Source organism: Streptomyces sp. P9(2023), assembly GCF_032436795.1.
GTDB lineage: Bacteria > Actinomycetota > Actinomycetes > Streptomycetales > Streptomycetaceae > Streptomyces.
Genome location: NZ_JAUPWM010000022.1, coordinates 57,672 through 108,750 on the forward strand (window position 1 = coordinate 57,672; position 51,079 = coordinate 108,750).

Below are 51,079 nucleotides of genomic sequence, written 5' to 3' on the forward strand. Positions count from 1 at the left end.
CCTCCCGCACCGCCGGATGGTCGAGCAGCGCGTTCTCTATCTCGCCCGCGCCGATCTTGTACCCGCCGCTCTTGATCAGGTCGGTCGCCTTGCGGCCCACGATCCGTACGTACCCGTCCGGTTCACGGACCGCCACGTCACCGGTGCGGAACCACTCCCCGTCGAACGCGGCCGCCGTCGCGTCCGGCCGGTTCAGATACGCGCTGAACAGGTTCGGGCCCTTCACCTGGATCTCGCCGACGCGCTCCCCGTCGTACGGCGCGCCGAGCTCCGAGCCGTCCTCCTCCACCAGGCGCAACTCCACGCCCCGCAGCGGCAGCCCGACGGACCCGGGGCGCGGCGGGGAGCCCACGGGGACGGACGCGGGGGTCTGGGGGTGTACCCCCAGAGAGCACAGCATCAACGTCTCCGTCATGCCGTACCGCTCGACCACCGTCCGGCCCGTCGCCGCCGTGATCCGCTCGTGGTCGTGGACCGGCAGCGCCGCCGAGCCCGAGACGAGCAGCCGCGCCTCGGCCAGCGCCCGCACCAGCGCCGGATCGCCGGCCAGCGCGTCCGCGATCCGGTGGTACATCGTCGGTACGCCGAACAGCATCGTGCCGCCGCCCGCGCCCAGTTCCCGGGCCACGCCCTCGACGGAGAACGCGCCGAGGTGCCGGACCGAGCCGCCGCGCCGCAGCGGCCCGAGGATCCCGAGTATCAACCCGTGCACGTGGAAGAGCGGCAGCGCGTGCACGAGCACGTCGTCGCCCGTCCAGGCCCAGGCCTCCTCCAGCGCGTCCAGCGAGGCGGCGATCGCCCGGTGGGAGAGGACGACGCCCTTGGGCGGGCCGGTGGTGCCGGACGTGTAGACGATCAGGGCGGCGGACTCGGGGTCGCCGGGCCGCCCACCGGAGTTCGCGGAGACCGGGGTGTCGTGCGCGACCGCCGTCTCCACGTCGATCCGGGGCAGTTCCGCGAGCCCCGCCGGGAGGTCGTCGTCCGCGCCCGCGAGCACGACGCCCGGGGTGCTGTCGCCGAGGATATGCGCCAACTCCCGTTCGCCCGTGCGCGGGTTGAGCGGGATCGCCGGTACGCCGGCGAGCAGCGCGGCGACCACCGCGACCGCCGTCCGGGCGGTCGGCGTGGCCCAGACGGCGACCCGCCCCGCGCCTGCGATCCGCACCGCCAAGGCACCGGCCACCCTGCCCAGTTCGTCGTACGTGAGCGTCTCGGCGCCGAAGCGCAGTGCGGGTCGGTCCGAACCGGCCGCCAGGGCCGGGAACAGCGCGTCCACGGGTCGTCCTCCTCGCGTAGCGGGATGCCGAGGGGTATTCTTCCCGGCTCTCAGGGGCGACGCGCTGCGACCTTGCTCACCTCCATGACCAGGTTCCGGTAGGCGGCTCCAGAGGGCTTCGCGAGAGTGTCCACCCGGCCAGTCAAGTTCGCTCGCCCGGCCGGGGCGCGCGGGATTGGGCCGTACGAGGGGCTGGCGCGAGGGACTGGCGCGAGGGGCTGCACGGGGGCCTGCGCGAGGGGCCCCTCCGCCACCATAACGTTTCTCGATATCGCGAGAAGGCCTGGCTATTGGACGTCCGGCCGGGGGCTGTGTTGAGATCGGCCTCATGCTATGGGAGGGCAATTCGAGCGACCCTCTCACCTCGACGAGGGGGATTTGACATGGGGAACGCCGACAATACCGGAGAGATGCACGACCTGTTCAACCGCACCGCGAAGTCCTACGACCAGAGCGGTGTCGAATTCTTCGGACCCATCGGCCGTCGGCTCGTCGAATTCTCGGAGATATCCGCCGGGAATTCCGTGCTCGACATCGGCTCGGGCCGTGGCGCCGCCCTCTTCCCGGCCGCCGAGATCGTCGGCGAGAAGGGTGAGGTCGTCGGCGTCGACATCTCCGAGGAGATGGTCAAGTACGCGCAGGAGGACGTCCGCGAGCGCGGCCTCGGGCATGTCGCCGTCTCCGTCATGAACGGACAGCGGCCGGAGTTCGACGAGGGTCGGTTCGACGCCGTCATCGGTAGCTGCAGCCTCTTCATCTGGGTCAAGAGCGCCGATGACGTCACCCCCTACCTGCGGGTTCTCCGTCAGGGTGGGCGGTTCGCCACGGCCGCGCCGTCGTTCTTCTCCACGGCGCGGGGCAAGTGGTCGCTGTTCCCGGAGATCGTGAACGAGCTGCTGATGCCGTACATGCTGCAGTCCCTGAAGCAGAGCGGTGCCTACGACTCCCAGTTCGCGAACGCCGGTGCTAACTGGCTGGCCACCCCGGAGTCGATCGAGAAGACCCTGGTCGAGGCCGGCTTCGTCGACGTGGTCGTACGCGAGGAGGACCTGCCGGTCGTCGTGAATTCTGGCGAGCAGTGGGTCGAATTCACGTACACCACCGGAATGCGCGGAATGTGGGAGCGCATCGAGGAGAAGGAGCGTGCCGAGGTCGTCGCGGAGGTATCCCGGCGCCTGGACACCCTCAGGGACGAGAACGGTCTCATCACCGTCCCGGTCCCGATCGTCTACATCCGCGCGAACGCTGCGAAGGCCTGACCCGACCTTCGCGTGATTCGGGGTGGCGGCGTCATGGGGGAGAAATGGCGGCAGTAGCCGAATTCGAGTGGCCCGTCGTCGCGCGGGAGGCCGAGCTCGCGGAGATCGAGCAGTGCACGGCCATGCGGATGAGCGCCCTGCTTGTCGGTGCGCCGGGGGTCGGCAAGAGCAGCCTCCTGGACGCCGCGCTGGAGCGGGCGGGGCGCGCCGGGGCGGACGTCGTCCGGGGGGACCGGGTCCTCGGGGCCGTGCGACCGCACGTGGGGCACCGGCGGGTCGTCATCGGCATCGACGACGTGCATCTGGCCGACCGGGCGACGTTCGACCTGGCCCACCGGATGGTGCACCGGGGGCAGGCGCTGCTGCTCGCCACCGCCGAGCCCGGCGCCGCGCTGCCCGACGGGCTGCGACGGCTGCTCGTCGGCAAGCGGATGCGGCGCCTCGCGGTCGAGGCGCTCGACCGGACCGGCTCCGCGCGGATGCTCACCGCGCGGCTCGGCGGTCCGGTCGCCGTCGACACCGCGGAGCGGTTCTGGGAACTGACGCGTGGCAACCCCCTGATCCTGCGGGAGGTTGCCGAGGACGCGCTCGCCGAGGGCACCCTGCGGCAGGTCGACGGGACCTGGCGCTGGTCCGGGCTCCGCGACGCACCCGGCGGCCGGCTGGCCGACCTGGTGGATCTGCTGCTCGGTGACCTGGACCCGGGCGAGCGTGAGCTGGTGAGCATGCTGGCGCTCGCCGGGACGCTGGAGGCCGGGCTGCCGCTCGTCAGCGAGCTGGGCGAGGCCGCGGAGTCCCTGAACGCGCGTGGTGTCCTGGTGGCCCTGCGCTCCGGGTTCCGGCTGTCGCTGCGGCTCGCGCACCCGCTGTGCGAGGCCGTGGTCGCCGCCTCGCTGCCCGAACTGACGGCCCGCCGGCTACGGCTCCGGATCGCCGACGCCATCGAACGCACCGGCGCCCGCCGCCCCGACGACCTGGCGCGCGTCGTCCGGGTCCGGCTGGGTACGGGGGCCCTGCCCGGTCCCGCCGGCCTTCGGAAGGCCGCCGCCGGTGCGCTGCGTGGCGAGGACCACCGGCTGGCCGAGCTGCTGTGCCGGGCCGTGCCGGCTGCCGAGGCCGACGCCGGCCTGCTGACGACGCTCGGCGAGTCCCTGGCCGGGCAGCACAGGCACATCGAGGCGGAGGCCGTCCTCGGCACGGTCCCCCAGTCCGGCCCGGTGATCCGCACCCGCGCCCTCAACCTGGCCTTCGGCCTGCGCCGCCTCGCGGAAGCGGAAGCGGCCGCCGGCACGGACCGGACCGTACGAGCCCTGATCCGCCTCTTCAAGGACCGAACGGCGGAGGCCCGAGCCCTGGCGGGCTCGGCAGCCGGGGCGTCTGCCCTTTCGGCGCTCCTTCAGTATGTGTCGGGTGACAGCGAGGGAGCCCTCGACGTGCTCCGTGAGAGCCGGCCCGTCGCCCTGGCCGAGCACGATGACGTGGGCCGGATCGAGCACCACTTCCTCACCGGGTGGATCACGCTGGACGCGCGTGGGCCGGTCGGGGCCGAGGCGGCGCTCGGCGAGATGCGGGCCCAGGCCGCCGACGGGGGTCCGCGCTTCCGGGCGTACACCGGTCTGTTGGAGGCGCGCGCGCTGCGGGGCGCCGGTCGTACGGCGCGGGCGGTCGAGTTGCTGCGGGAGGCCGCCGCGCACGGCGGGCCCGCCGACTGGGCGGCGCCGCGCCCCTGGCGCATCGCCCAACTGGCCGGTGCCGTGGCCGAGTCGGGCGACGTCCACGAAGCCGCCTCCCTGCTGGAGGAGGCCCGGGTCGCGCAGCGCGACGCGTGGCTGTACCCCCTGATGGCGGACGCCGTGGCGCTGGAGGAGGCGCTGGTGACGGCGTACCGGGGCGACCGCGAGGGCGCCGCGGGCCAGGCGCTGGAGACGGCCCGCCGCGCGCTGGCCGCCGGCCGCCGTACCCAGGGCCTCGCCGCACTGCACCTCGCCGCCCGGGCCGGTGAGGCGCGCGCGGCGGCGACCCTGTGGCGGGATGCCACCGCAAGCGCGCCGGCGGACCACGACGTACGGCTGCGCCACCTCCTCGCGCTCGGGGACGACGACGGGCACGCCCTGGCGGACGTGTCGCGGCGCTTCGGCGCCCTCGGACTGCTGCCGCTCGCCGCGGAGGCCGCGGCCACGGCCGCGCGGGCCCACCACGCGTCGGGCGACCGTGCCGCCGCGCGGGCGGCACGGGCCGCGAGCGCGGAGCTGGTCTCACGCTGCGGCGCCACCCCGCCCGAGTGGGCGCTGCCGGCCGGCTCATGCCCCTCCCGTACCCGTACCCGTAAGGAACTGACGGCCCGTGAGCGGGAGATCGTGACGCTCGCGGTCTCCCTGTCCAACCAGGAGATCGCCGACCGGCTCGTCCTCTCCGTACGCACCGTCGAGAACCATCTCTACCGCGCCTACGGGAAGCTCGCCGTCACCACCAGGGCCGAGCTCGCGCCCCGGCTCGGCCTGGGCCCCTCCCCACTCACGCGTATCGCCTGACCCGAACGGGTCCCCGTGGACGTCGTGCTCAGCACCGCACAGGCACCGCTCACGACACCGATCACGCACCGCTCACGCAGACTTCTCCGCGAGCTCCCGCGTGACCCGCTCGTTCCACGCGGCGAACGTCGGGTCCGCCGCCAGGTCTCCGAAGGCCACGCTCAGGCCCGCCCGGCGCCACTTGGTCGCCAGCCGCATCACCTGCAGAGACTCGAGACCCAGCTGGATCAGGTTGGCGTCGTCCGCGATCTCGGCGGCCGGGACGCCGATCAGGCCGGCGAGCGCCGAGCGCAGTTCCTCGCCCGTCAGGGGCGCGGCGCTCGCGGCCTTCGCCCGGTCCGTGTGGTCACTCATCATGGTGTGGTGGTCCTTTCCGAGGGTCCGGAGGTCCTGGGTGCGGGTGCGCTGATCACGCGTCGGGCTCGGCGACGATCTCCAGGATCGCCACGCCTGCCTCGAAGCCGGGGCTGCCGGTGAAGAGCATCACCTTGTCGCCGGGGCCGACCTGCCGGGTGCTCCACAGGTGCTCCAGGCCGATGAACACGTCCGCCGCGCTGATGTGACCGACCTTCTTGGTGTGCTCCCAGATCCCGTGCTCCAGCGTGAAGCCGATCGGGTCGAGGAACTGGTCCCGCAGCGCGTCGAGCGTGGCGCTGGGGTGGCAGACCCGGGTGATCTCGTCGGCGGTGATGCCGGCGTCGTCCAGGGCCTCGTCGAGGGCGATCTGCAGCACCTCGCCCGGGTGCGCGATGGGGGGAGTGTTGCCCTTGGACCACTCGTCCATCCAGAACTTGACGCGCTCCTCGTAGTCGAGCGCCCGGCCGACGGTCACCGCCGGCGGGAAGATCGGCTCGCTGCCGCGGTGCAGCGACTCCATCGCGGGGGAGGAGTGCGTACCGATGGAGAGCAGCTTGGCGAATCCGCCCGTGCGCGAGACGACGGCCGCCGCCGCGCCGTCACCGAAGATCGACAGGCGCGAGGTCGTCCAGCGGTCGATGAGCGGCGCCGAGTAATTGTCGGCGGCGGTGAGAAGAACCGCGGAATTCCGCGGGTCGCACGCGAGCCGGTGCGCGGAAAAGGCGAGGGAGGAAAGCATTCCCTGGCAGCCCTGCTTGATTTCCAGCGCAGTGATGGGCGTGTTCAGCGTGTTACGGAGAATGTAGTGCGCCGGCGACCAGCCGTCCGGGCCCTGGTGGTAGGCGGACGAGTGGAACAGCGCGCCGAAGTCTTCGGGGCCGTGGCCGGATCGTCGTATCGCCACTTCCGCGGCCAGCACGGCCATTTCGGGGGCGGAGAGCGAATCGGCGATCGCGACGGACTCCAGGCCCGAGGCCTTCCGGGTGTCCGCGTCGTACCACCCCTTCTCCACCGCCTGTTCCGTCGTCACCAGACCCGGTACGAAAGCCCCGAGACTGGACAGGTACACGTCCTCGAACTTCATGGTCGATCCCTTCCGGTGCCGTCACGCGATGACGGTGCGGCCTGCTGTGCGTTCCGACGTCCTCAGATCACCACGTGGCCCTCCGCCGAAGCCTGAGTAGCCGCTACTCAGATCGTGGGAGGGTACGCAGCACGGCAACGGCGCTGGGACGGGGGACAGGGGGAGATGGTGGTCGACCGGGCTCGGACACGGCGGTTGCCCGCCGCCTGGCGGCTGCTCGTGGTGGAGAACGCCGACGACGAGGCGGCGGCCCTGGTCACGGGGTTGCGGCGGCACGGGCACCACGTGGACCGGGTGGCCACCGGCGCGGCCGCGCTCGACGCGTTCGCCGGCGCGGATCTGGTCCTGCTCGACCTCGAACTGCCGGACCTGGACGGGCTCGAGGTGTGCCGGCGGATCCGCGCGGCGGGACGTACCGCGGTCATCGCCGTGACCGCCCGGGGCACCGAACTCGACCTCGTCCTGGGGCTGCGGGCCGGTGCCGACGACTGTCTCGTCAAGCCCTACGGGTTCCGCGAGCTGATGGCCCGGATGGAGGCCGTCCTGCGCCGCGTACGGGCCTACGGCGACTCGCCGCGCGTGATCGGCCACGGCCCGCTGCTCATCGACGCCGAGGACCGCCACGTCACCCTGCGCGGGCGGCGGATCGACCTCACGCCCAAGGAGTTCGACCTGCTCCTCCTGCTCGCGCTGACGCCCGGAACGGTCGTCCCGCGGTGGCGGGTCCTCCAGTCCGTGTGTCGTGACGGCAGCTCACCACGCACCCTCGACGCCCATATCGGCGGTCTGCGCAGGAAGCTGGGGGACGGCGCGTGGGTCCTCACCGTCCAGGGCGTCGGCCTTCAACTGGGCAGCGCCTGAGGGGTGCGCGGCGCCCCGCCCGAGGGGCCTCCGGCGCCCGCGGCGCCATAGATTTACCCGCGGATTGACATTCCTCTGACCATTCTCGTCGTCTCCGGCCGAAGCTTCACCGACTCTGACCATGGCCTGAAATTCTCTTGCTTGCAGAGAAGTCGGCGCCCGGCAATCCTTTCATCTCGGGAAAGCGGATCAGCCTGGTCAGCGCCGAGTTGGGAGTCAAGCATGAGCGAATCCGGTCAGATCAACGGTTTCACCGATGAGGTCGAACTGCGTCGAATCAACCGGGCGACGGTGGAGACGTACATGACCTGTCTCGGACAGGCCCGTCTGGAACGGCACCTGCTCTTCACGGAGGACGGCATCGGCGGTCTGTGGACCACCGACACCGGCGCCCCGATCAGCATCAATGGACGCGACCGGCTCGGCGAGCACGCCGTGTGGTCGCTGAGGACCTTCCCGGACTGGGAGTGGTACAACGTCCGGATCTTCGAGACCCAGGACCCCAATTTCTTCTGGGTGGAGTGCGACGGCCGCGGCAAGGTCCGCTTCGCGGACTACCCCGAGGGCCATTACGAGAACCACTTCCTGCACTCCTTCGAACTCGACAACGGCAAGATCACGCGGCAGCGCGAGTTCATGAACCCGTTCGAGCAGCTGCGCTCCCTGGGGATTCCCGTCCCCGAGATCAAGCGCGCGGGCATCCCCACCTGACCAGGCCGTTCCCACTGCTGCGGAGGAGAACCTGTGGACGAAGTCCTGCGCGACATACGTGTCCGCGAGGCGTTGCAGCAGCCTGACTGGCTCGACCTGCCGCAGGTCGCGCGGGTGGGGGAGGCGCTGGCGGCACGGCCCGGACTCGTGCGCGCCGAGGACCTCGGCGCGCTGCGGGCGGCGCTGGCGCGGGTCGTCGACGGCGAGGCGCTGGTGATCCAGGCCGGGGACTGCGCCGAGGACCCCGCGGAGTCCACCGCCACCGACGTGTCCCGGAAGGTGGCGCTCCTGGACCTGCTGGCCGGCACGCTCCGGATGACGGCCGACAAGCCCGTCATCCGGGTCGGCCGGATCGCGGGCCAGTTCGCCAAGCCCCGCTCCAACCCGACCGAGCTCGTGGGCGACCACCTGCTGCCCGTCTTCCGCGGGCACATGGTCAACGGCCCCGAGCCGGACCCGGACACCCGGTGCCTCGACCCGCTGCGCATCCTCACCTGCACCATGGCGGCGGACGACATCATGAAGCACCTGGGCTGGCAGTCCCCCGAGCCCCTGCGGGACCCGATCGGGCCCCCGGTGTGGACCAGCCACGAGGCGCTGCTGCTCGACTACGAGCTGCCGATGCTCCGTACCGCCGAGGACGGCCGGCTCTACCTCGGCTCCACGCACTGGCCCTGGATCGGCGAGCGGACCCGCCAACCGGACGGCGCCCACGTCGCGTTGCTCGCCCGGGTCAGCAACCCGGTGGCCTGCAAGGTGGGCCCCTCGATGACGCCGGACGAGCTGCTGGCCCTGTGCGCGCTCCTCGACCCGGACCGGGAGCCCGGCCGGCTCACCCTGATCGCCCGGATGGGCGCCGATCTGGTCGCGGACCGGCTCCCCCGCCTGGTGGCGGCCGTACGCGACGAAGGCCACCCCGTCATCTGGCTGACCGACCCCATGCACGGCAACACCGTCGTCGCACCGGACGGCAACAAGACCCGGCGGGTCGACACCGTCGCGCAGGAGGTACGGCGCTTCCAGGAGGCCGTCGTCGGCGCCGGCGGGGTCTGCGGCGGACTGCACCTGGAGACCACCCCGCACGACGTGACCGAGTGCGCCTCCGACGCGGCCGGACTCGCCCATGTCGGCGACAAGTACCTGACGTTCTGCGACCCGCGGCTCAATCTCCGGCAGGCCGTTTCCGTGGTCTCCACCTGGAACGCCTGAACGAGGCACCGAAAGGCAAAGCCATGGCTGGACTTCCCCCCATCGAGCCCTACGCGCTTCCGGCCGCGGGCGACCTGCCCGCCAACACCGCACGATGGACACCCGATCCCGACCGCGCCGTGCTCCTCGTGCACGACATGCAGCGGTACTTCCTCGCGCCCTTCCCGGACAGCATGCGCGACCCGCTGGTGAGCAACGCGGCGGCGCTGCGCGACCGGTGCGCCGCCCTCGGCGTACCGGTGGCCTACACCGCCCAGCCCGGCAGCATGACCGAGCGGGAACGCGGCCTCCTCGTGGACTTCTGGGGCCCGGGCATGCGCAAGGACGAGGCGGACCGCGCCGTCGTCGACGCGCTGGCACCCCGGGACGGCGACTGGCAGCTGACCAAGTGGCGCTACAGCGCCTTCCACAACTCCCCGCTCCTGGAGCGGATGCGCGAGGCCGGCCGCGACCAGCTGATCGTCTGCGGCGTCTACGCCCACGTCGGCATCCTCATGACGGCCGTCGAGGCGTTCACCAACGACATCCAGCCGTTCGTCGTAGCCGACGCCGTCGCCGACTTCGACGAGCGCCACCACCGGCTCGCCCTCGACTACGCCGCCGGGCGCTGCGCCGTCGTCGTCACCGCCAAGGAGGTCTTCGCGTGACCGTAAACACCGGCGATCTGCTCGACCGCGTCCTGGCCGGCCGGTACGGCGCCTTCGCCCTGCTGTACCGCCCGGAGGCGGGCGGCACCGACACCCTCGACGTACTCGTCGGCGATGTCACCACACCCGGCACCCTCGCCGGCGTCCCGCTGCCCGATGCGCCGGACGCCGCCACCGGGGGCCGGCACGAGGTGCTCGCGATCGTCCCGTACCGGCAGATCGCCGAGCGTGGCTTCGTCGCCGCCGACGACGGTACGCCGCTGGTCGCGCTGAGCGTGACCGCGCAGCAGGAGGTCCCCCTCGGTGACGCGCTGCGGCGCATCCCGCAGGTGCCGACGCGCCTGACCGGCGGCCACTTCGACGTGGACGACGAGGCGTACGAGGACGTGGTCCGCCGGGTCGTACGCGAGGTGATCGGCGCGGGCGAGGGCGCGAACTTCGTCATCAAGCGGTCGTTCGTCGCCACCCTCGACGACTACGGGCCGGCGGCCGCGCTGTCGTTCTTCTCCCGGCTCGTCCGGCAGGAGACCGGCGCCTACTGGACGTTCCTGATCCACACCGGGGAGCGCACGCTCGTCGGCGCCTCCCCGGAGCGGCACGTCAGCCTCGACGGCGGCACCGCCGTGATGAACCCCATCAGCGGCACGTACCGCTACCCGGCCGCCGGCCCCACCCTCCCCGGAGTCCTCGACTTCCTCGCCGACCGCAAGGAGTCCGACGAGCTGTACATGGTCGTCGACGAGGAACTGAAGATGATGGCCCGGATCTGTGAGGACGGCGGCCGGGTCGTCGGCCCTTACCTCAAGGAGATGGCCCGGCTCGCCCACACCGAGTACTTCATCGAGGGCCGGACCGACCGCGACCCGCGCGAGATCCTCCGCGAGACCATGTTCGCGCCCACGGTGACCGGTTCACCGCTGGAGAGCGCCGCCCGGGTCATCGACGCGTACGAGCCGAAGGGCCGTGGCTACTACAGCGGAGTCGCCGCCCTCATCGGCCGCGACGCGCACGGCGCCCGGGCGATGGACTCCGCCATCCTCATCCGTACCGCGGACATCGACGCGACGGGCCGGGTGGACATCGGCGTGGGCGCCACCCTGGTACGCCACTCGGACCCCGCCGGGGAGGCCGCGGAGACCCGCGCCAAGGCGTCCGGGCTGCTCTCCGCCCTGGACGCCGGCGGCATCGGCAGCTTCGGCGACACCCCCGAGGTACGGGCGGCCCTGGAGCGCCGCAACGACTCCCTCGCGGGCTTCTGGCTGCGGGACGCCGGCGACCGGCCGACCGCGCCCCCCGCGTTCGCCGGACGGCGCGTCCTGGTCGTCGACGCGGAGGACACCTTCACCGCGATGATCGCCGGGCAGCTGCGCTCCATGGACCTGGACGTGACCGTGCGCCGCTTCGACGAGGCGTACTCCTTCGCCGACCACGACATCGTCGTGATGGGCCCGGGGCCCGGCGACCCGGGCGACACCGGTCACCCGCGGATCGGCCATCTGCACACCGCGGTCCGCACCCTCCTCGCGGAGCGCCGCCCCTTCCTCGCGGTCTGCCTCAGCCACCAGGTGCTCAGCCTGCAACTCGGCCTGGAGGTGACCCGGCTGCCCGTCCCCAACCAGGGCCTGCAGCAGGAGATCGAATTCTTCGGCTCCCGCGAACGCGTCGGCTTCTACAACGCGTTCGCCGCCCGCAGCACGGAGGACAAGCACGACGTCGACGGCGTGGGCGTGGTGGAGGTCAGCCGGGATCCCGGCACCGGGGAGGTGTACGGGCTGCGCGGCCCGCACTTCATGAGCATGCAGTTCCACGCCGAGTCCGTGCTCACCCAGAACGGCCCCCGCGTCCTCGCCACCGCCCTGGCGGACGTGTTCGCCCCATGACGACAGAACAGCGAGAAACCACCATGCACTCCTACGTGGTCGTCGACGCCTTCGCGACGGAACCGCTCAAGGGCAACCCGGTCGCCGTCTACTTCGACGCGGACGACCTGACGCCCGCCCAGATGCAGCGCATCGCCCGTGAGATGAACCTCTCGGAGACCACCTTCGTACTCACCCCCAAGCAGGGCGGCGACGCGCACATCCGGGTCTTCACCCCCGTCAACGAGCTCCCGTTCGCGGGGCACCCGCTGCTCGGCACCGCCGTGGCGATCGGCAACCGGGGCCCGCTGGACCAGCTCAAGCTGGAGACGGCCATGGGCATCGTGCCGTTCGAGCTGGTCCGTACGGACGGCGTGGTCACCGCCGCCTGGATGCAGCAGCCCGTGCCGGTCTGGGAGCCCTTCGACCGGCGGGAGGAGCTGCTGGCCGCGCTCGGCGTGCCGGACACCGCCCTGCCCGTCGACATCTACCGCAACGGCCCGCGCCACGTCCTGGTCGCCCTCGGCAGCGTGGCGGAACTGTCCGCGCTCAGCCCCGACCACCGAGCCCTGGCCGCGTTCGAGGACATGGCGGCCAACTGTTTCGCCGGGAGCGGCACGAACTGGCGCAGCCGGATGTTCTCGCCCGCCTACGGAGTCGTCGAGGACGCCGCCACCGGCTCCGCCGCCGGGCCGATAGCGATCCACCTGGCCCGGCACGGCCTGATCGGGTACGGGCAGCGCATCGTCATCACCCAGGGCGTCGAGATGGGCCGGCCGTCCCCGATGCACGCGCTCGCCGAGGGCAGCGGGGAGCTGGTCACCCGCGTCGAGGTGGGCGGCGACGGGGTCATCGCCCTCGAAGGGACCCTGCGGCTGTGACGCGGCCGCCGCGCCCCGCAGAGCAGTTGGCCGAGCCGGATCCGGAACCATGGAGAGAGTCATGAGCAGTTCGAGGTCGGAAAGCATGACCGCGACGGTCGCGGCCGCCTTCCCGCAGTTCACCGACCCGCCCGCGGAGCCGGTCGGGCTGCTGCGCGGATGGCTCGCCGACGCGGTGCGCGACGAGGTGCGCGAGCCGCGCGCGCTCGCACTCGCCACCACCGACGCCCGCGGCCGGTCCTCCAGCCGGATCGTGGTGATCAACCAGGTGACCGACACCGGCCTCGTGTTCCTCACCCACGAGGGCAGCCGCAAGGGACGCGACCTGGCCGTCAACCCGTGGGCCTCCGGGGTGCTGTACTGGCGCGAGACCAGCCAGCAGATTTCCGTCGCCGGACCGGTCCACCGGCTGCCGGCCGCCGCGACCGCGGAACTGTGGCGGGCGCGCGCCGTCTTCACCCACGCCATGTCGACGGCCTCTCGCCAGAGCGAGCCGCTGGACGGCCTCGCCGCGGTGGAGACGCTGCGCGGGCGGGCCCTGGCGCTGGGCGCGAGCGGCGCCCCACTGCCCTGCCCGGACGGTTTCGCCGCCTACGAACTCGGCTTCGACAGCGTGGAGTTCTGGGCCGACGGCGCGGACCGGCTGCACGAGCGACTGCGGTACGAGCGGGCCGGCGCGCAGTGGCGCGTCGACCGGCTCCAGCCGTGACGCCCCACCCCGTCGAATCCGTCGGACCATCGAAGCGGAACGCGAGAACACCATGAAGGCAGCTGCCTCCCCCCTCCTCCACTCCGGTTTCCTGACCTCGGCCGGACGGGTCCCGGACCGCCCCGCGCTGCTCCTCGACGGGCGCACCTGGACGTACCGGGAACTGGACGGCATCGCCCGGCAGTGGGCGTCGGCGATCACCACGCTCGACGGGCGGCCCCGCCGCGTCGGCCTCCTCGGCCACCGCAGCCTCGTCACCTACGCCGGATTCCTCGCCGCCCTGTACGCGGGGGCCACCGTGGTGCCGCTGAACAAGAAGTACCCGGTGGCCCGCAACCGCGACATCCTGGAACGCGCCGAGGTGGACGTCGTCCTGGCCGACCCGGGCTCGCTGGCCGGCCTCGGCCGGCTCCTGGCGGGGACGGCGGACGCCCCCGCGGTCCTGCTGCCGGAGAGCGACGAGGCGCCCGCGAACCTCCCCGACCGGGTCCGGGTGCTCACCCGCCCCGGCGTAGAGAAGTGCGCGCCCCTGGCCACGCCGGTCGCGAGCGACCCGGAGGACGGCGCCTATCTGCTGTTCACCTCCGGGTCCACCGGCCGCCCCAAGGGCGTGGAGATCGCCCACGCCAACGTGACGGCGTTCCTGGCCGCCAACACCGAGCGGTACGGACTCACGGCGGACGACCGGCTGACCAACACCTTCGACCAGACCTTCGACCTGTCGGTCTTCGACCTGTTCATGGCCTGGACCAGCGGTGCCTGCCTGGTCCCGATGAACAGCTTCGACCTGATGCGGCCGCTGGACTTCGTCCGCGAGAACGGCATCACCGTCTGGTTCTCGGTCCCGTCCGTGGCGGTGCTCCAGCAGCGCAGCGGGGCGCTGGAGCCGGGCAGCCTGCCGTCCCTGCGCTGGAGCCTGTTCTGCGGCGAGGCGCTGCCGGCGTCCACCGCGCAGGCGTGGCAGGAGGCGGCCCCGCACTCCGTGGTGGAGAACCTCTACGGGCCGACGGAGGCGACCATCGCCTGCCTGGTGCACCGCTGGGACGCCGCCACCTCACCGGCCCGCGCGCTCAACGGCATCGTGTCGATCGGCTCCCCCTACCCGGGCATGGCCGCGGCCGTCCTGGCCGAGGACGGCAGCCCGGTCCCCGACGGGGAGAGCGGCGAACTCTGCCTCTCCGGGGCCCAGGTCTTCCAGGGCTATCTGGACACCCCCGAGCAGACGGAGCGCGCCTTCCACCTCATCGAGTCGCCGGACGGCGGCCTGCACCGCTGGTACCGCACGGGCGACCTGGCGCGCCGCACCGGGAACGGCGAGTACGGCTACGTCGGCCGCCTCGACACCCAGGTCAAGATCCTCGGCCACCGCATCGAGACCGGCGAGGTCGAGGCCCACCTGCTCGGGCGGAAGGGCGTCGCCCAGGCCGTCGTCGTGGCCGTCCCCGGCGACGAGGAGGGCACGACGGTGCTGGCCGCCGTCCTGTCCGGCGACGACCTCGACCTCGACGCGGTGGACGAAGGACTGCGCGAGACGCTGCCGCCGTACATGATCCCGCTGACCTATCACCTCGCGGACACCTTCCCGCTGAACGCCAACGGCAAGGTGGACCGCAAGGCGCTGCGCGAACTGGTCGTCTCCGGACAGCTGGAGCCGATCCTGCTGTGAGCGACGGCGGCCCCGGGAACCACCAGCACACGAACAGATGAGGAAGGACCCCCATGGACGCTGCCGCTGACGCCGTCGCCGCCGCCGTCGCCGGACTGCGCGACCGGATGCGTGGCGAGGCACTGCTGCCGGGCGACGAGGGCTTCGCCGCCGGGTGCGCGGGCTTCCAGACCGCGTACCGGCACCGGCCCGGCGTACTGGTCCGGCCGGCCGACGCCGAGGACGTGGTGTCGGCCGTGGCGTTCGCCGCCGCCCACGACCTGCCGGTGGCGGTCCAGGCCACCGGGCACGGCCTCGCCGCCGCCACCGACGGCTCCATGCTCATCAGCACCGCCGCGCTGACGGGCGTCACGATCGACCAGGCGGCCCGCACCGCCCGGATCGGCGCGGGCACCACCTTCGCCGACGTCATCGACGCCGCGGCCCGCTACGGCCTCGCCCCGCTGAACGGCTCCGCACCGGGTGTCGGCGCCGTCGGCTACGTCCTCGGCGGTGGACTGGGCCTGCTGGCCAGGGAGTTCGGCTACGCGGCCGACCGCGTCGCCTCCATCGACGTCGTCACCGCCGACGCCCGGCTCCGGCGGGTGACCGCGGACGACGACCCGGAGCTGTTCTGGGCGCTGCGCGGCGCGGGCGCCAACTTCGGTGTGGTCACCGGCATGGAGATCGACCTGGTGCCGGTCAGCCGGCTGTACGGCGGTGAGCTGGTCTTCGACCTCGCCCGTACGCCGGGGCTGCTCGCGTCGTACCTCCGGTGGACGGAGGACCTGCCCGAGACCCTGACGTCCTCGGTCTCCCTGCTCGACTACCCCGATCTGCCGATGTTCCCGGCCGGACTCCGCGGGCGTCACGTGGGCCATGTCCGTATCGCGTACACCGGGGACTCCCGTACGGGCGCGGAACTCGTCGCACCGCTGCGCGCGCTCGGGCCCCGCGTCTCCGACACCGTCGCGGAGATGCCGTACACCGAATGCGGCGACATCTACCACGACCCGCCCACGCCGCACGCCTACGAGGGCGACAACCTGCTCGTGCGGTCCTTCGGCCCGGAGCAGGCCGACGTGGTGACGGAGCTGGCCGGCCCCGCCGCGGGCCTGCCCTGCGTGGTCGACGTACGCCACCTGGGCGGGGCGCTCGGGCGGGCGCCCGAGCCGGCGAACGCGGTGGGCCACCGCTCGGCCCGCTACCTGCTGCGCGTCCTGATGCCGCTGATGGGCGCGGCACCGGGCGAGGTACGCGCGGTCCAGGAGAAGGTGCTCGGGGTGCTCGCCGCCGAGTCCGTCGGCGGCCGGTTCCAGAGCCTGGTGTACGGCGGCCTGGCGGACGGCCCGCCCCCGGCGCCGGACGAGGACTTCTGGGAGCCGGCCGACCACCGGCGGCTCGCGGGACTCAAGGCCAGGTTCGACCCGGCCAACCTGTTCCGCTTCAACCGGAACATCCGCCCGGCCGAGTGAACGGCGGCCCGACGCGCGACCGTACGACACCGGCCGCGGCGCCCCTGCACTCGGGGGCGCCGCGGCCGGCGCGCTACTCCCCGGCCGGTGCGCCCGCGGCCACCCCGCCCAAGGCCGCGAGGTGCGGCAGCGCAAGGCCGGGCCCGACGGCCGCCTCCACGTCGAACCACGCCCGGAAGTCCACCGCGTGGCCGATCGCCCCGGCGGGGCTGCGCGGCAGCACCGCGCTCTTCGCCGCCTCCTCGGACTCCCACACGAGCACCGCGCCCCACCGTTCGGACGCGGGGTCGGATATCCACACCTTCAGGAGCAGTCCGGGTATGTCCCGCCAGGACTCCTCCTCCTCGTGGATGAAATTCCGGAGCGTCTCCACGCTCTCCCCCGACTCGGTGAGATCCCACCAAGCGACCATCGCCTTCACCGGCTTCTCCGATCGACGCGCGTACACACCGGTACTCACTCTGCCCGAGATTCTCCCTCGCCTCATTGAGTAGTCACTACTCAGGCCCGGTCACCGCGTCCGGTGATCGGATGAGGAATATCCCGCGATGCTGAGGCAATTTGGAGGACGAGTGGCGCCCATCGAGCAGTCGATTCTGGACCTGCCACACGACACGGCCCCGGACCCCGACGAACTCGTCCGGGCCGCGATGGAATGGCATTTCAACCCGGAGACCGGCTCTCCCTTCTGGCTGAGGCGGGCGGAGTCCCTCGACTTCGACCCCCGGTCCGACGTCAAGGCCTACGCGGACCTGACGCTCTTCCCCAACGTCGCCAACGAGCTGCGGGACGTGCCGGCCGCCGACCTCGTGCCGCGCGGCTACGGCGAACACCCCGACATCGTCGGGATCTTCGAGAGCGGCGGCACCACCGGCGCCCCCAAGCGGGTGGTCTGCCCGGCCGACTGGCTGGAGAAGCTGGTCGGCTGGAGCAACGCCAACCTGGACGTCCACGGCTTCCCGCGCGGGGCCGACTGGCTGGGCATCACCCCGTCCGGCCCCCACATCGTCGGTGAGATCTTCCGCCGCTCCGCGCGCACCCACGGCCGGTACGGCTTCCAGGTCGACCTCGACCCGCGCTGGGTCAAGCGGCTGATCTCCGAGGGCAAGGGCGGCCAGGCGGACCTCTACGCCGAGCACGTCATCGACCAGGCCGCGCACATCCTGCGCACCCAGGACATCGGCGTGATGACGGTGACCCCGCCGCTGCTCGAACGGATCGCCCAGCGCGAGGACCTCGTCGAGCTCGTCAACGAGAAGGTGAAGGCGATCCGTTGGGGCGGTACCCAGATGGACCCCGACACCGAGGCCCTCTACCGCACCGACATCTTCCCCTCGGCCACCCTCTACGGCCACTACGGCAGCACGATGATCCTGGGCATCGCCGGCCAGCGCCACGGCACCGCACCTGGCGAGCCCTGCGTGTTCGACACCTTCTCGCCGTACATCACCTTCCAGGTCGTGGACCCCGCCACCGGTGACGCCGTCGCCTACGGCGAGCGCGGCCAGGTGGTGATGCACCACGTCAGCAAGGCGCTGCTGCTCCCCAACAACCTGGAGCGCGACACGGCGATACGGGTGCCCGCGCCCGAGGGACGTACGGGTGACTCGGCTGCCGGAATCGCGCCCGTGGCCCGCTTCGAGAACGAGGACGTCATCGAGGGGGTCTACTGATGACGGACCGACGAGAAGCGCCGGCGGAGACGGAACCCGGGCCGCCCATGCTCGACGCGCTGGGTCCCGGCGGCCCGTACCGCACCCACACCCGGCAGCCGATCACGGACGTGACCGGTGCGGTCATGGCCGAGATGAGCCTCGCGCCCGCGCTGTTCGTCAACCGCGCGATGAAGGCCCTGCGGGCCGCGGCGCCCCTGCCCGCCGCCGAGCGGGCGAGCGCCCTGGCCCGCGCGGCGGAACTCTTCCGCACCGCCAGGCTCGGCGGGCTGACCGTGGAGGAGTACGAAGCGGCCGTCAGCCGCGTCTCCGGGCTGCCGATCGGCGTGGTGCGGGTGGCCACCGCCACCTGCGCCGACCGCGTCGGACAGTCCTACCGCAGCGTCCACCTCTCCCGCCCGTCCGGCGCCGTGGCCGACTGGCGCGACCCGCTGGTCCGCAGCTCCCAGGCCGTCTGGACCCGGCGCGGCGAGGTACTCGCCGTCCACGTCCCCGGGAACCACCCCGGCACGCACGGGTTCTGGCCGGAGGCGCTGGCTCTCGGCTACCGGGTCGCCGTACGCCCGGCCGCCCGGGAGCCGTTCACCGCCCACCGCCTGGTCCTCGCCCTGCGCGAGGCCGGCTTCGGCGCCGGCCACGTCGCCCTGCTGCCCTGCGGGCACGAGGCGGCCGACGCCGTCGTGCGCGGCGCCGATCTGGCGTACGGCGGCGACGAGATCATCCGGCAGTACGCCGACGACCCCGGAGTGCTCTCCCTGCAACCGGGCCGGTCGAAGATCCTGCTGACCGCCGACACCGACTGGCGGGACCACCTCGACATGATCATCGACTCGGTCGGCCGGCACGCCGGCAGCGGCTGCGTCAACGCCACCGCCGTACTGGTCGAGGGCGATCCCGCCCCCCTCGCCGGCGCGATCGCCGAGCGGCTCGCCGCGCTGCCCAGTCTGCCGCCGCACGACGAGAAGGCCCGGCTGCCGGTCCAGAACGCCAAGGCCGCCCGGGCCCTGGAGAAGTTCGTGCTCGACCGGGCGAACGGCACCCGGGCCTGGCTCGGCGGCACGGGCTTCGTCGACGAACTCGACGACGGCAGTGCAGTCCTGCGCCCGGCCGTCCACCAGGTGGACTCCGCGCAGGCGCCCCAGCTCGGCACGGAAGTGCCGTTCCCCTGCGTCTGGGTGGCGCCCTGGAGCCGGGAGGACGGGGTGGAGCCGCTGCGCGACACCCTGGTGCTCACGGTCGTCACCCAGGACGAGTCCCTCGTCGAGGCGCTGATCGACGAACCGTCGATCAGCAACCTGCACGTGGGCAGCCACGCCACGCACTGGCACCGGCCGGGCCTGCCGCACGACGGCTACCTCGGCGAGTTCCTGATGCGCAGCAAGACCGTCGTACGCGTCTGACGGGCCGCCGTACGCGTCCCACAGCCGGACCGCTCCGCGCCCGCGGGGCGGTCCGCCGTTCGTCATAAACAAGCGTTCTGGCTGCCCGGAAATTCATTATTGGACTCCCTTCCACGGGCGGCGGATGATCCTCAGGAACAGCCAAGTCGGCAAGCCCGAGGGAGGAGTGGCATGGATCCCGCGTCCCATCCGAATCCGCTGGAAAAGGCGACCGCACGCATTGTCGCTGAAATCTGGTGCGAGGTCCTGGAAATCCCCGAGGTGGGGGACGACGACAATTTCTTCGACCTCGGCGGGCATTCCATTCTGCTTCAGATGGTTCGGGACCGGATCGCCACGCGCACCGGTAAGGACGTCGCCCTCCTCGACCTCTTCAACCACCCCACGGTGCGCTCCCTCGCCCGTCACCTCGACGGCGCCGAGGGCACCGGGGCCGGTGAAGGCCGACGCCGGACGGTGGGCCGGCTGAACGGTCTCGGCAACCGGCGGGCCCGGCTCGGCACCCACCGATCGGACACCGGGGGAGAATCCAGTGAATGACGTCGACCCGCAAGGCGACGCCGACGGGTTCATCGCGGTCGTCGGAATGGCCGGACGCTTTCCGGGCGCCGCGGACATCGACGAGTTCTGGGCCGGCCTGGCCGCCGGAACCGACTCGATCACCCGCGAGACGCCGTACGTCCTGCCGGGCGGCGCGGCCGACGGCTCCGACCTCACCTACGTACCCTCCCGAGGCCGGCTGGACGGCGCCGAGTGGTTCGACGCCGACTACTTCGGCTACTCGGCGAAGGAAGCGTTCCTCATCGACCCGCAGCACCGGGTCTTCCTGGAGTGCTCGGTCGCGGCCCTGGAGGACGCGGGCCAGGACCCCGACCGGTTCCCGGGCGCCATCGGCGTCTACGGCGGATCCACCGAGACCCAGTACGCGCAGGCCCTGTCGGCCCAGCGCGGGCAGCTCCCGGGCGTCACCGAGGACGACATCGTCCTCGGCACCTCACCGGACTTCCTGGTGGCCCGCACCTCGGAGCGGCTGGGCCTGCGCGGTCCCGCCGTCGCCGTGCAGTCCGCCTGCGCCACCGCCCTCGTCGCCATCCACACCGCCGGCCGCGGTCTGCTCGCGGGCGACTGCGACCTGGCCCTCGCCGGTGGCGTCGCCGTGCACGTCCCGCCGAAGAAGATCGTCTGGACCGGCCCGGACGGCACCCTGGCCCCCGACGGCGTCTGCCGCGCGTTCGACGCGCGGGGGCAGGGGACGGTCGCGAGCAACGGCGTCGGTGTCGTCGTACTGAAGCGGCTCTCCGACGCGCTCGCCGACGGCGACCACATCCGCGCCGTGCTGCGCGGCTCCGCCGTGAGCAACGACGGCTCGGCCCGGATCGGCTTCACCGCGCCCAGCGTGGCGGGCCAGGCGACGGCCGTCCGCGAGGCCCAGCTCGCCGCGGGCACCGACGCCCGCACCATCACGTACGTCGAGGCCCACGGCACGGCGACCCCGCTCGGCGACCCGATCGAAGTCGCCGCGCTCACCCAGGCGTTCCGGGCCGACACCGACGAGCGGGGCTTCTGCTCCCTCGGTTCGGTGAAGACGAACATCGGACACGCGGACGCGGCGGCCGGCGCCGCCGGCTTCATCAAGACCGTCCTGGCGCTCGGCCACCGGCAGATCCCGCCGAGCCTCCACTTCACCGAGGCCAACCCGCAGATCGACTTCGCGGCCAGTCCGTTCCGGGTCGCCCGCGAGCTCCAGGACTGGACCCCGGCGGACGGCACCGCCCGGCGCGCCGGGGTGAGTTCCTTCGCGGTCGGCGGCGTCAACGCCCACCTGGTCCTGGAGGAGGCCCCCCGGCGGCCCGCGCAGGCATCCGAGCGCAGGGCCCAGCTGCTCGTGCACTCCGCGCGCACCGGCTCCGCGCTGCGCGGCCGGCTCGACCGGTTCGCCTCCCACCTGGCCGGCCAGGAGTCCCCTTCGTACGCCGACATGGCCTGGACGCTGCAGACCGGCCGCCGCGAGCACGCGCACCGCGCGTTCGCCGTCGCCGTCACCGGCGCCGGCGTGGGCGTGGGCGACGGTACGGCCCAGGAGCCGGTCGTGGCCACCGCGCTCCCGCGCGAGCGACCCGTCGCCTTCCTCTTCCCGGGCCGGGTCGGCCCGGCGGAGGCGTGGCGGCTGCACACCACCGAACCCGCCTTCCGACAGGCCTTCGACGCGGTCCTCAGCCACGTCGGCGCCCCGCTCGCCACGTCCGTACGGGAAGTGGCCCGCGGCCTCGCCTGGCCCGGCGACCCGGCGGTGCGCGACACCTACGTCTTCGCGTTCGAGTACGCCCTGGCGGCGCTGTGGCGGCGCTGGGGCATCCGGCCCGCCGCGGCCTACGGCACCGGCGTCGGCTCGCTGGTCGCCGGGGTCGTCGCGGGTGCCCTCCCGCTCGCCGACGCGCTGCGGCTGATCGCCGATCCCGCCGGTTCGCCCGCAGGGGACGACATACGGTCGTCCCCGCCGCGGATACCCGTCGTCCTCGGCGACGGGCGGTGGTACGGCGCGGACGAGACGATCGACACCGACCGCTGGGCGCGCGAGCTGCGCGATCCGGGGCACCCGGACGCCGCGCTGACCACGCTCCTGACCGATCCGGAGCGCGTCCTGCTCCAGGTCGGCGCGGGCTCCTCCCTGATCACGTCGGCCGGACAGCAGCCGGCGCACACCCCCGAGCACCTGCTGCTGGCCGCGCTGCCCGACCTCGACGACGGCGGCGACGCGCTCGCCGTCCTCTACCAGGCGCTGGGCCGGCTGTGGCTCTCCGGGGCCACGGTCTCCTGGGAGGGCGTCCACGACGGCGAACCCCGGGCCCGCGTCCCGCTGCCCACCTATCCGTTCGAGCGGCTGCCCTATCTCGTACGGCACCCGGCAGAGGAGGCCCAGGCGGCCACCGGCGCCGGTGCCGCGCGGGCGGCCTCGGGGCCGGCGGACGGCACGCCGGCGGACGACACGGCGACCGTGAGCGCGGCCGGCGGCGAGAGCCCGCGGGAGTCCGACGGCCCGCCGGCCGACGACACGCCCCTCGGGCTTGTGCTGCGGCTCTTCGGCGAGGCCCTCGGTCTTACCGACATCGAACCCGACGAGAGCTTCTTCGAGCTCGGCGGCGACTCCCTCGTCGGCGTCAAGCTCCTCGCCCGGATCCGCGAGACGTACCAGGTCGAGATCCCGATGCGCTCGCTCTTCACCTCGGCCACGGCCGCCGACCTCGCCGCACTGATCGAGCGGCAGCTCGCCGACCCGGACCGGAGCACGCGGGAGGCCTCCGCATGACCGGCATCGGTACGACGGAAACGACGGGAACCACAGAAACCACGGCGGCCGACCTCAGGGCCCGCTGGCTCTCCAGCCGCAGGCCCCGGACGGAGACCACGCTCGACCTGTACTGCTTCGCCCACGCGGGCGGCTCCGCGGGGGAGTTCCTGCGCTGGTCCGCCGGTCTGCCCGGGGTCCGGCTGTGGGCCGTCAGGCTGCCCGGCCGCGCTCCCCGGCAGGAGGAGCCGCCGTACTCCCGGATGACCGACCTGGTCGCCGATCTCGTCGATCAGGTCGACTTCGCGGGACACGACTCGGCGGGACACGACTCGGCGGGACACGGCTCGGCGGGACGCGGCTCGGCGGGACGCGACTTCGCGTTCTTCGGCCACAGCCTGGGCGCGCTGATCGCCTTCGAGACCACCCGCGCCCTGCGCCGGGCCGGCCTGCGGCAGCCACGCCGGCTGCTGCTGTCCTCCATGCAGCCGCCGCCCATCACCACCAGCGGGACCGCCCATCTGCTGCCGGACGACGAGCTGCTGGTGGAGCTGGAGCGGCGCTGGGGCGCGCTCCCGCAGGTCGTCCACGACGACCCCGAACTGAAGAAGCTCGCCCTGGATCAACTGCGCGCCGACGCGGCCCTGGCCGAGACCCACGCGCACGTGCCCGAGGAGCCGCTGGACATCCCCTTCACGGTGTTCGCCGGCGACCGGGAGGACGCGGGCCAGCTCGACTGGCACGTCCACACCCGGGCCGCCTGCGACGCCCACGTCCTGCCCGGCGGCCACTTCTACTTCCGCGAACCGGAGGCCCAGCAGGAGCTGCTGCGGCTCGTCGGCGGCGCACTGAACACGGAGAGCTAGGGACACACCTATGCGTTACACGACCTTCGGCGAGAAGACCGGCCTGCGCGTCTCCGAGTACGCGCTGGGCACCGCCAACTTCGGAACCCTGTGGGGCGGCGGCGCCAGCCGCGAGGAGTCCCGGAAGATGTTCGACCGGTTCGCCGAGGCGGGCGGTACGTTCATCGACTCGGCCGACAACTACCAGATCGGCGAGTCGGAGAAGCTGCTCGGCGAGTTCCTGGCCGCCGACCGCGACCACTTCGTGGTGACCACCAAGTTCACCCTCGGGGCCGGCCGCGCGCGGATCTCCAACACCGGCAACAGCCGGAAGAACATCCGCAGTTCGGTCGAGGCGAGCCTCAAGCGGCTCGGCACGGACCACATCGACGTGTACTGGGCCCACCTGCCCGACTCGGTCACGCCCATGGAGGAGATCCTCGGCGCGCTCGACGACCTCGTCCACGCGGGCAAGATCCTCTACTACGGGTTCTCCAACTTCCCCGCCTGGCGCATCTCCCGCGCCGCCACGATCGCCGAACTGCGCGGCCTGAACCGGCTGGTGGGCATCCAGTTCGAGTACAGCCTCGCCGAACGCGGCGCCGACCGCGAGCTGCTGCCCATGGCCGCGGCCCTCGGCCTCGGCACCGCCCTGTGGTCGCCGCTCGGCGGTGGGCTGCTCACGGGCAAGTACCGCACCAGTCGCCGCGGCCGGCTCAGCGACTGGGAGGGCCAGGCCATCAGGGTCGAGGACTCCGCACAGCGCACCGAGATCATCGACACCGTCCTGGCCGTGGCCGAGGAGAGCGGCGCGTCCGCCGCACAGGTCGCCGTCGCGTGGCTGCGGGCCCGCGCCGAGCGGTCGGCCACCACCATGGTGCCGGTCATCGGGCCCCGCACCGCCGACCAGTTGGAGGAGTACCTCGGCGCGCTCGACGTCACCCTCGACGACGCGCAGTTCGACCGGCTGGAACAGGCCGGCGCGATCCGGCTCGGCCAGCCCTACGAGCTGATCTCCGGACACCGGGACGCCGCGCTGGGCCGCGAGAGCGCCCGCTTCGCCGGCCCGTCCACCCCCGTGGCCTGACACCCCCACGTGAGCCGAGGACGCGACATGGAACAGGAAGAGCGGACCGCCATGACCGACTCCGAACGGACCCCCGTACGGGCCGATGTACGGGCCGACGTACGGGCCGATGTACGGGCCGATGTACGGGCCGATGTACGGGCCGATGTACGGGCCGATGTACGGGCCGACGCACGGGCCGACGCACGGATCGACTCCGAACGGGCCGGCGTACGGGCCGAGTTCGGCGGAGCCGATGTCGAGGCCCAGGTCGCGGTCGTCGGCGTCGCGGCGCGCTTCGGGCGCGGCGTGGTGCCCGGCGCCGGCCTGGAGTGGCCCGCCACCCCCGAAGGGCACAGCGGGGGACTGGCGGCCGGCGCCTATGCCTTCGACCACAGGTTCTTCGGCGTCTCGCCGCGCGAGGCCGTCGTACTCGACCCGCAGCAGCGCGTCCTGCTCGAGTGCGCGCACCACGCCCTGGAGGACGCCGCCCACGACCCCACACGCGACGACACGGTCGTCGGGATCTACGCGGGCGGGGCGACCACCACCCACGCGGCGGAACTGCGCCGCCGGGCCGACCGGTTGCCGCATGTGGACGACCGGCAGATCCGGGCCTCCACCGGCGCGGACTTCCTCGCCTCGCGGGTCGCCTACAAGCTCGGCCTGACCGGCCCCGCCGTCTCCACGCAGGCGGCGTCCGCGACCGCGCTCGCCGTGGTGCACACCGCCGTCCAGGCGCTGCTCGGCGGAGAGTGCGACCTCGCGCTCGCCGGGTCCGTCACCGTGCCCACCGCCCAGGGTGCCGAGGACCGGGCAGGCTGCGCCGTCGTCGTACTGAAGCCGCTCCGGGCGGCCCTGGAGGACGGTGACCGCATCCACGCCGTCGTACGCGGCACCGCCCTCGGCGCCTCGGGAGCCGGGGAGTCCGCGGACGCGGGCCGCGAGCGGATCACCCGCGACGCCCTCTCGGTGAGCGGCGTCGTCCCGGACTCGGTCGCCGTCGTCCACGCCCCCACGGGAACCGGGGTCACCGACACCGCGCCCGCGGCGGCCGCCTTCGTACGGGCTGTCCTCGGCGGTCCCGACGGGGAACCCGCCCCCGGCGCGGCGGCGGTGAGCGCGTCCGGCCCCTTCGGCACGCACGCCTGTGTCGTCCTGGCGCAGCCGCCCGCCGTGGCGGCCCCGGATCCCGTGATCAAGGGGGCCGGCGAGGAGGCCGCCTGGCAGCTCCTGCCGTTCTCGGCGAAGTCCCCGGCCGCGCTGGCCGGGACGGCCGCCCGCCTCGGCAGGCACCTCGACACCCTCAAGGGCGCCGATGCGCTACGCGACGTGGCCTGGACCCTGCAGACGGGCCGTACCGCCCACCCGCACCGGGGCTACGTCGTCGCGCAGGACCCCGCCCAGGCGGCGGCCGATCTCACCGAGACCGGGGCGAAGACCCGTACGGGCCAGGAGGCGGCCGGCGAAGCACCGCCCGTGGTCTTCACCTTCCCCGGCCACGGCGGCCAGCACCTGGGCATGGGGCGGGCGCTCTACCGCACCGACCCGCGCTTCCGGCAGGACGTCGACGCCTGCGCCGCGCAGGTCCGGGCCGAGGCCGGCGTGGACCTGCGGGCCGTCCTCGACCCCGAGGGGGAGGCGGCCGAGGAAGCGGCCCGGCAGGCGCTCGCGGACGCCACCATCGCCCAACTCGCCGTCTTCGTCCTGGAGTACACCCTCGCCCGGGCCTTCATCCGGTGGGGCGTACGCCCCTCGGCCGTCGCCGGTCACAGCCTCGGCGGCTATGCCGCCGCCTGCGTCGCCGGGGTGGTCTCCTTCCCGGACGCGATCAGGATGGTCGTCAAGCGCATCGAACTGCTCGTGAGCCTCGCCCCCGGCGCCATGGCCGCGGTGCGGATGACGGAGGCCGAGCTGCTGCCCCTGCTCCCCGAGGGCGTCGGCATCGCCGCGCTCAGCGGCCCCGACCAGGTGACCGTCTCCGGGCCCGCCGAGCCGGTCGCCCGGTTCGTCGAGGAGTACGCGGCCAAGGGCGTGGAGACGCGCCTGCTCCCGATCCCGGGCGCCGGCCACTCCTCGCTGGTCGACCCGGTGCTCGACGAGTACGCCGCGTTCCTCACCCGGATCACGTTCCACCGCCCGCGGATCCCCGTCGTCTCGGACACCACCGGCACCTGGGCCGACCCCGACGAGATCACCACCCCCGCGTACTGGTGCCGCCACATGCGCCAGGCCGTCCGCTACCACGACGTGCTGGAGACCCTCGACGCCGTGCGGGGCTCCGTACTGGTCGAGGTCGGCCCCGGCACCACGCTGACCGCGCTGGCCCGCCGCCACGGGGAGCTGCGCCGCGGCCACCTGATCCTGCAGAGCCTGCCGCACCCGAAGGACCCGACGCCCGATCCGCAGATCCTGCTGTCGACGATCGGCGCCCTGTGGGCGGCCGGGGCCGAGATCCGCTGGCCCGAGCCGCACACCCGGCCGCGTCCCCGCAGGACGGGGCTGCCGGGCTACCCGTTCGACCGCACCACGTTCCCCCTTCCCGGGGCCTGACCCGTCCGTTCACGAGCGCCACGAGCCACGAGCGCCGGCGAGCGCCCACGCGATCCCACGAGCCCACGAGAGACACAGGAGAGAACAGCCATGGGGAAGAGCCTTTACGAGCTGGGCGAGATGCCACCTCTCGGTTCCGTCCCGGAGACGATGTACGCCTCCCTCATCCGCCAGGACCGCTTCGGCGAGCCGCAGAAGGCCTTCGCCACCGAGGTGGTCGACACGCCCACGCCGGGCCGCGGCCAGGTGCTCGTGTGGGTGATGGCCGCCGGCATCAACTACAACAACGTGTGGGCGGGCCTCGGTCACCCCATCGACGTCATCGCGGCCCGCCGGAAGCGCGGCGAGCCGGAGGACTTCCACATCGGCGGCTCCGAGGGCGCGGGCATCGTCTTCGCCGTCGGCGAGGGCGTGGCAGGCGTCGCCGTCGGCGACGAGGTCATGCTCTCCGGTGCCCAGTGGGACGAGACCGCCCCCGACGTCCGGCTCGGCGGCGACCCGACCCTCTCGCCCACCATGCAGGCCTGGGGGTACGAGTCCAACTACGGCTCCTTCGCCCAGTTCGCGCTGGTACGGGACTACCAGTGCCACCCCAAGCCGAAGAGCCTCACCTGGGAGGCCGCGGCCGCCTTCATCCTCACCGGCGCCACCGCCTACCGCCAGCTGTTCGGCTGGGCCCCGCACACCGTCCAGCCCGGCGACCCGGTGCTCGTCTGGGGTGGCGCGGGCGGCCTCGGCTCCATGGCCATCCAGCTGGTCCGCAACGCGGGCGGACTGCCCGTCGCGGTCGTCTCCAGCGAGGAGCGCGCGGAGTACTGCCGTGACCTCGGCGCCGTCGGCACCGTCAACCGCCGCGAGTTCGACCACTGGGGCCGGATGCCCGACCTCACCGACCAGGCCGCTTTCGGCGCCTGGATGGCCCAGGTGCGGATCTTCGGCCGGGCGTTCTGGGAGGCGCTCGGCGAGCGCCGCGCCCCGAAGATCGTGCTGGAGCACAGCGGCCAGGACACCATCCCGACCTCCATGTACCTGTGCGACAACGGCGGCATGGTCACCATCTGCGGCGGCACCTCCGGCTACGCGGCCGACGTCGACCTGCGGTTCCTGTGGATGCGGCAGAAGCGCCTGCAGGGGTCGCACGGCTTCAACCAGGCCCAGTGCCGGGCCATGATCCACCTGGTCGGCTCGGGACGGATCGACCCCTGCCTCTCCCGGACGTTCGGCTTCGAGGAGATCGGCGAGGCCCACCAGATGATGCACGAGAACCGTCAGCCCCCCGGCAACATGGCGGCGCTCGTCAACGCGCCCCGGCCCGGCCTCACCACCCTCGCCTGAGCGGCGCCCAGAGGACACCCGCCGCCCCCTGACGAACGGACGGTCATGAGTACTGATCCCATCATCGAGTCGGCGCCGGCGCCGCTGCCCGTCATCCTGGCCCGGCGCGCCGAACGGACCCCCGACACCGTCGCCTACGTCTACCTGCGCAACGGCGAGGAGATCGGCGAGCGGACCACCTACCGCGAGCTGCACACCGACGTCCGCGCCCGGGCCGCCGCCCTCGCCGGGCAGGCCGCCGGACGGACCAGCGCGGTGCTGATGTACCCCAACGGCCTGGAGTTCATCAGGGCTTGGCTCGCCTGCACCGCGGCGGGCATCAAGGGGGCGCCCCTCCAGGTGCCGACGCGTAAGCAGGCCGTGCACCGGCTGCGTACGGTCGCCGACGACGCCGGCACCACGCTGGTGCTCACCACCCGCGAGGTCCGCGAGCAGGTGCTCGCCGACTTCGGCGGGCTGCCGGAGCTGGCCGGCCTGGAGCTCGTCGCCACCGACGAACTGCGCGCCCCGGCCGCCGGGACAGCCCTGCCCGAGCCGGCCCTCTCCGACGTGGCGCTGCTCCAGTACACCTCCGGTTCCACCGGGAACCCCAAGGGCGTCATGGTCACGCACGCCAACTTCTGGGCCAACGCCTCGGAGACGGACGAGCTGTGGCCGTTCAAGGAGGACGGGTCGGTCGTCTCCTGGCTGCCGTTCTTCCACGACATGGGGCTGCTGCTCGGCATCGTGCTCCCGCTGTGGGCCGGCCGCCCGTCGTACCTGATGGGCCCGGAGGCGTTCGTCCGCCGTCCCGGCCGCTGGCTGGAGGCGCTGTCCCGGTTCGGCGGCACCCACGCGGCGGCCCCCAACTTCGCGTACGACCTGTGCGTACGCGGCGACGGGCCGCGCGGCCCGCTCGACCTGTCCCGCTGGCGGGTGGCGATCAACGGCGCGGAGCCGGTCCGGGCGCACACGGTGGACGAGTTCGTCACCCGGTACGCACCGCACGGGCTCGACCCGCGGGCGATGTGCCCGGGGTACGGCCTCGCCGAGTACACCCTGAAGATCAGCGGAAGCCCGCCGGACACCGAGCCCGCGCCCCTGGTCCTGGACGCCCACGCGCTGGGCGGCGGCAAGGTGGTCCCGCTCGCCGGGGGCGCCGAGGCGTCGGCCTTCGCCACCACGGTCATGAGCTGCGGCCACACCGTCGGCGCCACGCGCGTGCGGATCGTGGACCCGTACACGCTCCGGGCCGTCGGGCCCGACGAGGTCGGCGAGATATGGGCGTCCGGCCCGTGCGTGGCGGCCGGCTACATCGGGCGCGAGGAGGAGAGCGAACGGACCTTCCGGGCGCGCATCGTGGGGGAGGAGCACGAGGGGACGTTCCTGCGCACCGGCGACATGGGCTTCGTACACGACGGGGAGGTGTACGTCACCGGGCGCTTCAAGGACCTGATCATCGTCAAGGGCCGCAACCACTATCCGCAGGACCTGGAGCACACGGCCGAGAACGGCCACCCGCTGCTCCGCCCCGCGTCGGCCGCCGCGTTCGCGGTGGACGACGGCCGGCGGGAGTCCGTCGTCGTGGTCGTCGAGGGCGACAGCCGGGTGGCGACGTACGCCGGCGTGGAGGTGGTGACCGAGGCGGTGCGTGAGGCGCTGCGCGACAACCACCGGATCGACGTGGCCGACGTGGTGCTGATCCGCCGCGGGACGCTGCCGAAGACCACGAGCGGCAAGGTGCGCCGCCGCTCCTGCCGCGAGCAGTACGAGTCCGGGACCCTCGCCCGGCTCGGTGCGCCGGCGGCCCGGACCGCCGGCCGCTGACTTTGCGAAGACCTGACACTCCCCACACGTAAATCTGGCCAACTACGCGGTTGGGGCTGCCGAATTGACGTTGTGTTCCACGGGACATGACAGTCCCATCGGTACGATGAGATCATGGAGCTGCGCCAGTTGGAGTACTTCGTCGCGGTGGTCGAAGAGGCCAACTTCACCAAGGCGGCCGCTCGCGTTTTCGTGACCCAGCCATGTGTCAGCGCGCAGGTCCGGCGGCTCGAACGCGAGCTGGGACAGGACCTGCTCGACCGGAGCGGACGTACGGTGCAGGTGACCGAGGCGGGGGCGGCGGCGCTGCCCCACGCCCGGGCGGCGCTGGCCGCGATCGACGGCCTGCGGGGTGCGGTGGAGGACCTCGCAGGCCTCGTCCGCGGCCAGGTCACCCTCGGCTCGGTGCCCTCCTCCCTCTCCCTGCGGCTCCCCGAACTCATCGCGGACTTCAGCGAGAAGTACCCCGCGGTGGAAATCTCGCTCACCGAGGCCAACACCGACCAGCTCACCGATGCCGTGCGCACCGGCCGCGTCGACGTCGCCATCGTCGGGACCTCCGCCGAGCTGCCGGCCGACCTCGAGACCGTGGTGATCGCCGACGAGCCGCTGATCGGCGCCGTGGGCCACGAACACCCGCTCGCCGGGACCAACGCCATCAAGGTCGAGGAGATCGACGACCACGCGCTGATGTGCCTCCCGGAAGGCAGCGGACTGCGCACCGCCGCCGACGCCGCCTGGGACAGCTTCGGGGTCAAGCCCCGGATCGCCTTCGAGGCCGGCGACCCCGAGGTGCTCGCGCAGCTCGCGGCGCGCGGCCTCGGCGTCGCCATCCTGCCCGAGCGGTTCGTCCGCTCCCGGCCGCACGAACTCCACCCCGTCGAGATCCTCGGCCCCCGGCTCCGGGCGGGCCTCGCGCTCGTCCGGCGGTCCGGTGGCCGGATCAGCCCGGCGGCCGGTGTCCTCCTTTCCCACGCCCGCACGATGCTCGCCTAGGCCGGGACCGGCCGATCAGGGCCGGACACGACCCGGCCGCCGCTCCGCCGCGCGCTCCCCGCCCCCTCCCACCCCTGGAAAGTTCCTCGTGGACGTCGTTGACCTAGCCAGACTCCAGTTCGCCGTGACGGCAACGCTGCACTTCCTGTTCGTCGCCCTCACCCTCGGCCTTGTCACGGTCGTCGCCGTCATGCAGACGCGGGCGACCCGCACCAAGGACCCGGCGCTGCGCACCGAACGGATGCGCCGCGTGCGCTTCTGGGGCGGGCTCTACGTCATCAACTACGCGCTCGGCATCATCAGCGGCCTCACCCAGGAGTTCCAGTTCGGGCTCAACTGGACCGGCCTCTCCCACATCATGGGCAATGTCGTCGGTGCTCCGCTGGCCATCGAGACCATCGTCGCGTTCTTCCTGGAATCGACCTTCCTGGGTCTGTGGGCGTTCGGCTTCGACCGGGTCTCCTCCCGCGTGCACCTCGCACTGATCTGGGGCGTCGCCATCACCGCGTATCTCTCCACCTTCTGGATCATGGTGGTGAACGGCTTCATGCAGAAGCCGGTCGGCTACGAGATGCGCGACGGCACGGCGTACGTCACCGACTGGGGCGCCATCCTCACCAACGGGGCGACCTGGTTCGCGGTGCTGCACATCGCCGGCGTCGTCGCCCTGCTCGCCGGACTGTTCATGTGCGCCGTCAGCTCCTTCCACCTGCGCCACGACCGCGACATCACGTTCTTCCGGCCCACCCTGGTCCAGGGCTCGCTCCTCGCGGGCATCGGCGCGCTCGTCACGGCCGTCGCGGGCGTGGTGCAGCTGGAGACGCTCAACGGCTACCAGCCGGAGAAGTTCGCCGTGCTCAACGGCGTCAGCGGCGCGGAACTCGACAAGGTCCGGGCGGACGCGGAGGCCGCCTACGGAGCCGGTGACTGGATGCCGCCCGCCTGGGTGGGCGTGGCCTCCCTCCTGATGGTCGTCCTCGGCCTGCTGCTCGTCGTCCTGGCCTGGCTCCCCGCCACGGCCGCCCGCGGCAAGGCCCCCGACGCGCCGCTCTCCCCCCGGCGCTTCCGGATGCGGCTGCCGATCATCATGCTGCCCCTCGGCGTGATCGCGATGATCTGCGGCTGGCTCAGCCGCGAGATCGGCCGCCAGCCCTGGATGGTCACCGGCGAACTGACCGTCCGCGACGCCGTCGGAGACGTCTCCGCGGGGGGCATGCTCGCCTCGCTCGTCGCCTTCACGCTCGTGCTCGGCACCCTCGCCGTCGTCAACTGGTCGCTGATCTCGCACTACGCGCGCCAGGGACCGGACGCCGGACTGCTCGGTGACGGGGACCTGTTCCCCGACGGGTCGCCCCGGAACGGGAAGCCGGGGGCCGATGCCGAGGCCCCGTCCCGGGCCGAGGTGCCCCACTCCTACTGACCGTCCCCTCCGTACGCACGCACACCTGACGGGAATCAACCGTGGATGTCTTCTGGTACGCCCTGGTCGGGCTGCTCCTCGCTGGCTATCTGGCCCTGGAGAGCATCGACTTCGGCGTGGGGATGCTGCTGCCGTTCGCCGGTGAGGAGGCCGACCGGGGGCGCCTGCGCCGTACCGTCGTACCGCTCTTCCTCGCGAACGAGGTGTGGCTGGTCGCCTTCGCCGGACTGCTGTTCGGCGCCCTGCCGCTGCTGGAGGGGGAGTTGCTGTACGCGCTGCGGCTGCCGATCGTCGGCCTCCTGACGGCCTGGTTCCTGCGCGACGCCGCCCTGTGGTTCCGCGGCGCGCACCCGGGTGCCGGCTGGCGGCGGGCCTGGGACATCGTGCTGCCGGTCACCAGCCTGCTCCTGGCGGCCGGTTGGGGCGCCGTCCTGGGCGCCCTGGTGCGAGGGCTCTCCACCAACGGCAACGGACAGCCGGTGGCCGCCGCCACCGACCTGCTGCACCCCTTCGCCCTGCTCTGCGCGGCCGTGACCGTCGTGGGCAGCCTGCGCCAGGGCGCCCTCTTCGCGGACCGTGCCGGCGCCCTGCCGGCGGACGGTGCGCCCGGGGCCGGGATCGGCCGGCTGAACCGGCTCCTCACCCCGGTCCTGATCGCGCTGCTCGCGCTCACCGCCCTCGTGGGCGCCGTCGACACCGAGGCCCCGGTGGCGGTGGCCGTCGTCGCGGCCGTGGCGGCCGTCGCCGTGCTCGGCTCCCGTTTCCTCCAGGGGAGCGGCCGGACCGTGCCCGCGCTGCTGTGCGGCATCGCGCCGTTCCTCGCCCTGCCCGTCATGGTGGGCGTGACGCACGGCGCCACCGTGCTGCCCACCCGCTCGGGCGCCGGCGAGCTGGAACTGTCCGGGGCCATCGCGGACTCCGCCTCGCTCGACCTGCTCGCGATGACCGCGCTCCCCGTACTGCTGCTGATCGCGCTGGCCCAGGTGTGGATCTGGCGCGTATTCGCCCGCCGGATCCAGCCCGTATAGAGAATGCTTATACCGCGAGCAGGCGGATTTCTTGGACTCCCGCCCGCCGCTCGATTAGGTTGAAATCATGGGTAACACGGGACACCTGCATCCAAAATCAGTCGTGCGTGCGGCGATTGCGGCCGAGCGTCGAGAACTCGCGGACGTTCTGGCGGGACTGCCCGCGAGTACCTGGGACGAACCGACGCTCTGCACGGGCTGGCGGGTCCGCGAGGTCGTCGCCCATATGTCCCTGGGTTTCCGTTACTCCCTTCCCAAGGTCGCGGCGGAACTGGTCAGGGCGGGCGGCAGCCTCAACCGGATGACCGACCGCTGCGCCCGTAAGGACGCGGCCGACTTCTCCACCGAGGAGCTCGTCGGCTTCCTCCGTGACAACGCCGACCACCCGTGGAAGCCGCCCGTGGGCGGGTTCGTCTCGGCGCTCGGACACGATGTCGTCCACGGACTCGACATCACCGTGCCCACCCAGGTCGACCGCAAGGTCCCCGAGGACCGGCTGCGTATCCTTCTGGACGCCGTCGACCCCAAGGGCTTCAAGTTCTTCGGGGCCCAGCTCGACGGGATCCAGCTGCGCGCCACCGACCTCGACTGGACGTTCGGCAGCGGATCCCCGCTCACCGGCGGCGCGCAGGACCTGCTGCTTCTCACCTTCGGCCGCAAACTGCCCGCCGGCCGACTCGAAGGACCGCAGGCCGACCGCTTCGTCCTCAGCTGAGGAATTACCCGCCTGTCTCGTTCTTGACATTGCTTGTCGGTGAATTGAAATAGCCGTTCTTGACCCGAACTCCGGTACTGAACAAGCTTGTTCAGCACCGGAGTTCGTGCGTTCATCGGCAATGGGAGACAGCACGTGAGCACGCAGGAGAGTACGCCGACGGTTCTGGTGCTGGGCGCCACCGGATTCGTGGGGCGCCATGTCTGCGCGACGTTCGCCGCCGACGGGTACCGCGTCGTCGCGGTGGCGCGGACCCCCGTGGAAGGGCTCGCCGCCCACCGGTTCGTCTCGTTCGACCTGGCGCGCACGCCCGCCGAGGAGACCGCACGGCTCCTTGAGGACGAGCGGATCGACGTCGTGGTCAACTCCATCGGCTCCATCTGGGGCGCCCCGCCCGAGGAGATGGCCGAGCGCTGCACCGCCCCCACCCGCCGGCTCCTCGACGCGCTGGCCCTGACCTCCCGGCGCCCCCGGCTCGTCCAGCTCGGCTCGGTGCTCGAGTACGGCTCGCCGCCGGCCACCGCGTACGGGCAGGCCAAACTGGCCGCCACCGAAGCGGTCCTGGCGGCCGGTGCCCGCGGCGAGGTCGACGCGCTCGTGCTGCGCATCGCCAACGCCGCCGGGCCCGGCACGCCCGACGTGAGCCTGCTCGGCCAGGTCGGCGCCCGGCTCAGGGAGGCCGCGGCGCGCGGCGAGAGCGCCGTCGTGGAACTCGCCCCGCTGCGAGCCCACCGCGACTACATCGACGTACGGGACGTGGCCGAGGCGGTCCTGGCGGCCGCCAGGACCACGGCGACCGGGCACGTCATCGGCATCGGGCGCGGCGAGGCCGTCCCCGTCCGCTCGCTCGTCGACGGGCTCATCGAGGTCAGCGGTGTCCCCGCGCGCATCGTCGAGCAGGAGGCCCCGGCCACGTCCCGGAGCACCGACGACTGGATCCAGGTGGACACCGAGCCGGCCCGCACCGTCCTGGGCTGGCAGCCGCACCGCTCCCTCGAAGTGGCGCTGCGGGCCTTCTGGGAGGAGAGCGGGGGCGCCGCCGCCCACTCCCGGGCCGTCGAGGACGCGCGCTGACCCGAGGCCACCAGCGGCCCACCACCCCTTGCTTCCGGGGCCCACAGGGCTCCGCGGACCTCCGGAAAGGTTCACAGCTCGATGAAGATCCTCTTTCTCGGCGCCGGCAGCGCCGCCACGATCTACGGTCTGACCCCGCTGGCGACGGCGGCCCGAAACGCCGGCCACCAGGTCGTCGTGGCGGCCCCCCGCAACGTCCTGCCGGACATCGCGGCGCTGGGCCTGACGCCGTTCTCCGTCACCTCCACGCCCATCCCGCATTTCCGGACCAAGGACCGGGCCGGGAACGCCGTCACGGTGCCCGACAACGTGGTGGAGGGCCGGCTGTTCACCGGCCGCTGGTTCGGCCGGCTGGCGGCGGCCAGCATGGAGCCGCTGCTCGGCCTCGCCGAGGACTGGCGCCCCGACCTCGTCGTCGGCGGCACCCTGACCTACGCGGCCCCGCTCCTCGCCCACCGGCTCGGCGTGCCGTACGTACGCCAGGCCTGGGACGGCAAGGACTTCGACGGCATCGACCCGGGCGCCGCCGAGGAGCTCCGGCCGGAACTGGCCGAACTCGGCCTCGACCGGCTGCCCGACCCGGCCCTGTTCGTCGACATCAGCCCGCCGAGCCTGCGCCCGGACAACGCGCTGCCCGCCCAGATGATGCGGTGGACCCCGGTCAACCAGCAGCGCGAGGTGGAGCCGTGGATGTACACCCGCGGCGAGCGGCGCCGGGTCGTCGTGACCGGCGGCAGCCGCGGCCTCAACTTCGACTTCGTCAAGGACATGGTCGAGAAGGTCTCCGACCTGGGCGTGGAGGTCGTCGTGGCCGCGCCCGAGGAGCTGGCCGCGAAGCTGCGCGACCAGGTGGACGGCATCCGCGCCGGATGGATCCCGCTCGACGTCGTGACCCCCACCAGCGACCTCGTCGTCCACCACTCCGGAGGCGTCACGAGCCTCACGGCGCTGCACTTCGGCGTGCCCCAGCTGTCCGTCACGGAGTCGCAGGACAACGCCTCGCACATCGCCTCACTCGAGCGCCTCGCCGACTTCGGCGCGGGGCTCTCGCTCAAGCCCCACGAGCTCACCGCGGAGCGGATCGGCGCGGCCTGCCGCGAGCTGCTCGACGACCCGTCCTACACCCGGCGGTCGCAGCTCCTCGCCCAGGAGATGGCGGCGCTCCCGCTGCCGTCCGAGGTGGTCGGCGTGCTGGAGCAGCTCACCGCGTGACAAAGCAACCGAACGAAGCAACCTCACGAAGGGGACCTCACATGACCCGGAACAGGCGCTTGACCGGTATCGGCCTGGCGGGCGGCATACTCGCGGCCACCCTGCTCGCCGTCGCCCAGCCGGCCTCCGCCGGCACGTCGTCCTACGCGTCGCCGACCGGCTGCTGGAAGGCGCAGGCCGTCGAGGGCGACATAGGGGCCGCGGACGTGGAGATCACGTTCAACGCGGACCGCACGCTGAAGCTGACCGGACCGCGCGACGAGAACGGCGACCCGTACTTCACCGGCGCCGGCACCTGGGCGTCCCAGCGCGGCGGTGCGTTCACCTTCACGCTGAGCCACCCGCTCCCGGGCGGGCCGCCCGGAGAGGCCCGCTCCTCGCTCGACGGCAAGCTCTCCTCGTACAGCGCCTTCTCCGCCCAGGGGCAGACGTACCGCCACTACGACGACGGCACCGTGGGCGGTCCCAGCACCATCACGATGACCGGGACGCGCGTCGCCTGCGCCTGACCGCACGCACGACGCCGGGGGCGGGGGCCCATGCCCCCGCCCCCGGCGTCGTGCGGAACGCTCTTGACTTCAAGGCGACTTGAAGTGTGAGCCTGATGGCCGGGCGGCAGCACGCCGGCCGGTACCCGGCTCGCGCCGACCCGCCGGTGCTGTGGCGCCCCACCTGTGACCACCGACTCCAGGAGGAGACCCATGAGCACACCCCGCATCTCCCTGCCCGTGATCGACCGCGCCGACTCCGGCATCGCCGTGCTGAACCGCTGGGTGACCACCACCCCCGAGGCGCAGCAGTCGCTGGCCGACGCCACCCTCGCCGCCTGGGCCCGCGCGCCCTGGCCCGAGGGGCTGCTCGCGGTCAACTGCTTCGTCAGCACCAACGGCGACACGGTCCTCAGCTACGAGCAGTGGACGGGTGAGCGGGAGCTGCGCGCGTACGACGGCGCCGCCGCCGACGCGGGGCGGGCCGGCCTGGACCGGGAGATCGCGGCCGCCGCCGGCGACGCCGAGCGCTCGGAGCCCTTCGTCTGCCGGCTGCACCGCAGCAGCGTCACGGACGCGCGGAACGTCCCCTCCTGCGTCGTGATCACCACGTTCGCCTTCGAGGAGGCGGCGACCGCGCGCGCCTGGTCGGACGCCATCTGCCACGCCGACGCCACCCAGCCCGAGCCGACCCCCGGCAGCATCTCCCGGCACTTCCTCCTCAGCCTCGACGGCACGGACGTCCTCAACTACTCCGAGTGGCTGGACGAGGAGTCGCACCGCAAGTTCCTGGAGAACCCGGCGCAGACCCCCGAGTGGCAGCAGGTCGAGGAGTTCACCGGCCTGACGCACGGTCCCGGCCGGCGCTGCCGCCCGCACGGCGGCCTCACCGCCCCGCTCTCCACCACGGGCTCCGAGACCGCGTAGGCACGCGCGGCGTCCGCGCACCCGCGGCGCCCGAGCCGGCACACCGTACAGCCACAGAGATGGGATCTTCCGTGACCACAGATGCTCCTCCCACCGCGGGCAGGCGGGAGTGGATCGGACTGGCCGTCCTCGCCCTGCCCACCTTGCTCCTGTCCATGGACCTGAGCGTCCTGTACCTGGCGGTTCCGCATCTGAGCGCGGATCTCCGGCCGAGCGGCGCCGAGCTGCTCTGGATCATGGACATCTACGGATTCCTGATGGCCGGCTTCCTGGTCATGATGGGAACCCTCGGTGACCGGATCGGACGCCGCCGCCTGCTGCTGATCGGAGCCGCCGCCTTCGGCGCGGCCTCCGCGCTCGCGGCCTTCTCCACCAGCTCCGAGATGCTGATCGCCACCCGCGCCCTGCTCGGCATCGCCGGTGCGACGCTCGCGCCCAGCACCCTGGCGCTGCTGCGCAACATGTTCCACGACCCCAAGCAGCGCACCGCCGCCATCGGCGTGTGGACCGTCTGCTTCTCGGCCGGAAGCGTGCTCGGCCCGCTGGCCGGTGGCGCGCTCCTGGCGCACTTCTGGTGGGGTTCGGTCTTCCTCATCGGCATTCCCGTGATGCTGCTCCTGCTGGTGGCAGGACCGATCCTGCTGCCCGAGCACCGCAACCCCGACGCGGGCCGGGCGGACCTGCTCAGCGCCGCGATGTCGGTGGTCGCCGTACTGGCGGTCATCTACGGGATGAAGGACATCGCCACGCACGGCCTGAGCCTCGTCAGCGTCCTGTCGATCGTGGGCGGCCTGGCGGTCGGCGCGCTCTTCGTCCACCGGCAGAAGCGCCTGGCCGATCCGCTGCTCGACCTCGGCCTCTTCGCCACCCCGCGGTTCGGCCCGGCGCTGAGCATCATGGGGCTCGCCGTCCTGGTGATGTCGGGCACGCTCTTCTTCGTCGCGCAGTACCTCCAGCTGGTGCGCGGCCTCTCGCCGCTGCGGGCCGGACTGTGGATGATGCCGATGGCCCTCGGTGTCGTCGTGGGCGCGGCGACGACCGCGCAGGTCATCCGGAAGGTCCGCCAGCCGGTCGTCATGGGAGGCGGGCTGCTGGTCTCGTGCGCCGCCTTCCTGCTGCTCTCCCAGATGGAGACCGACTCCCCGATCGGGCTGTTCGTCGCCGGGGTGTTCCTGATGTCGTTCGGTGTCGCCCCGGTGATGATCCTGGGCATCGAGCTGGCGGTCGGTTCGGCGCCGCCCGAGCGGGCGGGCGCGGCGTCGAGCGTGGCCGAGACCATCCAGGAGTTCGCGCTCGGGCTCGGTGTCGCGGCCATCGGCAGCATCGGCACCGCCGTATACCGCGGTCAGGTGGACGGGGAGCTCCCGAAGGACGTGCCCGCCGACGCCGTCCGCGCCGCGCAGGACACGCTCGGTGGCGCCGTGCACGCGGCCAAGGAGCTGTCCGGGGCGACCGGCGAGGCCATGCTCGACGTGACGCGCGCGGCCTTCACCCAGGGCTTGCAGACGGCCGCCACGATCTGCGCCGTACTGGTGGCCGTCGGCGCCCTGGTCACCCTGACCGTCCTGCGGAACCTCGGCGGGTCGGGGCACGGGGAGACGGAGGGCGCTCCGGGCGAGCCGGCCCCGGCGACGGCCGGGGGGCGCGACTGACGCGGAGCCGCCGGACGCGGCGCAACAGGAGGCGGTCGTGCGGCCGGGTTCGACACCCGGCCGCACGGCCGCCTTCCCGCTTGCTACCGCCCTGAACAGCCTTGACTTCAACACGACTTGAAGTACGAGGCTGGAGCCTCAACCCATTGGCCCTGATGAGGAGAGAACCTTGTCCACTTCACCCCTGCGGCTCGCCGTGGTCATAGGAAGCGTCCGCGAGGGCCGGTTCGGTCCCCTGGTTGCCCAGTGGTTCGCCGAACAGGCCCGCCGGCACGGCGGCTTCGAGGTGGATCTCGTCGACCTGGCCGAGTCGCCGCTTCCGCTGACTCTGCCCGACTTCGGTGGCGAGCCCGACGCCGCCACCGCGGTCCACCACTCGGCGCTGGCCCAGCGCCTCGCGGCCGCCGACGCCTTCGTGTTCGTCACCGCGGAGTACAACCACAGCTTCCCCGCGTCCCTGAAGAACGCGCTCGACTGGTTCCGCGAGGAGTGGCAGGCGAAGGCGTACGGCCTGGTCTCCTACGGCGGGCAGGCCGGCGGCGTACGGGCCGCCGAGCACCTGCGCACGGTCATCTGCGAGCTGCACGGGATGACCGTGCGGGACGCGCTCAGCTTCCACAACGCGTGGGAGCTGTTCGGCGAGGACGGCCGGGCGGACGACGACGGCGCGTCCGACGCCGCCGCCAAGGCCATGCTGGGGCAGCTCGGCTGGTGGGGCGGCGTGCTGCGCGAGGCCCGTGCGCAGAGCCCGTACCAGGCGCTGTAGGGATCCGTCCCGGGGCGTCATCCCCTCCGGTGACGCCCCGGGCCTTCACCCTCCGGTGAGCCGGGTGGGTGTCTTGCCCACCGTCCGGTGGATGTCTCCCGGGTTCACCAGCGCGCAGCGCCCCAGGGAGAGGCAGCCGCACCCGATGCAGGAGCTGAGGTCGTCCCTCAGCTCCTGCAACTGCTTGATACGGGTGTTGAGATCCTCCCGCCACAGCTCCGAGACCTGTGCCCAGTCCTCGCGGGTCGGCGTGCGCTCGTCGGGCAGCAGCTTCAGGGCGGCGCGGATCTCCTCCAGCGAGATGCCCACCCGCTGCGAAGCCCGTACGAAGGCCACCCGGCGCAGCATGTCGCGGCTGTAGCGACGCTGGTTCCCCGAGGTCCGGCGGCTGAAGATGAGCTCCTGGTCCTCGTAGAAACGCAGCGCGGAGGTGGTCACCCCACTGCGTTCGGCCAGTTCGCCGACCGTCAGTTCGGCGGCCTTGCGGGAGATGAGCGACATACCGACAACCTAGAAGATCGATGGGCGTGTTCGGGGTGGGTGCGTCAGGGGGCCGGCGTGCTCGGCACGCGGTCCCTGACTGCCGGGACCGTCATCGCCAGGATGTGGGGGGCCGCCACGCACGGCAGCAGGACCTGCCATATCCCGCTCAGCGAGGTGCTGGAGAGCCACTCCCTGTTGCTCCTGCTCAGGATCTCCAGGCCGACCGTGGCCGCGACGACGGTCGCCGCCGTCCGTTCGGGGACGGCCGCCTCGGCCAGCATGCCCCGCTCGGCCGCCCGGTTCAGCAAGTACTGGACGTAACCCCACCATTGACGGCGCAGGTCCCGGAGGTTGCCGTGGGCGTTCTCGCAGCTGAGCTGGAAACCGGCCCGGACGACGACGTCCCGGTTCATCAGCCGGGCGAAGGCGAGCGAGCTGTCGGTGAGCGCCCGCAGCGGGTCGGTCGCCTCGCGGAGGGTCACCCGCGCCGTGCGGTGCAGGAGGCGGGCGGCCCGGGCCTCGACGGCGCGGGCGATGGCGGCCTTGTTGGTGAAGTGGAAGTGCAGGGCGCCCGGACTGACGCCGGCGCCCGCGCTGATACGGGAGAGACTGGCCTCGGCGTACCCGCACTGGTCGAACAGAACGGCTGCCGAGCGAATCAGGGCGTCACGGGTGCGGGCCGCCCGTACGTCATTGGTCACCGGTGGCTCCAGTCGCAGCGGGCTCTACCTTTGGAGACTATAAAACCAGCAAGACGGTTTTTTATCCAGCTGAGTGAGAGAACTGTCAGATATCGGCTTCGATGGCTGTTTTTCGTTACGTAAGGCCGTACGGAGGCCGCGGGCGGAGGCTGCCCCCTCCGTCCGCGGCCTCCGCCCGCCCGGCGTCAGTTCACGGCCGGCCCCAGCCGGACCGGCAGCGCCCCGTAGCCGTTGACGATGAACGACGGCACCGGCTCGACGTCCTCCAGCGGAACGGCGAGCGCGAGCTCCGGGAAGCGGGTGAAGAGCGCCGAGAGCGCCACCGTGGCCTCCAGCCGGGCCAGCGGCGCACCGAGGCAGCGGTGCACGCCGTGGCCGAAGCCCAGGTCGTCGCGGCGGCCGGGGCGCTCCACCTCGAACCGCTCGACGTCCTCGCCGTACGCCTCGGGGTCGGTCGCCGCGGCGGCGAACGACACCAGGATCGGATCGCCCTTCCGGATCAGGACGCTCCCCAGCTTGATGTCCTCCACGGCGAACCGCATCGGCGAGTACGCGGCGGGCGGGTGGAACCGCAGCGACTCGCCCACCACGTCCGCCCAGTCCGCGCGCCCCTCGCGGACGTGCGCGAGCTGCTCGGGGTGGCCGCACAGGGCGGCCACGGCGTTGGTGATGAGGGTTGCCGTGGTCTCCTGGCCGGCCGCGATCATCAGGTACAGGGTGCCCAGCAGTTCCTGCTCGGTGAGCCGGTCGCCGTCGTCCCTGGCCTCGATCAGCGCAGACGTCAGGTCGTCGCCCGGCGCCGTCCGCTTGGCGGCCACCAGCTCGGCGAGCATCCCGAAGACCGTGAGCTGCGCCGCGGCCATCTCCACCGCCGGGACGGCGGTGCCGAAGACCTTCTCCAGTTCGGCGCAGAGCGGCCCGCTCATCTCCTCGGAGACGCCGAACAGTTCGCAGATGACCCGCATGGGCAGCAGCTTGGCGAACGAGGCCCGCAGATCCACCTCTTCGCCGGCCGGTACGGCCGCCAGGCCGTCGAGGAGGCCGGTGGCGATCTCCTCGATCCGCGGGCGGAGGGCCTCCGTGCGGCGGGCCGTGAACGCCGCCGCGCTCAGCCGCCGCAGCCGGGAGTGGTCCTCCCCGTAGGCGAACAGCATGTTCTCGTTCGCCACCCACGGGTAGAGCGGCCACTCCTCGGTGATGCGCCCCTCGGCGAAGGCCGGCCAGTGCTGCCGGGCGTTCTTCGACACCCTCGGGTCCATGAGCAGTTGCTTCACGTACTCCTGCCGGACGATCGCCCAGGCGGTGACCCCGCCCGGCAGTTCGACCCGCGCGGCCGGTCCCCGCTCGCGAAGTGCGGCGGCTTCGCCCGCGAGGTCACGGCCCAGGACGTCCAGTGCGTAGGGGCAGCCAGTCGCGTCCACGTTCATCCTTGAGCTCCGTTTCGTTCGAGACCTTGCGTTCTTTTACACAGGTGTTCGGGCGAAACGGTTCCATCGGTCCGACCGTGGCCGGCGGCCCGGTCGGCGTCAATCCGCCGTGGTCGCGGCCGCCTTCTCACGCAGCTCCATCGCCGACGCGTAGATCCGGGCGCCCCGGTCCGGGGAGAAGTCGAGCCGCACCAGGACGCTGGGGGTCGCGACGGACGGCATGAGGTGCCGGTAGAGATCGACGACCCGCTCCGCCATGTCCTTCCGTCCGGTCATGATCCGCGAGAGGACCTGAACGCCGGTGAAAGCGCCGACGAACAGTTTGGCCAGGCTCTCGGTGTCGACGTGCGGCGCCATCTCCCCGCACGCCTTGGCCTCGTCGAGGAGCGACCGGGTGTGCCGCATCCATCCCTCCATCGTGGCCCGGCGCTGCAGGTTGTCGAGCCTCGTGCCCTGGTCCACGGTCAGCCGTACCCCGGCCTGGATGATCGGGTCGCCGGTGTCCTGCCTGAGCAGGTGGGCGAGCAACAGCGCCTCGTCCAGCGACTGCTGGAGCTTCAGCTCCTGTACGGGCACCTCCGGGAGAGCCTCGGCCTGCGCCGCGAGAACGGCCTGGGCGAGCTCCTCCTTCGACGTGAAGTGGAAGTACAGGGCGCCCTTGGTCAGCCCGGAGCGCTTGAGGATGTCGGAGATCGTCGTCGCCTCGTAGCCGAGCTCGTCGAACACCTCGGCCGCCACGACCAGGATCTTCTGCCGGGTCCGGATGGCTCGTTCCTGTCTCACTACTGCTTCCTCCGACTTCTCGTTCCGGTCGGGGTGAGGACGGCGCATCGCACCGCCAAAACCATCTGGCCGGTCTGTTTTTGCTGGGGGAACGGTACAGGTCGGTGATCCGTTTCCTGTGCGGAGGGTGTCCGTTCGGCGTGATCGATGCCCTGCCCGCTCCGTGCAGTCGACATCTATTGCAACACGCGGGTGAACGTCGCGTAAGAGCTTGAATAAAAAACCGTTTGGTCCGTTTGTTTCTATGGCAGGCTTGATCGTCTCATCTCCCCACACTCACCGCTTTTGGAGAGCAGATGACCTTCCTGGCATATGCCCTGTCCGGCGCGGACATACCCGGCGGAAGAACGACGGACGAGCCCGCCGCTTCCCCGGCCCGAGGCCACTCCCACCCCGGCGGCCGGTCCGACCTCGTGACCGACGAGCTGACCCACCTCCTCTTCGACCGGTGCCTGCGCGATCAGGTCCACCGGCCCTGGCGCGGGCTCGCGGGGCGCACGGAGTTCGGCTACCGCCCCGGACTGACCCCGCGTGAGCGGATGTCCCTCTCCTACGACCGGCTGCGGCTCGTCAACGGCGCCGCCGACGGAGTGGCGGACCTGGTGACCGACCCCCGCCGGCTGGCCGCCCTGCACGAGTGGATCGGCCCCCTCGACGGCGGCCTCACCACCCTGGCGAGCATCCACTACAACCTGTTCCTCGGCAGCCTCCTCGACCATGACGGCGACCGGCGGGACCTGTCCGCGTTCACCTCCCTCCGGCGCACAGGAACGTTCCTCTGTACCGAGCTCGACCACGGCAACGACGTGGCCGCGATGCAGACCGTCGCGGTGTACGACCGGGCGAGCGACGAGTTCGTCCTGCACACCCCGACCCCCGGGGCGCGCAAGTTCATGCCGAACACCAGCCTGACCGGCGGCCCGAAGAGCGCCACGGTGGCCGCCCGGCTGCTGATGGACGGTCAGGACCAGGGCGTCTTCCTCTTCCTCGTCCCGCTGAGCGACGAGAACGGTCATCTGCCGGGGGTGCGGGTGCAGCGCCTGCCGGACCGCACGGGCACGCCCGTCGACCACTCCCTGACCGCCTTCGAGCACGTACGGCTGCCGCGTACGGCGCTGCTGCAGGGCGACCACGGACGGCTGGCCGCGGACGGCACCCTGAGCAGCACCCTGGGCAACCGGCGCAAGCGATTCCTGCGCTCCATCGGCCGGGTCACCATGGGCAAGCTCTGTATGAGCGCCGGCACCCTCGGCATGTCGAGGGCGGCCCTTGCCATCGCCGTGCGCTACTCCCACAGCCGGCTCATCGCCGGGGCCAGGCCCGGCGAGCGCGTGCCGCTTGCGGCCCACCGCAGCCACCACGGGCGGCTCCTGCACGGGATCGCCCTCGCCTACGCCATGACCTTCCTGCACCGGAGGGTGGTGGACCGCTGGGTCGGTCACACCGCCGAGGACCGGGAGGAGGTGGAGCGCCTGGTGGCGGTGGCCAAGGGCTGGATCACCTGGCAGGCCCGTGAGATCGCCGTCGAGTGCCGGGAACGGTGCGGCGCGCAGGGGCTGTTCCCCGCCAACGGCATCGCCGACCTGGCGCAGAACATCGAGGGCGGGATCACCGCCGAGGGCGACAACCTGGTGATCTGGGTGAAGGCCGCCGGCGAGATGGTGTTCGGGCACGAGGCCGCCCGGCCGGGGCGCCTCGGGCCGCTCTGTCCCGACCGGGACCTCGCCGACCCGGCCGCCCTGCGCGATCTCCTCGCCGAGGCCGAGGGCATCTGGCAGAGCAGAGCCCGTACGGCCCTGCGGGAGGGGCCGAAGGGCGATCCGCTCGCCCGCTGGAACGAGACCTCGTCGGCCGCTCTGGAGATGGTCTCCGCCCATGCGCGACTGCAGGCGGCCGACGCCTTCATGGCGGCGGCCGACGCGGCCGTGGACCCCACGACGGGCTTCCTGCTGCGCACCCTGTGCCGCCTGTTCCTGCTCGCGCAGTTGGCCGAATGCACCGGGGACCTGCTGGCGGAAGGGCTGATGACGGCCGATCAGGTGCGGTCCCTGCCCAAGAACCGCGACGCCGTCCTCGCCGATCTGGCGCCGCACATGATGACGCTCGTCGACGGATTCGGCTTCCCGGCGGAGATGCTCGCCGGCATTCCGATAGCCGACGGTCGCGCGGTCGGCGGGGGCCACGAGGGCACGGCGGACGCGCCGTGAATGGAAGGTCGAATTCCGCATTGCGTGGTCCGGGAGAAGCCCCCTCGGCCCCCTGTCGTGCACTGTTCTTCAACTTCGCTTTGCCGCCTTCGCACCCGGAACGTATTAGCTTTGACAAACCGGCGCGACGGTTTGTAAGTTCGCGATGATGCTCGAGTGACGGCTCAAGCTGACTAGCTAGGGGGAAAAGATGAACCAGCCTTCCACGTGTGTGTTGGAGCCTCATATACACGCCCCTCGTAACCTCGGGGCGCTGTCCCACCCCGCGGAGCAGGAAAGGGGACGGTCCCAGTCCGGGGCGCCGGGCCGGTCCGCCTGGCGCGTTCTCGTCGTCGAGAGCGACCACAACGAGGCGGAGACGCTCGCCCGGGGTCTGCGCCGGCACGGCCACGAGGTCGACAACATCGCGAGCGGAAGCGAAGCACTGCACGCCTACGGGGACGCCGACCTGATCCTGCTGGACCTCGAACTGCCGGACCTGGACGGCCTCGAGGTCTGCCAGACCATCCGTACCGCCTGCGACATCCCGATCATCGCGGTCACCGCCCGCGGCTCCGAACTGGACCGGGTCCTGGGCCTGCAGGCCGGGGCCGACGACTATCTCACCAAGCCCTACGGCTTCCGGGAGCTGATGGCCAGGATGGACGCGGTCATGCGCCGCGCCCGCCCGCAGGCCCCGGCCCCCAGCACCATCGAGCACGGACCTCTCCTCATCGACACGGGATCGCGTGAAGTCACCCTGGACGGGAGGCCGATCGCGATGACGCGCAAGGAGTTCGACCTGCTCTGCCTGCTCGCGTCCAACCCCGACACGGTCATCCCGCGCAAGCGGCTCATGCAGCAGGTCTGGGGCGACTCCTGGTCCCGCAGGACCGTCGACACCCACGTCAGCACCCTCCGCAACAAGCTCGGAGCGAGCAGCTGGGTCGTCACCGTGCGCGGTGTCGGTTTCCGGCTCGGCCACGGATAGGTCCCTGTTCCACCGCACGTCGTCAACGGGGAAAGACATTGGAAGACCACACGACAGCAAGCAGAGTGACGTCATGTCAGGGGGAGGGCTGCCGGCGAGGCCGCGCGGAGGGACGCGCACGCCGGCGGACGAGCGAGGGCAGCCGACTGTGCCGGGGGTGCGCGGACCGGTTCGAAGCGGAGATCGAGCAGATTCCCCGGCTGTACGAAGAGTGTGAGCGCGTCCTGGGCGGCGGCGTCGCCGACGGTCTGCGCGAACGGACGTCCGGCGGGACCCTTCCCGGGCTCCCCTTCAACGAGGCCGCGTCCGAGGTGCGCGTCCGGATGCTCGCCACGCTCGGCTCGTGGAGCGGACTTGTGGCACAGGAGCGCGGCCTGCCGGCCCCCGAGCGCACGGTGGCCGCGACGGGCGCGTTCCTGTTACGGCACGCCTCCTGGCTGGCGTCCCATCCCGCCGTCGCCGACGCGACGGAGGAGATCGCGAAGCTGGTACGGGACGGTCGCCGGGTGACCCGGTCCGACGGCAGCCGGACGGTCCGGGTGGGCCCCTGCGCGGAACCGGACTGTCCGGGAACGCTCAGCCTGACCCTGCACGACCGTCCCCGGCACGCCGAGCACGCCGAGCACGCCGAGCCCAGGATCCGCTGTGACGCCGACGAGGCGCACAGCTGGGCCGGCCACCGGTGGAGCGAACTGAACCGGTCCATGGAGGCGGGTGCGGCCACGCGCGCCGCCGAGCCGGCCACCGAGCGCTGGCTGACAGCCGCCGACATCTCCGTGCTCCAGCAGGTGCCGGTGGGCACGGTCTACCGGCTGGCGAGCGAGCAGCGGTGGCGGCGCCGACGCGGGGCGGGCCGTACGTACTACAGCGAGAACGACGTCGAGCTGTGCTTCGGCAGTCGTCCGGCTCGTCGCTGACCGTTCCTATGCGAGTTGGCCAGTGTTGGCCGAATCGCATGAATCCGGACAGGTAGTCCGGTGACCCTCCGAACGGTCTTGAGGGTCGGGGAACAGCGCGAGTTGGTCACCTTGGTCCAGTCGAGTCTTGCCGCCTCCGTTTGGCGTGCTCGCTGTCCTGGGTGGGCTCGCGGTCCCGCGTGGCCTGGGAACGAATACGGTCTGGGCGGTAGCTCTCCGCTCGCTCATCCTCTGGTGAGCGGCGGTCACACCTGCCCGACGCCGGATTCGGTGTCCCAGGCCACGCCTGGCGATCGCCACCGAGGCACCGTGATGCCTGGTGACGGTGGTCTTGGTCTGCTGCTGGAGTGGGGCTTTCCAGTACCGCTCGCCCCAGATGCTGGTGTATGCCGGATCGACGGCGATGACGACGAGTCCGGCGTGGAAGGCCATCGAGCGCAGGCGCTCGCGGAACTTCGCAGTGGGGATACCGGCGACGGCTCGACGGAACGTCTTTCCCCGGCCGCCGCGGCCCATGGTCTCCCGCCCGGTGGCCCGTGCGTCGTCGAAGCCGAGGTTCTCGATCGCGATGCCCGCGCAGTGATGCTGCTTCGCAATGCGGATGAGTTCGGTGATCGCGGCGCGCAGGCGCCCGTCTCGTGTGCTGCTGGGGCCGCTGATCGCGATGGGGACGGTGATCGGCTGTCCGACAGGGTTACCGCAGGAGTCGAGGACGTAGGCGGCCAGGTGGTCGGCGTTCAGGTCGACCCCGAGGAGTCGTTCGCCGAAGGCCCCGATCTCTTCCGGGCTCGGGAGGACTGCGGTGTCGGCCGACCAGGACGCATCGAGGTACCAGCGCCCGCGATCCGGGTCGAGGCGGATGTCGTACCGAACGGATCGGTGTGCGGTGGCCCGGTCGAGCCACTCCTGGCGGCGATGGGAGAAGGTGACGGTGCAGCCCAGCTTGTACCGGCCGCGGGGCGCGTTCGCCAGGTGCCGCAGCGGCTCCGGCAGCACGATCGCGACCTCGCCCGTTTCCGGGTGGACGGTGATCGTGTAGTTCCCGTGCGGTGCGCCGGACTCGCCATCAGCGGTCAGGAACAGCCGCTCGGCCTCCCACCGCTGCCGCCACTCGGTCTCGGTCAGCCCCGCCTTATCGAGGTTGTGCCGGATCTTCGCCAGGTGTCGGCCACCGACCACAATCGCCGGGCGACCGTTCTCGATACGGTCCTCGACGTCTACGAGCCGGGATTCGAGGACCTGGAGACGGCGCTGCTTCTGGGCGCGCTCGGCCTGGTCCGGGTAGCCGCGGGTCTTTCCTTTGCGCTGCCCGCACGGCACTGCGAGTCGGCGCTCAATGGCCCGTACGGCCCGGCGCAGGCTGGCGCGCTCGTCGAACAGGCAACGCAGCGAGAGCTGGTACTGGTCTTCGCCGGCGCGGGTCATGGCCCCGGCCCAGCGGGAGGACGACACCGCGGTGAGCGTCTTCTTCCGGGCAGCACGCTGGTTGTCCTTGACCTTCACCCGTCCCAGCGCGACGCGCTCGGCCAGGTCGGCTCGCTGGTAGTGGCCGAGGTGCTCGCCGACCTGGCGCAGCACTTCGGCCTCTTCGGTGGTGACGCGGAGGCGGTCCCGGATACGGGCACCGGTCGGGGCGGTGACGGTGAAAGGAGCGGCGATCGTGCGCAGTTCACGCTTCTTGCGGCACTTCGCCACGATCAAAGCCCCCTTCCGGCTCAGCTTCCCAACATTCAAGCCTGAGCCTATACATGACCAGCAATGACCTACAAATCCCCTTCACTGACGGTCGACTTGACCGCCCTGGTCAACGCCCTCGCCTTCGCCGACCGGGCACCGTACAGCCGGCCGGAGAACGAGGTGACGACCGCGAGCATGTCCCGCACGAGATCGCCGTCCTCGGCGGACTCCAGCTCGTCATCGCCGCCAGTGATCTCCAGGCGGCAGCCCCACGACGGCAACACCACCTCGGCCAGCATGGCGGTTCCGAACCGGGCGAGCCGTTCCTCATGCGTCACCAGGAGCGTGGTCACCGACTCGGCCTGACAGGCCCGCAGAGCACGCCGAAGGCCCTTGCGCTTGTCGGAGAGCCCCGACGCCACGTCGGTGAACTCCCCGGCCACGATCCGGTCGCCGGCCGCCTGGCGCAGCCGCACCATCTGCCGGTCGAGGTCTCCCTCTTGCCGCTGCCGGTGCGAGGAGACACGCCCGTACAGCACTACGCCGCCAATATCTGGCAGCGTCGGGGAGCCGCGGCGGCGCGAGAGCGTGTCCAGATCGCCGACACGGAAGATCCGGCGGCCGCCCGGCGAACGCCGATCCTCCAACACGCCTTCGAGGGTGTAGCGCCGCAGCGTCCGCGTGGACACCCCCAGCCGCTTTGCAGCCCTACCCGCAGAGATCCAATCCTCATCCCGTTCACTCATGTGGGGGATTCTATGACCTACCGTGGCCTACAACCGAATCAACTGCTGCCTACCCGGCCGGGCCGTGGATCCCTCAGGATCCGCGGCCCGGCCGTTTGCGTGTGCGGGCCGGGGCGGCGCGGCCCCTGTTCGACTGAAACATGACATTCGCTTGACCAACCACGGATGGTGCCGGGCACGGTTTGTGAAACCTGACGGTCTTCTTGAACGGCATCTGTTGAACGCGAGTTCGCGGTCGAAGAACCTTGAGAACAAGATCCGGTGCGCTGTCCCCAGGGCTTGGTCAGAAGGTTCCTGCGGAGATGTCGTGGTGCGCGCATGAGGGGATTCAGGAAAGGCAGTTCATGCGCAAGGTGCTCATCGCCAACCGTGGCGAAATCGCTGTCCGCGTCGCCCGGGCGTGCCGGGATGCCGGGATCGCG

General features: G+C 72.1%; 44 protein-coding genes (1 of these 44 running past the window's edge). 34 read left to right on the plus strand and 10 right to left on the minus strand.

Annotated features, from left to right (window positions below; translation table 11 throughout):
* Window positions 1-1,276: the 5' portion of an acyl-CoA synthetase gene (locus Q5762_RS24780; RefSeq protein ID WP_315894427.1), read on the minus strand. The gene continues 239 nt to the left of window position 1, outside the view; the window shows 1,276 of its 1,515 coding nt (coding positions 1-1,276); it begins with the start codon at window positions 1,274-1,276; its stop codon lies off the left edge, out of view.
* 383 nt (window positions 1,277-1,659) lie between these two features.
* Here Q5762_RS24780 and Q5762_RS24785 point away from each other — a divergent pair, with 383 nt between their 5' ends.
* Both Q5762_RS24785 and Q5762_RS24790 read left to right on the plus strand, forming a co-directional pair.
* Window positions 1,660-2,535 carry a methyltransferase domain-containing protein gene (locus Q5762_RS24785; RefSeq protein ID WP_315894428.1) on the plus strand — a complete coding sequence of 292 codons (876 nt, stop codon included), beginning with the start codon at window positions 1,660-1,662 and terminating at the stop codon, window positions 2,533-2,535.
* A gap of 44 nt (window positions 2,536-2,579) precedes the next feature.
* Window positions 2,580-5,066 (plus strand): LuxR C-terminal-related transcriptional regulator, encoded by a 2,487-nt coding sequence (locus Q5762_RS24790; protein ID WP_315894429.1) that lies wholly within the window; start codon window positions 2,580-2,582, stop codon window positions 5,064-5,066.
* Window positions 5,067-5,138: 72 nt separating this feature from the next.
* Here Q5762_RS24790 and Q5762_RS24795 read toward each other — a convergent pair whose 3' ends face one another.
* Together Q5762_RS24795 and Q5762_RS24800 are read right to left on the minus strand one after the other, a co-directional pair.
* Complete coding sequence (locus Q5762_RS24795; protein ID WP_315894430.1) at window positions 5,139-5,423, minus strand: phosphopantetheine-binding protein; 285 nt, start codon at window positions 5,421-5,423, stop codon at window positions 5,139-5,141.
* 52 nt (window positions 5,424-5,475) lie between these two features.
* Entirely contained in the window at window positions 5,476-6,507 is a 1,032-nt protein-coding gene (locus Q5762_RS24800; protein WP_315894431.1) for a ketoacyl-ACP synthase III family protein, read from the minus strand.
* Between the two features lie 165 nt (window positions 6,508-6,672).
* On the opposite strand from Q5762_RS24800, the gene Q5762_RS24805 reads away from it, so the two are divergent.
* The 9 genes from Q5762_RS24805 to Q5762_RS24845 all read left to right on the plus strand — a co-directional run bounded on the left by Q5762_RS24805 (window position 6,673) and on the right by Q5762_RS24845 (window position 16,504).
* Window positions 6,673-7,368, plus strand: coding sequence for a response regulator transcription factor (locus Q5762_RS24805; RefSeq protein ID WP_315894432.1), 696 nt, complete (start codon window positions 6,673-6,675; stop codon window positions 7,366-7,368).
* Window positions 7,369-7,590: 222 nt separating this feature from the next.
* On the plus strand, window positions 7,591-8,079 hold the full coding sequence (locus Q5762_RS24810; protein ID WP_315894433.1) for a PhzA/PhzB family protein: 489 nt from the start codon (window positions 7,591-7,593) through the stop codon (window positions 8,077-8,079).
* A 33-nt stretch (window positions 8,080-8,112) separates the two neighbouring features.
* Window positions 8,113-9,288: a 3-deoxy-7-phosphoheptulonate synthase gene (locus Q5762_RS24815; protein ID WP_315894434.1), complete on the plus strand. Its 1,176-nt coding sequence runs from the start codon at window positions 8,113-8,115 to the stop codon at window positions 9,286-9,288.
* Window positions 9,289-9,311: 23 nt separating this feature from the next.
* Window positions 9,312-9,935 (plus strand): isochorismatase family protein, encoded by a 624-nt coding sequence (locus Q5762_RS24820; RefSeq protein ID WP_315894435.1) that lies wholly within the window; start codon window positions 9,312-9,314, stop codon window positions 9,933-9,935.
* Entirely contained in the window at window positions 9,932-11,815 is a 1,884-nt protein-coding gene (locus Q5762_RS24825) for an anthranilate synthase family protein (protein WP_315894436.1), read from the plus strand. Before Q5762_RS24820 ends, Q5762_RS24825 begins: the two co-directional genes overlap by 4 nt.
* Window positions 11,812-12,675: a PhzF family phenazine biosynthesis isomerase gene (locus Q5762_RS24830; protein ID WP_315894437.1), complete on the plus strand. Its 864-nt coding sequence runs from the start codon at window positions 11,812-11,814 to the stop codon at window positions 12,673-12,675. The genes Q5762_RS24825 and Q5762_RS24830 overlap by 4 nt, the downstream gene beginning before the upstream one ends.
* 85 nt (window positions 12,676-12,760) lie before the next feature.
* A complete protein-coding gene (gene phzG, locus Q5762_RS24835) occupies window positions 12,761-13,384 on the plus strand; it encodes a phenazine biosynthesis FMN-dependent oxidase PhzG (RefSeq protein ID WP_315894438.1) in 624 nt (207 codons plus the stop codon).
* Window positions 13,385-13,436: 52 nt separating this feature from the next.
* On the plus strand, window positions 13,437-15,050 hold the full coding sequence (locus Q5762_RS24840; RefSeq protein WP_315894439.1) for an amino acid adenylation domain-containing protein: 1,614 nt from the start codon (window positions 13,437-13,439) through the stop codon (window positions 15,048-15,050).
* A gap of 53 nt (window positions 15,051-15,103) precedes the next feature.
* A complete protein-coding gene (locus Q5762_RS24845) occupies window positions 15,104-16,504 on the plus strand; it encodes an FAD-binding oxidoreductase (RefSeq protein WP_315894440.1) in 1,401 nt (466 codons plus the stop codon).
* Window positions 16,505-16,577: 73 nt separating this feature from the next.
* Here Q5762_RS24845 and Q5762_RS24850 read toward each other — a convergent pair whose 3' ends face one another.
* Window positions 16,578-16,964 carry a hypothetical protein gene (locus Q5762_RS24850; protein WP_315894441.1) on the minus strand — a complete coding sequence of 129 codons (387 nt, stop codon included), beginning with the start codon at window positions 16,962-16,964 and terminating at the stop codon, window positions 16,578-16,580.
* A gap of 88 nt (window positions 16,965-17,052) precedes the next feature.
* Here Q5762_RS24850 and Q5762_RS24855 point away from each other — a divergent pair, with 88 nt between their 5' ends.
* From Q5762_RS24855 to Q5762_RS24945, 19 genes are all read left to right on the plus strand, one after another.
* On the plus strand, window positions 17,053-18,177 hold the full coding sequence (locus Q5762_RS24855) for a phenazine antibiotic biosynthesis protein (RefSeq protein ID WP_399495258.1): 1,125 nt from the start codon (window positions 17,053-17,055) through the stop codon (window positions 18,175-18,177).
* The gene (locus Q5762_RS24860) at window positions 18,177-19,577 is read left to right on the plus strand and encodes an aldehyde dehydrogenase family protein (RefSeq protein ID WP_315894442.1); all 1,401 of its coding nucleotides are present in this window, start codon (window positions 18,177-18,179) and stop codon (window positions 19,575-19,577) included. Before Q5762_RS24855 ends, Q5762_RS24860 begins: the two co-directional genes overlap by 1 nt.
* Window positions 19,578-19,748: 171 nt before the next feature.
* On the plus strand, window positions 19,749-20,117 hold the full coding sequence (locus Q5762_RS24865; RefSeq protein ID WP_315894443.1) for a phosphopantetheine-binding protein: 369 nt from the start codon (window positions 19,749-19,751) through the stop codon (window positions 20,115-20,117).
* Window positions 20,110-22,884 carry a beta-ketoacyl synthase N-terminal-like domain-containing protein gene (locus Q5762_RS24870; RefSeq protein WP_315894444.1) on the plus strand — a complete coding sequence of 925 codons (2,775 nt, stop codon included), beginning with the start codon at window positions 20,110-20,112 and terminating at the stop codon, window positions 22,882-22,884. Before Q5762_RS24865 ends, Q5762_RS24870 begins: the two co-directional genes overlap by 8 nt.
* Complete coding sequence (locus Q5762_RS24875; RefSeq protein WP_315894445.1) at window positions 22,881-23,729, plus strand: thioesterase domain-containing protein; 849 nt, start codon at window positions 22,881-22,883, stop codon at window positions 23,727-23,729. The genes Q5762_RS24870 and Q5762_RS24875 overlap by 4 nt, the downstream gene beginning before the upstream one ends.
* A gap of 10 nt (window positions 23,730-23,739) precedes the next feature.
* Entirely contained in the window at window positions 23,740-24,795 is a 1,056-nt protein-coding gene (locus Q5762_RS24880) for an aldo/keto reductase (RefSeq protein WP_315894446.1), read from the plus strand.
* 27 nt (window positions 24,796-24,822) lie between these two features.
* The gene (locus tag Q5762_RS24885) at window positions 24,823-27,327 is read left to right on the plus strand and encodes a type I polyketide synthase (protein ID WP_315894447.1); all 2,505 of its coding nucleotides are present in this window, start codon (window positions 24,823-24,825) and stop codon (window positions 27,325-27,327) included.
* A 90-nt stretch (window positions 27,328-27,417) separates the two neighbouring features.
* Window positions 27,418-28,662, plus strand: a complete 1,245-nt coding sequence (ccrA, locus tag Q5762_RS24890; RefSeq protein WP_315894448.1) for a crotonyl-CoA carboxylase/reductase — start codon at window positions 27,418-27,420, stop codon at window positions 28,660-28,662.
* A gap of 45 nt (window positions 28,663-28,707) precedes the next feature.
* Window positions 28,708-30,468 carry a fatty acyl-AMP ligase gene (locus Q5762_RS24895; RefSeq protein ID WP_315894449.1) on the plus strand — a complete coding sequence of 587 codons (1,761 nt, stop codon included), beginning with the start codon at window positions 28,708-28,710 and terminating at the stop codon, window positions 30,466-30,468.
* 114 nt (window positions 30,469-30,582) lie between these two features.
* Entirely contained in the window at window positions 30,583-31,464 is an 882-nt protein-coding gene (locus Q5762_RS24900; protein ID WP_315894450.1) for a LysR family transcriptional regulator, read from the plus strand.
* 88 nt (window positions 31,465-31,552) lie between these two features.
* Window positions 31,553-32,884: a cytochrome ubiquinol oxidase subunit I gene (locus Q5762_RS24905; RefSeq protein ID WP_315894451.1), complete on the plus strand. Its 1,332-nt coding sequence runs from the start codon at window positions 31,553-31,555 to the stop codon at window positions 32,882-32,884.
* A gap of 41 nt (window positions 32,885-32,925) precedes the next feature.
* Entirely contained in the window at window positions 32,926-33,912 is a 987-nt protein-coding gene (locus Q5762_RS24910) for a cytochrome d ubiquinol oxidase subunit II (protein WP_315894452.1), read from the plus strand.
* Window positions 33,913-33,979: 67 nt separating this feature from the next.
* Window positions 33,980-34,627, plus strand: coding sequence for a maleylpyruvate isomerase family mycothiol-dependent enzyme (locus tag Q5762_RS24915; RefSeq protein ID WP_315894453.1), 648 nt, complete (start codon window positions 33,980-33,982; stop codon window positions 34,625-34,627).
* A gap of 135 nt (window positions 34,628-34,762) precedes the next feature.
* The gene (locus Q5762_RS24920; protein ID WP_315894454.1) at window positions 34,763-35,701 is read left to right on the plus strand and encodes an NAD(P)-dependent oxidoreductase; all 939 of its coding nucleotides are present in this window, start codon (window positions 34,763-34,765) and stop codon (window positions 35,699-35,701) included.
* 81 nt (window positions 35,702-35,782) lie between these two features.
* Complete coding sequence (locus Q5762_RS24925) at window positions 35,783-36,913, plus strand: glycosyltransferase (protein WP_315894455.1); 1,131 nt, start codon at window positions 35,783-35,785, stop codon at window positions 36,911-36,913.
* Window positions 36,914-36,954: 41 nt separating this feature from the next.
* Window positions 36,955-37,422 (plus strand): hypothetical protein, encoded by a 468-nt coding sequence (locus Q5762_RS24930; RefSeq protein ID WP_315894456.1) that lies wholly within the window; start codon window positions 36,955-36,957, stop codon window positions 37,420-37,422.
* A gap of 192 nt (window positions 37,423-37,614) precedes the next feature.
* On the plus strand, window positions 37,615-38,328 hold the full coding sequence (locus Q5762_RS24935) for an antibiotic biosynthesis monooxygenase (protein ID WP_315894457.1): 714 nt from the start codon (window positions 37,615-37,617) through the stop codon (window positions 38,326-38,328).
* A 59-nt stretch (window positions 38,329-38,387) separates the two neighbouring features.
* Window positions 38,388-39,980, plus strand: coding sequence for an MFS transporter (locus Q5762_RS24940; RefSeq protein WP_399495259.1), 1,593 nt, complete (start codon window positions 38,388-38,390; stop codon window positions 39,978-39,980).
* Window positions 39,981-40,149: 169 nt separating this feature from the next.
* Window positions 40,150-40,746, plus strand: coding sequence for an NAD(P)H-dependent oxidoreductase (locus tag Q5762_RS24945; RefSeq protein ID WP_315894459.1), 597 nt, complete (start codon window positions 40,150-40,152; stop codon window positions 40,744-40,746).
* 45 nt (window positions 40,747-40,791) lie between these two features.
* Here Q5762_RS24945 and soxR read toward each other — a convergent pair whose 3' ends face one another.
* From soxR to Q5762_RS24965, 4 genes are all read right to left on the minus strand, one after another.
* Window positions 40,792-41,247 (minus strand): redox-sensitive transcriptional activator SoxR, encoded by a 456-nt coding sequence (soxR, locus tag Q5762_RS24950; protein WP_315894460.1) that lies wholly within the window; start codon window positions 41,245-41,247, stop codon window positions 40,792-40,794.
* A 44-nt stretch (window positions 41,248-41,291) separates the two neighbouring features.
* Complete coding sequence (locus Q5762_RS24955; protein ID WP_315894461.1) at window positions 41,292-41,930, minus strand: ScbR family autoregulator-binding transcription factor; 639 nt, start codon at window positions 41,928-41,930, stop codon at window positions 41,292-41,294.
* Between the two features lie 185 nt (window positions 41,931-42,115).
* Window positions 42,116-43,351, minus strand: coding sequence for a cytochrome P450 (locus Q5762_RS24960; RefSeq protein ID WP_315894462.1), 1,236 nt, complete (start codon window positions 43,349-43,351; stop codon window positions 42,116-42,118).
* Window positions 43,352-43,456: 105 nt separating this feature from the next.
* Window positions 43,457-44,188: a ScbR family autoregulator-binding transcription factor gene (locus tag Q5762_RS24965; protein ID WP_315894463.1), complete on the minus strand. Its 732-nt coding sequence runs from the start codon at window positions 44,186-44,188 to the stop codon at window positions 43,457-43,459.
* A gap of 248 nt (window positions 44,189-44,436) precedes the next feature.
* Between Q5762_RS24965 and Q5762_RS24970 the strand changes: the two genes are divergently transcribed.
* From Q5762_RS24970 to Q5762_RS24980, 3 genes are all read left to right on the plus strand, one after another.
* The gene (locus Q5762_RS24970; RefSeq protein WP_315894464.1) at window positions 44,437-46,347 is read left to right on the plus strand and encodes an acyl-CoA dehydrogenase; all 1,911 of its coding nucleotides are present in this window, start codon (window positions 44,437-44,439) and stop codon (window positions 46,345-46,347) included.
* 190 nt (window positions 46,348-46,537) lie between these two features.
* Window positions 46,538-47,317 (plus strand): response regulator transcription factor, encoded by a 780-nt coding sequence (locus Q5762_RS24975; protein WP_315894465.1) that lies wholly within the window; start codon window positions 46,538-46,540, stop codon window positions 47,315-47,317.
* A 65-nt stretch (window positions 47,318-47,382) separates the two neighbouring features.
* Window positions 47,383-48,234, plus strand: a complete 852-nt coding sequence (locus Q5762_RS24980; protein WP_315894466.1) for a hypothetical protein — start codon at window positions 47,383-47,385, stop codon at window positions 48,232-48,234.
* A gap of 6 nt (window positions 48,235-48,240) precedes the next feature.
* Here Q5762_RS24980 and Q5762_RS24985 read toward each other — a convergent pair whose 3' ends face one another.
* Window positions 48,241-49,812, minus strand: a complete 1,572-nt coding sequence (locus tag Q5762_RS24985) for a hypothetical protein (RefSeq protein ID WP_315894467.1) — start codon at window positions 49,810-49,812, stop codon at window positions 48,241-48,243.
* 185 nt (window positions 49,813-49,997) lie between these two features.
* Window positions 49,998-50,657, minus strand: a complete 660-nt coding sequence (locus Q5762_RS24990) for an IS607 family transposase (RefSeq protein ID WP_315894468.1) — start codon at window positions 50,655-50,657, stop codon at window positions 49,998-50,000.
* A gap of 344 nt (window positions 50,658-51,001) precedes the next feature.
* Here Q5762_RS24990 and Q5762_RS24995 point away from each other — a divergent pair.
* On the plus strand, window positions 51,002-51,079 hold a 78-nt coding region (locus Q5762_RS24995), incomplete at its 3' end, for a biotin carboxylase N-terminal domain-containing protein (protein ID WP_308435431.1).

Excerpts from the sequence above, each read along its gene's own strand:
- Q5762_RS24785 (WP_315894428.1), top strand. The coding sequence starts at position 1,660 with ATGGGGAACGCCGACAATACCGGAGAGATGCACGACCTGTTCAACCGC.
- Q5762_RS24790 (WP_315894429.1), top strand. The coding sequence starts at position 2,580 with ATGGCGGCAGTAGCCGAATTCGAGTGGCCCGTCGTCGCGCGGGAGGCC.
- Q5762_RS24795 (WP_315894430.1), bottom strand. The coding sequence starts at position 5,423 with ATGATGAGTGACCACACGGACCGGGCGAAGGCCGCGAGCGCCGCGCCC.
- Q5762_RS24800 (WP_315894431.1), bottom strand. The coding sequence starts at position 6,507 with ATGAAGTTCGAGGACGTGTACCTGTCCAGTCTCGGGGCTTTCGTACCG.
- Q5762_RS24805 (WP_315894432.1), top strand. The coding sequence starts at position 6,673 with ATGGTGGTCGACCGGGCTCGGACACGGCGGTTGCCCGCCGCCTGGCGG.
- Q5762_RS24810 (WP_315894433.1), top strand. The coding sequence starts at position 7,591 with ATGAGCGAATCCGGTCAGATCAACGGTTTCACCGATGAGGTCGAACTG.
- Q5762_RS24820 (WP_315894435.1), top strand. The coding sequence starts at position 9,312 with ATGGCTGGACTTCCCCCCATCGAGCCCTACGCGCTTCCGGCCGCGGGC.
- Q5762_RS24830 (WP_315894437.1), top strand. The coding sequence starts at position 11,812 with ATGACGACAGAACAGCGAGAAACCACCATGCACTCCTACGTGGTCGTC.
- phzG (WP_315894438.1), top strand. The coding sequence starts at position 12,761 with ATGACCGCGACGGTCGCGGCCGCCTTCCCGCAGTTCACCGACCCGCCC.
- Q5762_RS24840 (WP_315894439.1), top strand. The coding sequence starts at position 13,437 with ATGAAGGCAGCTGCCTCCCCCCTCCTCCACTCCGGTTTCCTGACCTCG.
- Q5762_RS24845 (WP_315894440.1), top strand. The coding sequence starts at position 15,104 with ATGGACGCTGCCGCTGACGCCGTCGCCGCCGCCGTCGCCGGACTGCGC.
- Q5762_RS24855 (WP_399495258.1), top strand. The coding sequence starts at position 17,053 with ATGCTGAGGCAATTTGGAGGACGAGTGGCGCCCATCGAGCAGTCGATT.
- Q5762_RS24860 (WP_315894442.1), top strand. The coding sequence starts at position 18,177 with ATGACGGACCGACGAGAAGCGCCGGCGGAGACGGAACCCGGGCCGCCC.
- Q5762_RS24865 (WP_315894443.1), top strand. The coding sequence starts at position 19,749 with ATGGATCCCGCGTCCCATCCGAATCCGCTGGAAAAGGCGACCGCACGC.
- Q5762_RS24875 (WP_315894445.1), top strand. The coding sequence starts at position 22,881 with ATGACCGGCATCGGTACGACGGAAACGACGGGAACCACAGAAACCACG.
- Q5762_RS24880 (WP_315894446.1), top strand. The coding sequence starts at position 23,740 with ATGCGTTACACGACCTTCGGCGAGAAGACCGGCCTGCGCGTCTCCGAG.
- Q5762_RS24885 (WP_315894447.1), top strand. The coding sequence starts at position 24,823 with ATGGAACAGGAAGAGCGGACCGCCATGACCGACTCCGAACGGACCCCC.
- ccrA (WP_315894448.1), top strand. The coding sequence starts at position 27,418 with ATGGGGAAGAGCCTTTACGAGCTGGGCGAGATGCCACCTCTCGGTTCC.
- Q5762_RS24895 (WP_315894449.1), top strand. The coding sequence starts at position 28,708 with ATGAGTACTGATCCCATCATCGAGTCGGCGCCGGCGCCGCTGCCCGTC.
- Q5762_RS24900 (WP_315894450.1), top strand. The coding sequence starts at position 30,583 with ATGGAGCTGCGCCAGTTGGAGTACTTCGTCGCGGTGGTCGAAGAGGCC.
- Q5762_RS24915 (WP_315894453.1), top strand. The coding sequence starts at position 33,980 with ATGGGTAACACGGGACACCTGCATCCAAAATCAGTCGTGCGTGCGGCG.
- Q5762_RS24925 (WP_315894455.1), top strand. The coding sequence starts at position 35,783 with ATGAAGATCCTCTTTCTCGGCGCCGGCAGCGCCGCCACGATCTACGGT.
- Q5762_RS24930 (WP_315894456.1), top strand. The coding sequence starts at position 36,955 with ATGACCCGGAACAGGCGCTTGACCGGTATCGGCCTGGCGGGCGGCATA.
- Q5762_RS24935 (WP_315894457.1), top strand. The coding sequence starts at position 37,615 with ATGAGCACACCCCGCATCTCCCTGCCCGTGATCGACCGCGCCGACTCC.
- Q5762_RS24940 (WP_399495259.1), top strand. The coding sequence starts at position 38,388 with ATGGGATCTTCCGTGACCACAGATGCTCCTCCCACCGCGGGCAGGCGG.
- soxR (WP_315894460.1), bottom strand. The coding sequence starts at position 41,247 with ATGTCGCTCATCTCCCGCAAGGCCGCCGAACTGACGGTCGGCGAACTG.
- Q5762_RS24965 (WP_315894463.1), bottom strand. The coding sequence starts at position 44,188 with ATGCGCCGTCCTCACCCCGACCGGAACGAGAAGTCGGAGGAAGCAGTA.
- Q5762_RS24970 (WP_315894464.1), top strand. The coding sequence starts at position 44,437 with ATGACCTTCCTGGCATATGCCCTGTCCGGCGCGGACATACCCGGCGGA.
- Q5762_RS24975 (WP_315894465.1), top strand. The coding sequence starts at position 46,538 with ATGAACCAGCCTTCCACGTGTGTGTTGGAGCCTCATATACACGCCCCT.
- Q5762_RS24990 (WP_315894468.1), bottom strand. The coding sequence starts at position 50,657 with ATGAGTGAACGGGATGAGGATTGGATCTCTGCGGGTAGGGCTGCAAAG.